This is a genomic window from Pseudomonas sp. SC3(2021), from assembly GCF_019856535.1.
GTDB classification, from domain to species: Bacteria; Pseudomonadota; Gammaproteobacteria; order Pseudomonadales; family Pseudomonadaceae; genus Aquipseudomonas; species Aquipseudomonas monsensis.
Map to the genome: position 1 here is coordinate 1,996,794 of NZ_CP082236.1, position 56,273 is coordinate 2,053,066.

The window sequence follows — 56,273 nt, forward strand, 5'->3', positions numbered from 1 at the left end:
CGCTGATGTTGCCCTTCGCCATCCCGGCTTATGTGCTGGCGTTCGTCTTCGTCGGTCTGCTGGACTTTGCCGGGCCCGTGCAAACGCTGTTGCGCGAGTGGTTCGGCAGCGGGTTACGCCTGCCGCGGGTGCGCTCCACCGGCGGGGTGATTGTGGTGTTGGTGCTGGTGTTTTATCCCTACGTTTACCTGCTGGCGCGCACCGCGTTTCTCGCGCAGGGCAAAGGCCTGATGGAAGCGGCGCGGGTGCTCGGGCAATCGCCCTGGCAGGCGTTCTGGCGGGTGGCATTGCCCATGGCGCGGCCGGCGATCGGTGCCGGGGTGGCGCTGGCACTGATGGAAACCCTGGCGGATTTCGGTGCGGTGTCGGTGTTCAACTTCGACACCTTCACCACCGCGATCTACAAGACCTGGTACGGCTTCTTCAGCCTGCCCAGCGCGGCGCAACTGGCGAGCCTCTTGTTGCTGGTGGTGATGCTGGTGCTCTACGGCGAACGGCGGGCACGCGGTGCCAACCGGGCAAGCAACGAGCGACCACGGGTCAAGGCGCTGTATCACCTGCGCGGGCTCAAGGCGTTCGCAGCGACAGGCTGGTGCACGTTGGTGTTCGCCTGTGCGTTCGTGATTCCGCTGCTGCAGTTGCTCGTCTGGTTCTGGCAGCGCGGGCGCTTCGATCTCGATGAGCGTTACGCCGGGTTGATCCTGCACACCCTCTACCTGGGCGGCATGGCGGCGTTGATCACCGTCAGCGTCGCGTTGCTGCTGGCCTTCGCCCGACGGCTGGCGCCAACCCGGGCGATTCGCTCCGGCGTCAGCCTGGCCAATCTCGGTTATGCGTTGCCGGGCTCGGTGCTGGCGGTGTCGATCATGCTCGCCTTCAGCTACCTCGACCGCGAACTGGTGATCCCGCTGTCGGGCTGGCTCGGCGGCGCCGGCAAGCCGCTGTTGCTCGGCAGTCTGGCGGCGTTGCTGATGGCTTATCTGGTGCGCTTCATTGCGGTGGCCTACGGGCCGCTGGAAAACAGTCTGGCGCGTATACGGCCTTCATTGCCCGAAGCGGCACGTAGTCTGGGTGTCAGTGGGCCGCGACTGTTTTTCAAAGTGTATCTGCCGCTGTTGCTGCCCGGCGCGTTGAGCGCGGCGTTGCTGGTGTTCGTCGATGTGCTCAAGGAAATGCCCGCCACCCTGCTGATGCGCCCGTTTGGCTGGGACACGCTGGCGGTGCGCATCTTTGAAATGACCAGCGAAGGCGAATGGGCGAGGGCGTCGCTGCCGGCGCTGACGCTGGTATTGGTCGGTTTATTGCCGGTCATCGGCCTGATCCGCCGCTCGGCGCACCGAAACACTTAGTCGTCAGTCCTGAATCATGCGGCTACAATGCGCGGCATTCGGTGCGGTTCGTCTGACAGATCGGTACGCTGAAATCGGCTGAGAGCCTTATATTTCAAGGCTTTCAACTGTGCAGCGGCTGTCCGCGCCTTCGCCACGCCCGGAAGGAGAAACCCATGGGACAGCGTACGCCTCTGTATGACCTGCATCTCGCCCTTGGCGCGAAAATGGTCGATTTTGGCGGTTGGGACATGCCACTGCATTACGGCTCGCAGGTCGAGGAGCACCACGAAGTGCGCCGCGATTGCGGGGTCTTCGATGTATCCCACATGACCGTTATCGACGTTACCGGCAACCAGGCCAAGGCCTGGCTCCAGCATTTGCTGGCCAATGATGTCGAACGCCTGCACCGCCCCGGTCGGGCGTTGTACAGCACCATGCTCAACGAGCGTGGCGGCATCGTCGACGACATGATCGTCTATCGCCTCGAAGACCGTTATCGGCTGGTGGTCAACGCCTCCACCCGTGATCAGGATCTGGCCTGGATGCACGCACAACTGGCCGGGTTCGACGTGCAACTGCACGAGCGCACCGAGCTGGCGATGCTCGCCATCCAGGGCCCGCAGGCCCGGCACAGGATCGCCGAACTGGTCACCCAGTCCCGCGCCACGCTGATCCAGCACCTCAAACCGTTCGAAGCCGAAGTCGATGGCGACTGGTTCATCGCGCGCACCGGTTATACCGGTGAGGACGGGCTGGAAATCGCCTTGCCGGCCGAACAGGCGCCGGGATTTTTCAACGATCTGGTCGGTGCTGGCATTTCGCCGATTGGCCTCGGCGCCCGCGACACGCTGCGGGTTGAGGCGGGGATGAACCTCTACGGCCAGGACATTCATCAAGATGTCTCGCCGCTGGCGTCCAATATGGCCTGGAGCATTGCCTGGGAACCGGCCTCGCGGCAGTTCATCGGGCGGGCGGCACTGGCGGCGGAAAAAACCGCCGGCGTTGCGCACAAACTGGTGGGCCTGGTGCTTGAGGAACGGGGTGTTTTACGCGCCCATCAGGTGGTTCGTATCGCCGATGTTGGCGAAGGAGAGATCACCAGTGGTAGTTTCTCTCCTACGCTGAGTAAATCGATTGCCCTGGCGCGTGTACCGATGGCCACAGCCGACCGCGCCGAAGTGGAAATCCGTGGCAAGTGGTATCCGGTACGGGTGGTCAAACCGACCTTCGTGCGCCATGGCAAAACCTTGATCTAACCTTTTCCGGCGGGCCTGACCGCTGACATTTTCTTGAGGACACCGAGCATGAGCAATATCCCCGCTGAACTGCGTTTTGCCGAAAGTCATGAGTGGGCACGTCTGGAAGCCGACGGCACCGTTACCGTGGGCATCAGCGATCACGCGCAGGAAGCGCTGGGCGATGTGGTGTTCGTCGAGTTGACCGAAGTGGGCAACAAATTTGCGGCTGAAGATCAGGCCGGTGTGGTCGAGTCGGTGAAAGCCGCTTCCGACATCTACTCGCCGATTGCCGGTGAAGTGATCGCCATCAACGAAGAGCTGGGCGCTTCGCCGGAACTGCTGAACTCCGACCCGTACGGTGCGTGGATCTTCAAGCTCAAGCCCGATAACGCGGCTGATCTGGACAAGCTGCTCGACGCTGCCGGCTACAAGGCGGCCATCGGCGAATAAGCAGACTGTAATACTTCAAAAGCCCCGATTTCTCGGGGCTTTTTTGTGGGCGTCAATCAGGCGTCGCGCAATACCGCTTTCACCGCCGCCACCGAACGCTCGACATCGTCCTTGGTCATGGTGGTGAACATCGGCAACGACACGATCAGCCGTCCGACCCGCTCCGCCACCGGCAACATGCCTTCCTTGAAGCCGCGCTCGCGGTACAGGCTCAGCAAGTGAATCGGCGGGTAGTGATAACCGATGCCGATGCCGCGTGCCTGCATCTGCTCCATGAATGTCGCTCGCGCCGGCAAGCCGTCCTTGCGTTCCGGCAGGACCAGTTGGAACAGGTGCCAGTTGCTGTGGGTGAAGTCCGCAGGCGGCAGTTGCGCGCCATAGGTCGCTTCAAAGTCATCGCCAAAACATTTGAAGTAGTGTCGGGCCAGTTCCTGACGATGGGCGGTCAGCGCCTCGATATGCGCGAACTGACCCAGGCCAATGGTGGCGGCGACATCGGTCATGTTGAACTTGCCACCGAGCACGTCGACGTCCAGACCATCGAAGCCGTTGCGCGTCACGCCCTGCAAACGGTACTTCTCCGCCAGCCGCGCTTCTTCCGGGGTGTTCAGCACCAGGCAGCCACCCTCGGAGCAGGTAACGTTCTTGTTGGCCTGGAAACTGAACGACACGAAATCGCCGGTGGCGCCGATGCGCTGGCCGTTCCAGCTCGAACCCAACGCTTGGGCGGCGTCTTCAACAATGCGCAGATTGTGTTTGCGGGCGATGGCGTACAAGCGCTGCATGTCCACCGGCAGGCCGGCGAGGTACACCGGAATCAGCGCTTTGGTGCGCGGGGTGATCGCCGCTTCCAGTTGGTCCAGATCAATGTTGCGGGTCACCGGGTCGATGTCGGCAAACACCGGGGTGGCGCCGACTTCGAGGATCACGTTGGCGGTGGCGACCCAGGAAATCGGGGTGGTGATCACTTCGTCACCCGGGCCGATGCCGGCGATGCGCAGGGCGATTTCCATGGTGCAGGTGCCGGAGTTGAACGTGCGCACCGGGCGCCCGCCGAAGTATTCCGACAGCTGTGCTTCGAAGGCCTGGACCTTCGGCCCGCTGGTGATCCAGCCGGAGCGCAGCACATCGCCGACGGCGGCAATCGTGGCTTCATCAATGACGGGTTTGGAAAACGGCAGGAACGGCAGTTGGCTCATGGGGACTGGATCATCCGAAAGTTGGACGCCTGATGCAGGCGCTACAGCATGCCCCGGAACCCCTCTGCCGCCAAGCCGTGCGCGGCGGTATCGGCTGCTATGCTGGTTTGACCGTGTTGCATTGACGCCGAGCGCCAGCCAAGAGAGAGCCCGTCATGTCCCAGTTGCCATCCTTGAGCCAGTTACGCGACCCCGAAGCCTTCCTGCGCCGCCATTTGGGGCCCGACGCCGCCGAACAGCAGGCGATGCTCGATAGCCTCGGCCTCGGCAGCCGGGCCGAACTGATCGAGCAGACGGTGCCGCCGGGCATTCGTCTGAATCGGGCGCTGGATTTGCCGCCAGCCCTCGACGAACAGGCGGCGCTCGCCAAGTTGCGCGGTTATGCCGAGCAGAACCAGGTGTGGACCAGCCTGATCGGCATGGGCTACCACGGCACGCTGACGCCGACCGTCATTCTGCGCAACGTGCTGGAAAATCCCGGCTGGTACACCGCGTACACCCCGTATCAACCGGAGATCGCCCAAGGCCGTCTCGAAGCGTTGCTGAATTTCCAGCAACTGACCATCGACCTCACCGGCCTTGAACTGGCCAACGCTTCGTTACTCGATGAAGCCACTGCCGCTGCGGAAGCCATGGCTTTGGCCAAACGCGTGGCGAAGTCGAAGAGCAATCTGTTTTTCGTCGACGAGAACTGTCATCCGCAGACCATTTCCGTGGTGCAGACCCGCGCCGAAGGTTTCGGCTTCGAGCTGATCATCGACGCTGTGGATAACTTGAAGCAGCACCAGGTGTTCGGTGCGTTGCTGCAGTATCCCGACACCCATGGCGAGATTCGCGATCTGCGCCCGGTCATTGATCAGTTGCACGCGCAGCAGGCGCTGGCCTGCGTTGCGACGGACCTGTTGAGCCTGTTGTTGCTGACGCCGCCGGGTGAGCTGGGCGCGGATGTGGTGTTCGGCTCGTCCCAGCGCTTTGGCGTGCCCATGGGATACGGCGGCCCGCACGCGGCGTTTTTCGCCAGCCGCGATGAATACAAACGGGCGATTCCGGGGCGGATCATCGGCGTGTCGAAAGACGCTCGAGGCAATGTGGCGTTGCGCATGGCCCTGCAAACCCGTGAGCAACACATTCGTCGCGAGAAGGCCAACTCGAACATCTGCACCGCGCAGGTACTGCTGGCCAACATCGCCGGTTGCTACGCGGTGTATCACGGGCCGCAAGGCTTGAAACGCATCGCCCAGCGCGTGCATCGGCTGACCTGCATTCTGGCGGTGGGCCTTGAGCGCCACGGGATGCAACGGGTCAACGGGCAGTTTTTCGACACCCTGACCCTCGACGTCGGCGGCGCGCAGAGCGCGATCATCGACAGCGCCAGGGCAGCGCAGATCAACCTGCGGATTCTCGGGCGCGGTCGAGTGGGGCTGAGCCTCGATGAAACCAGCGATGAAAGCACAGTGGCCAGGCTGTTCGACGTACTGCTGGGTGCTGATCATGGGCTGAACGTCGAGCAACTGGACGCAGAAACCCTGGTGTCTGGCATCCCCGACACCCTCCAGCGCAAGACGCCTTACCTGCGCCATCCGGTGTTCAATGCTCATCACAGCGAAACCGAGATGCTGCGCTACCTCAAACAACTGGAGAACAAGGATCTGGCGCTCAACCAGTCAATGATCCCGCTGGGCTCCTGCACCATGAAACTCAACGCCACCAGCGAGATGATCCCGATCACCTGGCCGCAATTTGCCAACCTGCACCCGTTCGCGCCGCGGGAGCAGGCGGTCGGTTACACCTTGATGATCGAAGAACTGGAGCGCTGGTTGTGCGCGATCACCGGGTTCGAGGCGATCTGCATGCAGCCCAACTCCGGGGCTCAGGGCGAGTACGCCGGGCTGCTGGCGATTCGCAAATATCACGAGAGCCGGCAGCAGGGCGCGCGGGATATCTGCCTGATTCCATCGTCGGCTCACGGCACCAATCCGGCTTCGGCGCAGATGGCCGGGATGCGCGTGGTGATCGTCGAGTGCGACGAGGCGGGCAACGTCGATCTTGAGGATTTGAAGGCGAAAGCGGCGGAGGCCGGGGACAAGTTGTCGTGCCTGATGGCGACCTATCCATCGACCCATGGAGTGTACGAAGAGGGCATCAGCGAGATCTGTGAAGTTATCCACAGGCACGGCGGTCAGGTGTACATGGACGGGGCCAACCTCAATGCACAGGTCGGGCTGACGCGACCGGCGGACATCGGCGCCGATGTGTCGCACATGAACCTGCACAAGACATTCTGCATTCCTCACGGTGGCGGTGGACCGGGCATGGGACCGATCGGCATCCGTGCGCATCTGGCACCGTTCGTCGCCAATCACCCGGTGGTGCCCATCGACGGGCCGCTGGCGCAGAACGGCGCGGTCAGTGCGGCACCGTGGGGCAGCGCGAGCATTCTGCCGATCAGCTGGATGTACATCGCGATGATGGGGCCGCAATTGGCGGATGCCAGCGAAGTGGCGATTCTGGCGGCGAACTACCTGGCGCAACATTTATCTGGCGCCTTCCCGGTGCTCTACACCGGGCGCAACGGCCGCGTGGCCCATGAATGCATTCTCGATTTGCGGCCGTTGAAGGCGCAGACCGGAATCAGCGAAGAAGACGTTGCCAAGCGCTTGATGGACTACGGCTTCCACGCGCCAACCATGTCGTTTCCGGTGCCGGGGACGTTGATGGTCGAGCCGACAGAGAGCGAATCGAAAGCGGAGCTGGACCGCTTTATCGGCGCGATGCTGAGTATTCGCGCGGAAATCACCGAAGTGCAGAACGGCAACTGGCCGGCGGAAGACAACCCGCTCAAGCGCGCGCCGCATACTCTGGCGGATGTCACCGGGGTGTGGGAGCGGCCTTACAGCCTCGAACAGGGCATCACCCCCGATGCGCACACCAAGGCGCATAAATACTGGCCAGCGGTGAACCGGGTGGACAACGTTTATGGCGATCGCAATCTGTTTTGCGCCTGTGTTCCGGTGGACGATTACCGCTGATCTCCCTGTGCCCCCCGCTTCATTGCAGGCTCACTCCTGCAGAGGTTGTGTGGTGAACAGGGAATTACAGGCAAAAAAATGCCGCTCAATCGAGCGGCATTTCTATCGGCGCCAGGCTTACTCGGACGCCACCGCATTCTTCGCCAGAATCGCGTTCGCCAGTTCCATGTCCGTGGCCTGCAGGCCCGGGTTGTCGGCGCGGACTTTCTGCATCGCGGCTTCCAGGTACGGCCCGCGGATACCGCCATCGCTGGCAACGAAACTGCCGGCATCGTCCTGCGCGGCGATGATCAGCTTGTGATCCTTGAAGGTCAGGTAGGTTGAGCCGGTGGTGGCACCGGACGAGATGACGTTACGCCAAAAGCTGTCCGCCATGGCCGAACCAACGGGAAGGGACAGCAAGGCCAGCGTGGCAACAGCAAGTTTGAGACGCATGATGAGGTGACTCCTGGGGGTTAACTACGGCGTTGGATCGTGGTTCCCCGATCCGGTTCCGTGGCGGGTTATTTCTGCTCGCTCTGGGGGGTCACTCGCAGCACTTCCTCGATGGTCGTCAGGCCGGCCGCGACTTTCTGCGCGCCGGACAACCGCAAGCTGCGCATGCCTTCCTTGAAGGCCTGGCGACGAATCGCGGTGAGGTCGGTGTCCGGGGTGATGAAGGCTTTGAGGCTGTCGCTCAATTGCATGATCTCGTAGACCCCGGCGCGGCCGTGATAACCGGTGTCGCGGCATTCCAGGCAACCGATGGCGCACTGCGCATTAGCCGGCAGCGGCGCTTGCCAGGGCCGGGTCAGGGTTTGCCAGTCTTCCTCGGCGAGTGTCAGTGGCGCCTTGCAGTGTGGGCACAAGGTGCGCACCAGACGCTGCGCCATGACCCCGAGCACCGTGGCTTTGATCAGGTAGTGCGGCACGCCGAGCTCAAGCAATCGACTGATGGCGCTGGGCGCGTCGTTGGTGTGCAGGGTCGACAGCACCAGATGCCCGGTCAGTGCGGCCTGAATCGCCATTTCGGCGGTTTCCAGATCGCGGATCTCGCCAATCATGATGATGTCCGGGTCCTGCCGCATCAGCGCACGCACCCCGGCGGCAAAGCTCAGGTCGATGTTGTGCTGCACCTGCATCTGGTTGAACGCCGGCTCGACCATCTCGATCGGGTCTTCGATGGTGCACAGGTTGACCTCCGGCGTCGCCAGTTTTTTCAGGGTGGTGTAGAGCGTGGTGGTCTTGCCCGAACCGGTCGGTCCGGTGACCAGAATGATGCCGTTGGGCTGGCGGGTCATGTCTTGCCAGCGGCGCAGGTCGTCGGCGGAAAAGCCAAGCTGATCAAAGTCCTTGAGCAGCACCTCCGGGTCAAAAATACGCATGACCATTTTTTCGCCGAACGCGGTGGGCAGGGTCGACAGGCGCAGCTCGACCTCGCCGCCGTCCGGGGTCTTGGTCTTGACCCGGCCGTCCTGGGGTTTACGCTTCTCGGCGACGTTCATCCGCCCGAGGCTTTTCAGGCGGCTGACGATGGCCATGGTCACATGCGGCGGGAATTGATAGACGTTGTGCAGTACACCGTCGATGCGAAAACGCACCGTGCCCTGTTCGCGGCGCGGTTCGATGTGGATATCGCTGGCGCGCTGCTGGAAGGCGTACTGGAACAGCCAGTCGACGATATTGACGATGTGCGCATCGTTGGCGTCCGGCTCCTGATCGCTGGCGCCGAGATTGAGCAACTGTTCGAAATTGCCGAGGTTGCCGCTCTGCGCGTCGGCATTACTGGCGCCGCTGACCGATTTGGCCAGGCGGAAGAATTCGACGCTGAAACGCTGGATGTCCACCGGGTTGGCGACGACCCGTTTGATCGGCAGCTTCAGCACATGGGTCAGGTCGGCCTCCCAGCCGTTTACATAGGGTTGTGCGCTGGCCACGGTCACCGAATCGCGATCGACCGCCACGGCGAGGATCCTGTGCCGCTGGGCGAACGCGTAGGACATCAGCGGGGTGATGGCGGCGACGTTGATTTTCAGCGGATCAATGCGCAAGTACGGCTGGCCGGCCTGTTGCGCCAGCCACAGGGTCAGGCTTTCCAGGTCCAGGTGTTTGCCCGGACGGCTGAGGTCGTCCAGTTGCTGGCTGGCAATGAACTCCAGTGGATGCATCTGACCCTGAGCGGCGTGGCGACGGCGCGCGTTCAGCGCCTGCTCCGCCGAGTCCTGGCTGATAAACCCTTGGGCGACCAGTTCACGCAAGACATCGTTGAGTTCCAGCCAGCGGTCCTGAGTGGCGAGTTGAACGGACATGCGGGCTCCTTTTGAACGTCAGTTCGCAAAGGATAGCCGTGGCCCCGCAGACCGTTGGGCCACTACCTGACCAAGCCGTTGCCGGATTTGTCAGCCAGCCGCCTGTGCGGGCGCATCCCACGCCCCGTCGGTGTTTTGCAGATTCACCGAGTACACGCTGATCAGGTTACGAAGTTTTTCCCCGATCACCTGGGCGCGATGCCAGCTCAGGCCACCCATGACGATGTCGATCGACAGCAGATCGTCGAGCCGCTGCACGTTGACCTGTTCGGGGGTGAGGAACTGCAGCGCGAACAGGTTCAGCACACGCACCAACAGATCCGGCTCGGCTTCGGCAAGCAGTTGGTAGTGCGCCAGGCAGTGGGCGTTGTTGACATGCCAGACGTCGGCACGGGTGGGGAGGCTGTTGACGGCTTCGAGGTGCGGCATGGCGGGGCTCCAGAATCAGTGGAGGAATTTTTACATTCGGCGCCGGGCATTTCTTGGCTAAGATCGGTGTTATTGACGATTGATCGACCTGATCAATTCGCAAATTCTTATATATGAGGTTTTTCTATGCACAGCGAGCTGGACGCCTACGACCGCAAGATACTCGCGTTGCTGCAAGAGGACGCTTCGCTGTCCAGCGCGCAGATCGCCGAGCAGGTGGGGCTGTCGCAGTCGCCATGCTGGCGAAGGATTCAACGGATGAAGGAGGAGGGGATCATTCGTGGCCAGGTGACCTTGCTCGACCGCAAGAAGATCGGGCTGAACACGCAGATTTTCGCCGAGATCAAACTCAACGCGCATGGGCGTTCCAACTTCACCGAGTTTACCGAGGCGATTCGCGGTTTTCCGGAAGTGCTGGAGTGTTATGTGCTGATGGGCGCGGTGGACTTTCTGTTGCGCATTGTTGCGGCGGATATCGAAGCGTATGAGCGATTCTTTTTCGAGAAGCTGTCGCTGGTGCCGGGGATTCAGGAAGTGAACTCGATTGTGGCGTTGTCGGAGATCAAGTCCACGACCAGCTTGCCGGTTTGAGATTGAGCGGTTGTTTGGCTGGCCTCATCGCTGGCAAGCCAGCTCCCACAAGGTTCAGTGTTGGAATGCAGATAGCGTTTCAACACAAGACTTGCGGGAGCTGGCTTGCCAGCGATGGCGGACTTACATGCGCAGCAGCATTTTCCAGGCACGATTCTGGTAAACCGCAATCGCCTGCTGCTTGCGCGCATCGAGCAGTTCGTCAGTGATCGTCGGCTCGTTGGCCAGTTGCGCCAGTTTGTTCAACTCGCCGTACAGGCGATCCATTTCCGGGATCTCCAGCACGTTACGCGCGTGGTGCAGCCAGACCTGGATGCGCTCGATGCGCGGCAGTTGCTCGGCCAGATCTTCCGGCTGTTGCTGATAGCGCTGCAGTTGCAGGGCCGTGGCTTCTTCGCCCAACAGGCGCGGTAGCCAGCTGTGCAACTGAGCGCCACCCTGACGGTTGCCACGAACGTTGCGCTCGGCGGTCCAGGTGCGGGCCAGCAGCCAGCGCGAGGTGGTCAGCGAGAACAGGCCCCAGCGTGGGTCTTCCAGCTCTTCGAGGAATTGTTCCGGCGCCGCTTTGCGCACGTCTTCGTCTTCGATACCGACCTGAACCAGCGGGCGCCAGTCTTCGAGCAACGCATCCAGCGCCACGCGCAGATCGTGCGTCGACGGTCGCGGCGCAGCCTGGCCGAGGCTGCTGAGCAGGGCACGCATTTCCGCGAGGTTTTCGACCCAGTCCTGCAGCAGGCGCCAGTGGCCGTTGAAGCGATACTGTTCAGCCAGACGCTGACTGCTGCCAAGCAGATGCCAGCAAAGTGCGGCGAAGGCATCGTCGAGTTGGGTTTCCGGGGTCAGTTGCGGCGCCGGCAGGCTCAGCGAGTAGCTGTTGGCGTCGTACAGGCGGTAGCCGCGTTCGGCCTTGCTGATGTCGCACGGCATCAGGGCCAGGGTTTCGGCCAGTTCGGCGGCCAGTTCCAGCAGCGCGGCAGGCTCGCCTTCGCGCAGTTCCAGTTCCAGCTCGCAGATTTCTTCTTTCTGTTTGCCGACCACCACATGACCGAGGTCCAGCGCGGCCTCGATGACCACTTTGGCCTTGCCGCGGCCCCAGGCGATTTCCGCGCGCTCGCGGACGAAATCGGTGGTGAAGATCGGTTTCAGGGTTTTCTTGTCCAGCTCGGCCAGCGACTCGGGCCAGCATTCGCCGTCGAGTTTTTTCACATCGAGCTTGGCTTTGGGCAACTTCCAGTCGTACTCGTTACGCTCGGACAGACCGGCGATGCTCTGGCCGCGCGTCTTGAGGGTCTGAATCACTTCGTCACCGTCCTTGCGCAGGCGCAGGGCGACTTTGGCCTGGGCCAGGTCGCGCTCGGGGGTGTCGAAGTACTGGTTCATCAACTCACGGCGTTCCCAGCCATTTTTGTTGCGTTTTTTCAGTAGCGGGTGCTCGCGCAGAGCGGCGAGGGTTTCGCGGCTGACGCGGAGTTTGATTTCGGTTTCTTTCTGCATGGCCGGAAAATCCAGGATCGGGAGCGCAGCCGGGGGAATGTGTGGCTGCCAAGGTCGTGCAGTGTACAGGACTCAAACTTCCTACGCCCTGCGGCGGTTTATTCCTGGCGCCGGATGGCTCTATGATGGACTTCAATTCGGGAGTTGGAGTCAGCGATGCCTTTGCCGTCCATGAAAGACCAGTTCGCCGCGCTGATTGCCGCGCCGTCGGTCAGCTGTACCCAACCGAACCTGGACCAGTCCAACCGGGCGGTGATCGATTTGCTCGCCGGATGGCTGGGCGAGCTGGGGTTCAGTTGCGATATCCAGCAGGTCAGCCCCGGAAAATTCAATCTGCTCGCCAGTTTCGGCAGCGGCCCGGGCGGACTGGTGCTGGCCGGGCACAGCGACACGGTGCCGTATGACGATGCGCTGTGGCAGACCGATCCGTTGAAACTCACCGAAGTCGATGGCCGCTGGGTCGGGCTGGGCAGCTGCGACATGAAGGGCTTCTTCGCCCTGATCATCGAAGCCGTGCAGCCGTTGCTCGACCAGCCGTTCCGGCAACCGCTGCTGATTCTCGCCACTTGCGATGAAGAAAGCTCGATGTCCGGCGCCCGTGCGCTGGCCGAGGCCGGGCATCCCATCGGGCGCGCGGCGGTGATCGGCGAGCCGACCGGGCTCAAGCCGATCCGCATGCACAAGGGCATCATGATGGAGCGCATCGACATCCTCGGGCAGAGCGGCCATTCGTCGGATCCGCGCCTGGGGCACAGCGCCCTCGAGGCGATGCACGATGCCATCGGCGAACTGCGTGGCCTGCGTCTGTTGTGGCAGCGTGAATTCAACAACCCGCAGTTCAGCGTGCCGCAACCGACGCTGAACTTCGGCTGTATTCATGGTGGCGACAACCCGAATCGCATCTGCGGCCAGTGTTCGCTGGAGTTCGACCTGCGCCCGCTGCCGGGCATGGACCCGAAAGTCCTGCGTGCGGAGATTCTGCGCAAGCTCAATCCGGTGGCCGAACGGCATCAGGTGAAGATCGACTACAAGCCGTTGTTCCCGGAAGTGCCGTCATTCGAGCAGGCTGCAGACGCCGAACTGGTGCGCATCGCGGAAAAGCTTACCGGTCACAGTGCCGAAGCAGTAGCGTTCGGCACCGAAGCGCCTTATCTTCAGCGCCTTGGTTGCGAAACCATCGTGCTCGGCCCCGGCGACATCGCCTGTGCGCACCAGCCCGGCGAATACCTTGAAATGTCACGTTTGCAGCCTACCGTGCATCTACTGCGGCAGTTGATTGAACATTACTGCCTGACAACGGGTACAGCTTCGCAGGAATGAAAGTGAACACTTGTAGGCGTGAGCCTGCTCGCGACAGCGGTGAGTCAGTCACCGAAGATATTGACTGAAACTCCGCTATCGCGAGCAGGCTCACTCCTACAAGGGATTGTGTTTTGCCAAACTAAACGCTGTAAATTGCCTGCACCCCAACCCGTATTCATGAGGAGAGCGCGCGTGTCGCCAAGCCTGTTCCGACGATAACCATCAGCCCGCTGTGCGTTTTCCGTTTCGCCCCTATTTCCGGCTGCTATTTATTACAGGCCCAGGTTCATGCCCGAATACGTCAATTGGCTTCGCCACGCGTCTCCTTATATCAATGCCCACCGCGATTGCACTTTCGTCGTCATGCTGCCCGGCGACGGCGTGGAGCATCCGAATTTCGGCAACATCGTCCACGACATTGTCCTGCTGCACAGCCTTGGTGTGCGTCTGGTGCTGGTGCACGGTTCGCGCCCGCAGATTGAAACCCGCCTCGCCGCCCGTGGCCTGACCCCGCATTACCATCACGGCATGCGCATCACCGATGCGGCGACCCTGGAGTGCGTGATCGACGCGGTCGGCCAGTTGCGCATCGCCATCGAAGCGCGCTTGTCGATGGACATGGCTTCTTCGCCAATGCAGGGCTCGCGCTTGCGCGTGGCCAGCGGCAACCTCGTGACCGCGCGGCCGATCGGCGTGCTCGAAGGTGTTGATTATCACCACACCGGTGAAGTGCGCCGGGTCGACCGCAAAGGCATCAACCGCCTGCTCGACGAGCGCTCGATCGTGCTGCTGTCGCCGCTGGGCTATTCACCGACCGGCGAGATCTTCAACCTGGCCTGCGAAGACGTCGCCACCCGCGCCGCGATCGACCTGGGCGCTGACAAACTGCTGCTGTTCGGCGCCGACCTCGGTCTGATCGACGAGAACGGCAAACTGGTGCGCGAACTGCGTCCGCAACAGGTGCCGGCGCATCTGGCGCGGCTGGGCAACAACTATCAGGCCGAACTGCTGGATGCCGCCGCCGAGGCTTGCCGTGGCGGGGTGGCGCGCAGCCATATCGTCAGCTACGCCGAAGACGGCGCGCTGCTGACCGAGCTGTTCACCCGTGACGGTGGCGGCACGCTGGTCGCGCAAGAGCAATTCGAACTGGTGCGCGAGGCGGCGATTGAAGACGTCGGCGGCCTGCTCGATCTGATCAGTCCGCTGGAAGAGCAGGGGATTCTGGTGCGCCGTTCCCGTGAAGTGCTGGAGCGTGAGATCGAGCAGTTCAGCGTGGTCGAGCGTGAAGGCATGATCATCGCTTGTGCGGCGCTGTATCAGATCGCCGATTCGGATGCCGGCGAGCTGGCGTGCCTGGCGGTGAACCCGGAGTACCGCCATGGCGGTCGCGGTGACGAGCTGCTGGAACGCATCGAAACCCGTGCCCGGGCGCAAGGCCTGAAAACCCTGTTCGTCCTCACCACCCGCACCGCGCACTGGTTCCGCGAGCGTGGTTTTGAGCCAAGCAGCGTTGAACGCCTGCCAGCGGCGCGGGCGTCGCTGTACAACTATCAGCGCAACTCGAAGATCTTCGAAAAGACCCTCTGATTCATCAGGAATGGCGAGTGGGGGAGCGCTACAGGCTCCCCACATCGCTGCACCTGTTGTGCGAATGGATGGGCTGTCGGCAATCGGCAGAATAACCCGCCAATCTGAAACGCTCCTTCTGATTCCCGTCACTGCAAACATTGTCTGAAAAGGCTGGGTTCATTCCGGCAATGACGGCGGCCTCGCTGTGCATGAAAAAAAATCCATCGACACACAAACTGTAACAATTGATCCGGATAGTGCGCTGGGTTGACTGCTGGGGTGATGGAATTGTTTCCGGATTGCTTCAGTGCAAATCACCATAAACAGAGCCGTTTAATACTCTTCAGGAATTGACCGGGGCGTTGGCGTGGGGAGCGCCAGAGCTTGTAAATACGGGGTTTAAATTCCTAAAGGGTATTAGAAAAGAAGGTATCCATTCTTTTCAGTGTCATGACGAATTCATGAACCTGCATGGACCAAAAAACCGGAGATTAGACTATGGTCGTAGACACATAAGGTTACGATTGACTTGTGGGTCACGCTCTGGCGCTAATCGCTTACCTTCGAGACCCGGGCATCGATTCGGGCCAGGTAACAATAATTAGAAACGAGAGGAGCTTAACAATGAATAAGTCCACCTTGGCCGTGGCTGTGGCCTTTGGGGTATTGGCGCAGCAGGCAGGTGCCGCGGGTTTCATCGAAGACAGCAAGGCTTCCCTTAGTTCCCGCACCATGTATTTCAACAACGACAACCGCGATGGCGGCGCAGATCAGCGAGAAGCCGCGCAGGGTTTCAAGTTTGATTACCTGTCCGGCTTCACTCAAGGTACGGTCGGTTTTGGCCTTGATGTGCAGGCGATCAGCGGTATTCACCTGGATGGTGGTCGTGGGCACCACCCAGACAATAACTCGTTCAATCCAAGTGACTCCGACGGTTCGGCCACGCAGTCCTGGAGCCGCATAGCGGGTAACGTCAAGGCACGTCTGTCCAAGACCGAAGCGCACCTGGGTGGCGCGCTGCAACCGAGCTTGCCGATTCTGGTCGCGAACGATAGCCGCCTGCTGCCTCAAACCTTCGAGGGCGGCACGATCACCTCCAAGGAAATCGACAACGTCACCTTCAACGCCGGTCAGCTTGAGCATGCCGTGGGCCGTGCCTCGTCAAACAGTACCGGCCTGGCAGTGGCCGGCGGTACCCAAGACAGCAATCAGTTCCGTTATGCCGGTGCTGACTGGAAGGTCACCAAAGACCTGACTCTGCAGTACTACCACTCGAACCTGCAGGACTATTACAAGCAGAACTTCTTCGGCCTGGTGCACGTCTTTCCGATCGACACCAATCAGTCGTTCAAGACCGATATCCGCTATTTTGACAGCAGCTCCGATGGCAAGAACGGGGACGCAGGCTACCGTTTCAATAACAACGGTGGTTATGCCAAGACCCCGGGCGAGGTCGACAACAAGACCTGGAGCGCCATGTTCACGTATACCTTGGGTGGCAACGCCTTCTTGCTCGGCCATCAACGCGTCAACGATGACGGTGGTTTCGTCTACCTGAACCAGGGCAACGTGGTCGATGGCAACGGTCGCCCTGAAGGTGCCGGCGGCGCCAGTTTCTACCTGTTCACCGACTCCATGATTAACGGTTTCGTCCGAGCGGGTGAAAACACCACTTTCGGTCAGTACTCCTATGACTTCGCAGGTCTGGGTGTACCGGGTCTCAAAGCGTCGATCGCTTACCTGCATGGTGACAACATCAAGGCAACGAATGGCACCGGTAGCGATATGTCCGAGTGGGAACGCGACATGCGGATTGATTACACCGTTCAACAGGGCACGCTCAAAGGTTTTGGTGTGACCCTGCGTAACGGTGTTTATCGCGGCAGCCAAATCAATATTGCCGATCAGGACCAGACCCGCCTGATCTTCAACTACACCTACAGCTTCCTGTAACACGTCATTAAAAAACCTTGCCGCTCGGCAAGGTTTTTTTTGCGCATTTTTTTATATTCCAAAATATAAGCTATAGCGCATTTTTTATTCTTTTTATGTTCTCCGACGAATGCTTAAAGTAGACCCGTTCAGCGTCCAAAAGACGCTGCGGTGTTTTGGCATTTTCGTCCCTCGACAATTTGACGGGTTCAGGAATCGGTGTTGAAGCCGATACCTCCAGTCTGAGGTGCCTTCTATATGTCTTCGGGTTCTGAAAAAGAATGAAACAATTCTTTTGGGGACTATGCCGGGGTATCCTTTCGCGGCTTTGACTGGGGGTAAAGGGTCCGCCGCGATCAAGCGTTCAGGATTTCGGGCAATCGATCCGAAACCGACAGTAAAAAAAGCAAAAGAATTAGAAACGAGAGGAGCGATACATGAACAAGTCCACCTTGGCCCTGGCTGTGGCCGTAGGGGTTATGGCGCAGCAGGCAGGCGCCGCCGGTTTCATCGAAGACAGCAAAGCTACTTTGGGGCTGCGTAACTTCTACATCAACACTGATAACCGTGATGGCGATACCAAAGCTGCCAAGGCTCAGAACAAGCAAGAAGAATGGGGCCAAGGCTTCGATCTGCGTTTCATCTCCGGTTACACCCAAGGCACCGTAGGCTTCGGTATCGACGCCATCGGCCTGGTGGGCGTGCGTCTGGACTCGGGTGGCGGCACCAACGGCGCCACTGCTACCTCTTACGGTGGCACTGTGTTCCCGAGCAAGTCCAACGGCGAAGCGGTTGATAACTTCTCCAGCCTGGGCCTGACTGCCAAAGCCAAGATCTCCCAGACCGAGCTGAAGCTGGGTACTCTGCAGCCGAAACTGCCGGTCATCGTGACCAACGACGGTCGTCTGTTGCCGCAAACTTTCCAGGGTGGCCAGATCACCTCGAACGAGATCAAGGACCTGACACTGGTTGCCGGTCAGATCGAACACGCCAAGGGCCGTAACTCGAGCAACAACGAAGAGTTGTCGATTGCTGGCTCCAACGCTCACACCGCTGCCGGTCGTGACAGCAACAAGTTCATTTACGGTGGTGGTGACTACAAAATCACCAAAGACCTGACTGCCCAGTACTACTACGGCAACCTGCAGGACTACTACAAGCAGCACTTCCTGGGTCTGGTGCACAACTGGGCTATCGGTCCGGGCGTCCTGAAGTCTGACTTCCGTTACTTCAACAGCCGTGACGATGGCGCCAACGGTAACGACCCTGCCTACTACACCACTGGTGACTACGGCACTGGCATCACCAAAGGCAAGGTAGACAACAACCTGTACAGCGGCTTGTTCCTGTACACCGTTGAAGGTCACACCTTCGGTGGCGGTTATCAGGTCAGCAACGGCAACAGCGATTTCCCTTGGCTGAACCAGGGTGACGGCTCGTCGGCATACATCACTACCGACATGCAGATCGCCAAGTTCGCTCGCGCAGGTGAGCGTACCTGGCAAGCTCGCTACTCGTACGACTTCGCCAAAGTTGGCGTACCAGGCCTGACCGCCGGCGTGGTTTACCTGCGTGGCGATAACATCGACACCACCGGTAAAGTTGGCGACCGTCAGGTCAGCACCAACGCGACTGGCCGTTCCGAGTGGGAACGTGACCTGACCATCGGTTACGTTGTGCCAGAAGGCCCGCTGAAAAACGTTGGCGTGATGTGGAAAAACGCTATGTGGCGCAACGACATCCCGGGTCAACGCGACCAGGATGAAAACCGCCTGATCGTCAGCTACTCGATCCCGCTGCTGTAATAGCGCGCTCCTGCACCTGATGTAAAAAAAGCCCCGTCCGGCATCGCGCCGGACGGGGCTTTTGCGTTTTCGAGTCAGGCCCACCCCCGTAGGCCTTTCCCGAAATTTCCCTCTTTACAGCAACTCAAGGCCTTCTCGAACCTTGCGACCGATGTTCGTCGGGTTGCCGTCGAGCGTCCAGTGAACAGAAGTTTAATATTCACTAATGATCTAGATATCTAGTTATTTATTCTTTTTCATGATGTCGAATCCCGAGCTACAGTTGAGTTCTCCAACAACTCATCAGGAGCAGCATCATGAGCCTCAGACTCGGCGACATCGCCCCCGACTTCGAACAGGATTCCAGCGCCGGCAAGATTCGTTTCCACGAGTGGCTGGGCGATAGCTGGGGTGTGCTGTTCTCCCACCCGGCCGACTTCACCCCGGTGTGCACCACCGAACTGGGCTTCACCGCCAAGCTCAAGGATGAGTTCGCCCAGCGTGGCGTCAAAGCCATCGCGCTGTCGGTCGACCCGGTGGACTCGCACCACAAGTGGATCGAAGACATCAACGAAACCCAGAACACCATCGTCAACTTCCCGATCCTGGCTGATGCCGATCGCAAGGTGTCTGACCTTTACGACCTGATCCACCCGAACGCCAACGACACGCTGACCGTGCGTTCGCTGTTCGTGATCGATCCGAACAAGAAGATTCGCCTGACCATCACCTACCCGGCGAGCACCGGCCGCAACTTCCACGAGATCCTGCGGGTGATCGACTCGCTGCAGCTCACCGACAACTACAAGGTGGCCACCCCGGCCAACTGGCAGGACGGTGAAGAGGTGGTGATCGTGCCGTCGCTCAAGGATGAAGATGAAATCAAACGACGCTTTCCAAAAGGCTATCGCGCGGTGAAGCCGTACCTGCGCCTGACGCCGCAGCCGAACAAGTGAGTCAGTGAGATTTGCGGTGTGGCCATAGTCCAGTCACCACGAAACCACGATGCAGGGGATTCAGGCCGTTTCGACGGCCTTTTTTTTGCCTGAAAGAAGGTTGAATACATATCTCCAAAACGCATAACCAAATGAATAAATATGATTTATGGATATATAAATCAGCTGGTAAGGTCACTCCCATCGAAGCGAGATCGCAACCCGCGAATCGCCTGTAACGTGCAAGGAATTCTCTGAATGCTGGTCGTCTCACTCGGTGGCAGTCCCAGCCTGCGCTCCCGTTCCGGAGTGTTGCTGGAACGCTCGCAACGCTGGTTGCAACAGCAAGGGGTGGAAGTGGTGAGTTATCAGGTGCGGGACTTCCCGGCCGAAGACTTGCTTCACGCCCGCTTCGACAGCCCGAAGGTGCTCGACCTGCTGCAACAGATCGAAAACGCCGACGGCCTGCTGATCGCCACACCGGTGTACAAGGCTTCGTTTTCCGGCGCGTTGAAGACGTTGCTGGATCTGCTCCCGGAGCGCGCCTTGAACCACAAGATTGTCTTGCCGATGGCCACTGGCGGCAGCATCGCTCACATGCTGGTGGTCGATTACGCGCTAAAACCGGTGCTGTCGGCGTTGAAAGCCCAGGAAATGCTCCAGGGCATTTTCGCCGAGGACAGCCAGATCGCCTACGGCGAAGGCAGTGCCGCCGCACAACTGGCACCAGCGCTGGAGCAGCGTCTGCACGAAGCGCTGGATCAGTTTGTCAGTGCCATGGCCCGCCGGCCGAAACCGCTGGAGCCGGGCTTGTTGAATGAACGTTTATTGAGTGCTCGCTGGAGCATTTAAGCCTCACCGGAACTTGATGTAACTCACCTTACTCAGCCGCTAACGGTTAAGCAGGTGCAGCCAAAACCCAACAGCAAAATAGGAGAGCGCTATGCGCACTGTATTTTTGCGTCGTGGTCTGGTCGCTCTGTTTGCTGCGGCTGTCACCTTCGGCGCCATCACTCAAGCTCAGGCCGAGACGCTTCGAATCGGCTATCAGAAGTACGGCACGCTGGTGCTGCTCAAAGCCAAAGGCACGCTGGAAAAACGTCTGGCCGCCCAAGGCGTCGACGTGCAATGGACTGAATTCCCTGGTGGCCCGCAACTGCTCGAAGGCCTGAACGTCGGTTCGATCGACTTCGGTGTCACTGGCGAAACCCCGCCGGTGTTTGCCCAGGCGGCGGGCGCCGATCTGCTCTACGTCGCCTACGAGCCACCAGCGCCGAACAGCGAAGCGATCCTCGTACCGAAGGACTCGCCGATCAAATCGGTGGCCGATCTCAAGGGCAAGAAAGTCGCCCTGAACAAAGGCTCCAACGTCCACTACCTGCTGGTGCGTGCGCTGGAAGACGCCGGCCTCAAATACTCCGATATTCAAACCGTATTCCTGCCGCCCGCCGATGCCCGCGCCGCGTTCGAGCGTGGCAGCGTCGATGCCTGGGTCATCTGGGATCCGTACCAGGCCGCTGCCGAGAAACAACTGCAAGCGCACACCCTGCGCGATGGCAAAGGCATCGTCGACAACCACCAGTTCTATCTCGCGACCAAGCCCTACGCACAGAAGAATCCTGAGGTGATCAAGACCCTCGTCGAAGAAGTGCGCGCCGTCGGCGAATGGTCGAAGGCCAACCCTGAAGACGTCACCCAACAAGTCGCGCCACTGCTTGGTCTGCCGGCGGACATCACCCTGACCTCGGTGAAACGCCAGGGTTACGGCGCACTGTTCCTGACCCCGGAAGTGGTCGCTGCGCAACAGAAAATCGCTGACACGTTCTTCCAGCTCAAGCTGATTCCCAAGCCGCTGAGCATCAAGGATGTGATCTGGACACCACCGGCCGCTGTGGCCAAGGCGCAGTAATTCGAATCCCCAAGGAGACCACTCCATGAGCCTCAATATCTTCTGGTTCCTGCCTACCCACGGCGACGGCCATTACCTTGGCACCGCCGAAGGCGCTCGCGCCGTCGACCACGGTTATCTGCAACAGGTCGCGCAGGCGGCGGATCGTCTGGGCTTCGGCGGCGTGCTGATTCCCACCGGCCGTTCCTGCGAAGACTCGTGGCTGGTGGCAGCATCGCTGATACCGGTGACACAGTGCCTGAAGTTCCTCGTTGCCCTGCGCCCCGGGATCATTTCCCCGACGGTGGCAGCGCGCCAGGCCGCCACGCTGGATCGTCTGTCCGGCGGTCGTGCGTTGTTCAACCTGGTGACCGGCGGTGACCCGGAGGAGTTGGCCGGCGACGGTCTGTTTCTCGATCACGAGGCGCGATATCAGGCCTCGGTGGAGTTCACCCGGATCTGGCGTCGGGTGCTGGAAGGCGAGACCGTCGATTACGACGGTGAACACATCAGCGTGAAGGGTGCCAAGCTGCTCTATCCGCCGATCCAGCAGCCGCGTCCGCCGCTGTACTTCGGTGGCTCGTCGGAAGCGGCGCAGGACCTGGCCGCTGAACAGGTCGAGATGGTCCTGACCTGGGGCGAGCCGCCAGCAGCCGTGGCCGAGAAGATTGCGCAGGTGCGCGCCAAAGCCGCCAGGCTCGGACGCACCGTGCGCTTCGGTATTCGTCTGCATGTGATCGTGCGGGAAACCAACGCTGAAGCGTGGCAAGCGGCGGATCGCCTGATCTCGCATCTGGACGATGACACCATCAAGCGTGCGCAGGCATCGCTGGCGCGCTTCGATTCGGTCGGTCAGCAACGCATGGCCGCGCTGCACGGCGGCAGCCGCGACAACCTCGAAGTCAGCCCGAACCTGTGGGCCGGCGTCGGTCTGGTGCGCGGCGGTGCCGGTACGGCGCTGGTCGGCGATGGCCCGACCGTGGCGGCGCGAGTGAAGGAATACGCGGATCTGGGCATCGACACCTTTATCTTCTCCGGTTATCCACACCTCGAAGAGTCGTACCGCGTCGCTGAACTGCTGTTCCCGCACCTCGACATCGAGCGTCCGGAACAGCCGAAAAGCGCCGGTTATGTCAGCCCGTTCGGCGAGATGGTCGCCAACGACATTCTTCCCAAAGCCGCGTCGCAGAGCTGAGGCGCGCCATGAAGAAAATTATCCACAGCCTCGCGCCCTGGGCGTTGCCGGTGTTGTTGCTGGCGGTGTGGCAGTTGTCGGTGTCGGCCGGTTGGTTGTCGACGCGGATCCTGCCGGCGCCGGTGGCGGTGATCGAAGCCGGCGTCAGTCTGGTGCGCAGCGGCGAGATCTGGACGCACCTGGCCATCAGCGGCTGGCGCGCGGCGCTGGGCTTCACCATCGGTGGCAGCATCGGCCTGGTGCTGGGCTTCATCACTGGCCTGTCGAAGTGGGGTGAGCGTTTGCTCGACAGCTCGGTGCAGATGATCCGCAACGTGCCGCACCTGGCGCTGATTCCGCTGGTGATTCTGTGGTTCGGGATTGACGAGTCGGCGAAGATTTTCCTGGTGGCGTTGGGCACGTTGTTCCCGATCTACCTCAACACTTATCACGGCATCCGCAACGTCGACCCGGCGCTGGTGGAGATGGCGCGCAGTTACGGCCTGTCCGGTTTCAGCCTGTTCTGGCAGGTGATTCTGCCGGGCGCGCTGCCTTCGATTCTGGTCGGCGTGCGCTTCGCGCTGGGCTTCATGTGGCTGACGCTGATCGTCGCGGAAACCATTTCCGCCAGCTCCGGCATCGGTTATCTGGCGATGAATGCCCGCGAGTTTTTGCAGACCGACGTGGTGGTGCTGGCGATCCTGCTTTACGCCGTGCTCGGCAAACTCGCCGACCTCGCCGCCCGTGGACTGGAACGTGTGTGGCTGCGCTGGCATCCGGCCTATCAGGTTGCCAAGGGAGGTGCGGCATGACGGCTCAACAACCTCCACGCCTGCTGCGCGGGATTCCGCTGGTGGTGCGCAACCTGCAGAAAACCTTCGGTGCGCGGCAGGTGCTGCGTGACATCGACCTGCACATTCCGGCGGGGCAATTCGTCGCTGTGGTCGGGCGCAGCGGTTGCGGCAAGAGCACCTTGCTGCGCTTGCTCGCCGGCCTCGACCAGCCGACTGGCGGCGACTTGCTGGCCGGCGCCGCACCGCTCAGCGATGCGCGGGATGACACGCGGTTGATGTTTCAGGAAGCGCGGCTGCTGCCGTGGAAAAAGATCATCGACAACGTCGGCCTCGGCCTCAAAGGCAACTGGCGCCCGCAGGCGCTGGCAGCGCTGGAGGCGGTCGGTCTGGCCGATCGCGCCAACGAGTGGCCGGCGGCCCTATCCGGCGGGCAGAAGCAGCGTGTTGCGCTGGCCCGGGCGTTGATCCACCAACCGCGCCTGCTGCTGCTCGACGAACCGCTCGGTGCGCTGGACGCCCTGACCCGGATCGAGATGCAGCAATTGATCGAGCGCTTGTGGCAGCAGCACGGCTTCACCGTGTTGCTGGTGACCCACGACGTCAGCGAGGCGGTAGCGATTGCCGACCGGGTGATTCTGATCGAGGACGGCGAAGTCGGCCTTGACCTGCAAGTTGAATTGCCGCGTCCGCGAGTGCGCGGATCGCACCGGCTGGCGGCGCTGGAAACCGAAGTGCTCAACCGAGTTTTGTCCCTGCCTGGCGAGCCGCCAGAGCCGGAACCCGTTTCACCCCTGCCTACGCAATTGCGTTGGGCGCAATGAAGCAGCTTCAAGCGGCAAGCTACAAGCTGCAAGTAAAAGCGCTGTGCTTTTGCTTGCCGCTTGAAACTCGCTACTTGCAGCTTATTTCGACCCCAGGAGAAATATCATGACTATCAAAGCCATCAACGTGCGCAACCAGTTCAAAGGCTCGATCAAGGAGATCGTTCTCGGCGACGTGCTGTCGGAAATCGACGTGCAGACCGCCTCCGGCATCGTCACTTCGGTGATCACCACCCGTTCGGTCAAAGAGCTCGAACTGGCGGTGGGCAGCGAAGTCATTGCCTTTGTGAAATCCACCGAGGTGTCGATCGCCAAGTTGTAAGCCGGTGAGTAAAAAACAACCCCGGAGGGCGTGAGCCCTTCGGGGTTTTTTGTGCCTGATCTGAAAACTGCGGCGCGGCCTTCGCGAGCAAGCTCGCTCCCACAGGTTCGGTGTCGTTCACAGATGTTGTGTTCACTACAAATCACTGTGGGAGCGAGCTTGCTCGCGAAGGGGGCGGTGAGGGCGCTAGAGATTTCTTTTGGGCAGATAAGGCGGCAGATACAACCCGATATAGGCATCAAACACCCGCATCCCTTCCTCGGCCATGCGCGGCGTGATCTGACCGTGCTGCTGCACCGAGCGCGCATACACGCGGTCGCCGAGCTCCATCGCCAGCGCAAACACATCGACATCCTCCGGCAGCCTTGGCAATTCGAAGTGATGATCGAACAGCTTGTGCATCAGGTCGCCCAGTTCGATGTCGTGCTGGCGGTCGGCCTGGGTCACTTCGGTCAGGCCATGTTGCGCCAGGATCAACTGGCGCGCGGCGGCGTCTTCGTCGTAGATCTCCAGCATCCGCTGTTCGATCAGCCGCGACAGGTCACGCCAGTCGCGCAGGGCCTGGTGATTGATCGGGGCTTGCAGGCAGGCGCGAAAGGCCGCGTGCACATCGGCGGTCAGCGCTTCCAGCAGCGCCGGGACGCTGGCGAAGAAGTGGTACACGGAGGAGGGCGGAATCTGTGCGCGCTCGGCGACGCTGTAGATCGACAGACTGGCCACGCCTTCGGCCGCCAGCAGTGTGCGCGCGGCGTCGAGAATCGAATCGATCCGCGCCTGGCTGCGGGCACGGGGTTTGCGGACGGGGGCGGGACGCGTCATGGAAGTCTCCTGCGGGGCAGGGGGCATTGTACGAGCCGGGTTCCGTGTTGTCTTGTCGACCGCCATCGCTGGCAAGCCAGCTCCCACAATGATCTGTGTAGAACACACATTTTGAGTACCCAGCAGAAACCTGTGGGAGCTGCGGTGCGACGATTCGACTTGCCAGCGATCCGCCGCAGGCGGCCATCCACCCCATCAACAGAGATGGCTGGTTGGTCATAAAAAAACGCCGTGGGCTGCAGGAGCCGACGGCGTTTTATCTGGTTCGCAATCCGTTTAAACGGTATGCAAGTACCAGTTGTACTCGAGGTCGGAAATGGAGTGTTCGAACTCCTCCAGCTCGCTCTCTTTACAGGCGACGAAGATATCGATGTATTTCGGATCGATGTATTTGGCCATCACCTCGCTGTCGTCCAGCTCACGCAATGCATCGCGCAAGTTGTTCGGCAGGCTTTGTTCGTTCTGCTCGTAACTGTTGCCTTCGACCGGAGCGCCCGGTTCGATCTTGTTCACCAGACCGTGATGCACACCCGCCAGGACCGAAGCCATCAGCAGGTACGGGTTGGCGTCGGCGCCGGCCACGCGGTGCTCGATACGCACGGCATCGGCAGAACCGGTCGGTACGCGGATCGCCACGGTGCGGTTGTCCAGGCCCCAGCACGGCGAGTTCGGTACATAGAACTGCGCGCCGAAGCGACGGTACGAGTTGACGTTCGGGCAGAGGAAAGCCATCTGCGCCGGCAGGGTCTCGAGCACACCGCCGATCGCGTGACGCAGCGCGGCGTTCTGCTCGGGATCCTCGCTGGCAAAAATGTTTTTGCCATCTTTGTCGAGTACCGAAATGTGCACATGCAGACCATTGCCTGCCTGGCCTGGGTACGGCTTGGCCATGAAGGTGGTGTCCATTTCATGGTCGTAGGCGATGTTCTTGATCAGACGCTTGAGCAGTACCGCGTAGTCGCACGCCTTGATCGGGTCGGCGACGTGGTGCAGGTTCACTTCGAACTGCGCCGGGGCACTTTCCTTGACGATGGCGTCGGCCGGAATACCTTGCTCTTTGGCGCCTTCCAGAATGTCCTGGAGGCAGTCGACGTATTCGTCGAGGTCGTCGATCAGGTAGACCTGAGTCGAGTGTGGGCGTTTGCCGGAGATCGGCGAGCGTGGCGGCTGTGGACGGCCGTTCACGTTTTCCTGGTCGATCAGGTAGAACTCGAGTTCGAACGCGGCGCAGATGGTCAAGCCCATCTCGTCAAATTTTGCAACAACTTGACGGAGCACTTCGCGCGGATCGGCGAAGAACGGATCGCCTTCGAGTTCGTGCATGGTCATCAACAGTTGCGCGGTCGGGCGCTTCTGCCATGGCTCGTTGCACAGGGTGTCGGGGATTGGATAGCAGATCCGGTCGGCGTCGCCGATGTCCAGGCCCAGGCCGGTGCTTTCCACCGTAGAGCCGTTGATATCCAGAGCAAATAGAGAGGCCGGCAGGTTGATGCCTTTCTCGTAAACCTTGTGGAGGCTGGTGCGTTCGATGCGCTTGCCGCGCACCACACCATTCATATCCGCAATCAGAAGGTCAACGTACAGAACCTCAGGATGTTCCTTAAGGAACGCGTTCGCTTCGTTAAGCTGAACGGCACGCGGGGGTACCGACATGATGCAACACCTTTGTTGTTAAAAATATCAATCATTGATCTTTTCTGGTTTCAGTCAACCCGAACGGCCTGCCGAAGTCAAGCGAGGCCTTTTTTGCCCTAAAAAAGCGCTGCGAGGGCATTTATGGGGCACTTTGGGGCGGTTTTTTATCCTTGGGACGCTTGGCACCCGCAGGCTTGAGCAGGCCGTGTTGTATTTTTTACGGGGGTGTTGTGTAAAAAAATGAACAAGGCTAAGCTCGGATCAAACCCATAACAGCAATAATACCGGGGTGCTTCATGTCTCGCCTGCCGTTAATCGGCATCACCGACTGCTCGCAACAGTCCGGTCTGCATGCTCATCACATCAGTGGCGATCAATCCGTCCGTAGCGCAGCCAGCAAGGCTCGCGGGCTGTCTACGCCGGTCTCGTCGGCAGCAGCCAGAACGGTCGCGTCCGTTATTCTGGACGTACGGCAAGGCATCCTGTTTATGGCGTCTCCTTTCACTATAGATCCCTTTGAGTCCCAAAGCCTGTGCCGCTCTTCGAGCCGTGCTCATGATTCTGCACGCCTTGAATGTGCACAGGAAATGCAACGCCAGCGTAAAGGGCAGGTAAGCTCCTCTTTCATTGTTGATGCGCGGTGCCAGGCGTAAGCCGGCACTGCGCGCAAGCAAGCTCCCTTTAACGCGACGTCACGGCGTCAAACTTTGCCTGACACCCCTGTCAGGAGACTCAGCCCAGAGGCATTTATGAGTAACAACCTCGACCAGCTCACCGATTGGTTGAAAGACCACAAGATCACAGAAGTCGAATGCATGATCGGCGACTTGACCGGTATCACCCGCGGCAAGATCTCGCCGACCAACAAGTTCATCGCCGAAAAAGGCATGCGCCTGCCAGAGAGTGTGTTGCTGCAGACCGTGACCGGCGACTACGTTGAAGACGACATCTATTACGAACTGCTCGATCCGGCCGACATCGACATGATCTGCCGCCCCGACCAGAACGCCGTGTACCTGGTGCCGTGGGCGATCGAGCCGACCGCCCAGGTGATCCACGACACCTACGACAAGCAAGGCAACCCGATCGAGCTGTCGCCGCGCAACGTGCTCAAGAAAGTCCTGAAACTCTACGCCGACAAGGGCTGGCAGCCGATCGTCGCGCCGGAAATGGAGTTTTACCTGACCAAGCGCAGCGACGACCCTGACTATCCGTTGCAGCCGCCGATTGGCCGTTCGGGCCGTCCGGAAATCGGTCGTCAGTCGTTCTCCATCGAAGCGGCGAACGAATTCGACCCGCTGTTCGAAGACGTCTACGACTGGTGCGAACTGCAGGAGCTGGACCTCGACACGCTGATCCACGAAGACGGCACGGCGCAGATGGAAATCAACTTCCGTCATGGCGACGCCCTGTCGCTGGCCGACCAGATCCTGGTGTTCAAACGCACCATGCGCGAAGCCGCGCTCAAGCACGACGTGGCCGCCACCTTCATGGCCAAGCCGATGACCGGTGAGCCGGGCAGTGCGATGCACTTGCACCAGAGCATCATCGACATCGAGACCGGCAAGAACGTGTTCTCCAATGAAGACGGGACCATGAGTCAGCTGTTCCTGCACCACATCGGTGGCCTGCAGAAACTGATCCCGGAATTGCTGCCGCTGTTCGCGCCGAACGTCAACTCGTTCCGCCGCTTCCTGCCGGACACCTCGGCGCCGGTGAACGTGGAGTGGGGTGAAGAGAATCGCACCGTGGGCCTGCGCGTCCCGGATGCCGGGCCGCAGAATCGCCGTGTGGAAAACCGCCTGCCGGGCGCCGACGCCAACCCGTACCTGGCGATTGCCGCAAGCCTGCTCTGCGGCTACATCGGCATGGTCGAGGGCCTCAACCCGAGCGCGCCAGTCGTTGGCCGTGGCTATGAACGCCGCAACCTGCGCCTGCCGCTGACCATCGAAGACGCCCTCGAGCGCATGGAAAACAGCGCGACCATCGAGAAATACCTGGGCAAAACCTTCATCACTGGCTACGTCGCGGTTAAACGGGCCGAGCATGAAAACTTCAAGCGCGTGATCAGTTCCTGGGAGCGTGAGTACCTGCTCTTCGCCGTCTGATACGCCGGGCACGGCTGGCAGCAGCCGTGCCTTCACCGATAACAAGGAGAATTGGCATGACCAGCAACAACCCGCAAACCCGTGAGTGGCAAGCCCTGAGCAGCGATCACCACCTGGCCCCGTTCAGCGACTTCAAGCAGCTGAAAGAGAAGGGCCCACGGATCATCACCAACGCCAAGGGCGTGTACCTGTGGGACAGCGAGGGCAACAAGATCCTCGATGGCATGGCGGGTCTGTGGTGCGTGGCGATCGGTTATGGCCGCGATGAGCTGGCTGACGCGGCTGCCAAGCAAATGCGCGAACTGCCTTACTACAACCTGTTCTTCCAGACCGCGCACCCGCCGGCACTGGAGCTGGCCAAGGCCATCGCCGACGTGGCACCTGAAGGCATGAACCACGTGTTCTTCACCGGCTCGGGCTCCGAAGGCAACGACACCATGCTGCGCATGGTTCGCCACTACTGGGCGATCAAGGGCCAGCCGAACAAGAAAGTCATCATCAGCCGCAAGAACGGCTATCACGGGTCCACCGTGGCCGGCGCGAGCCTGGGTGGCATGACCTATATGCACGAGCAGGGCGACTTGCCGATTCCGGGCATCGTCCACATCGCGCAGCCGTACTGGTTCGCCGAGGGCGGCGACATGTCGCCGGAAGAGTTCGGCCTCTGGGCGGCCAACCAGCTGGAAGAGAAAATTCTTGAAGTCGGCGTGGACAACGTCGGTGCCTTTATTGCCGAGCCGATTCAGGGCGCTGGTGGCGTGATTATTCCGCCCGACAGCTACTGGCCGCGCATCAAGGAAATCCTCGCCAAGTACGACATTCTGTTCGTGGCGGATGAAGTGATCTGCGGTTTCGGCCGTACCGGTCAGTGGTTCGGTTCGGATTTCTACGACCTGAAACCGGACATGATGACCATCGCCAAAGGCCTGACCTCCGGCTACATCCCGATGGGTGGCCTGATCGTTCGCGACGAAGTGGTGAAGGTGCTCAACGAAGGTGGTGATTTCAACCACGGCTTCACCTACTCCGGGCACCCGGTGGCAGCAGCGGTGGGTCTGGAAAATATCCGGATTTTGCGCGACGAGAAAATTATCGAGAACGTGCGTAACGAAACGGCACCGTATTTGCAGAAACGTCTGCGCGAACTCAACGATCACCCGTTGGTAGGTGAAGTGCGCGGGGTCGGTCTGCTCGGGGCGATCGAGCTGGTGCAGGACAAGGCCTCTCGCAAGCGTTACGAAGGTCGTGGCGTGGGCATGATCTGCCGGCAGTTCTGCTTCGATAACGGCCTGATCATGCGCGCCGTGGGCGACACCATGATCATTGCGCCGCCGCTGGTGATCAGCAAGGCGGAGATCGACGAGCTGGTTACAAAGGCACGCAAGTGTCTGGACCTGACCCTCAGTGCGTTGCAGGCCTAAGTGCTAGGCTTCGAGCGAGGGAGCTGCGGCGCTCTCGCTCGATGGTGTCAGAAAGGTCGGCCTTTTGTTGAAAGACCGCCTCCGATCTTGCCAGACTAGCCGCGGTTCCAGTTGTCGGGGTTCGGCCGCTGAACAGAGTGGTTCAAAAAAGAAAAATTTGGAGCATGACGCATGAAGGCATTAGGTAAAAAGCTTGCTGGCAAGACTCTTCTCGCTTTGTCCGTAGCGGGCATGATGGCGGGTGCGGTTCACGCGGACGACAAGGTGCTGCACGTCTACAACTGGTCCGACTACATCGCCCCGGACACCATCGCCAACTTCGAGAAGGAGTCGGGGATCAAGGTTGTCTACGACGTATTCGACAGCAACGAAACCCTGGAAGCCAAACTGCTGGCGGGCAAGTCCGGTTACGACGTCGTTGTGCCGTCGAACAACTTCCTGGCCAAGCAGATCAAGGCCGGCGTTTATCAGGAACTGGATCAGTCCAAGCTGCCTAACTGGAAGAACCTGAACCAGGACCTGCTCAAGGCCGTATCGGTCAGCGACCCGGGCAACAAGCACGCCTTCCCGTACATGTGGGGCTCGATCGGCATCGGCTACAACCCGGAGAAGGTCAAGGCTGCGCTGGGCGTCGACACCATCGACTCGTGGGACGTGCTGCTCAAGCCGGAAAACATCGCCAAGCTCAAGGGCTGTGGTGTGAGCTTCCTCGATTCGCCGACCGAAATGCTGCCGGTCGCGCTGCACTACCTGGGCCTGCCAACCGACAGCCAGAAGAAAGAAGACATCAAGAAGGCCGAGGAACTGTTCCTCAAGATTCGTCCTTCGATCACCTACTTCCACTCCTCCAAGTACATCTCGGACCTGGCCAACGGCAACATCTGCGTAGCGGTCGGCTACTCGGGTGACGTGCAGCAGGCCAAGTCCCGTGCTGCCGAGGCCGGTGACAAGGTCAAAGTCAGCTACGCCATTCCGAAGGAAGGCGCGGGCAGCTTCTTCGACATGGTCGCGATTCCGAAGGATGCCGAAAACGTTGAAGGCGCCTACAAGTTCATGACCTTCCTGCAGAAGCCTGAAGTCATGGCCAGCATCACCAACGCCGTACGCTTCCCGAACGGTAACGCCGCTGCAACACCTCTGGTAGAGAAAGACATCACCAGCGATCCAGGCATCTACCCGCCAGCCGATGTGCAGGCCAAGTTGTATGCCATCGCCGATCTGCCAGCGGCGACCCAGCGTGAATTGACCCGCAGCTGGACCAAGATCAAATCCGGTAAATAAGCCGGTTTGAAGCCGTAACCGCTGGCCGTCGTCGTTTGTGAGGGCGGTCAGCGGATCAATTAAATGACAGGAAGTTTTGCAGGAACGGTTTTTCGAGGGTAAGTTGCGCGCCGGTTTTGTTTCCGGGCAGCCATGGCTGTCATGTAACGCGGGGCAACTTGGGCCCAATTAAATTAGAGGACCTCCACTTGCCTATTTTTTCTTCTTTGCGCAAAGCCCTGCTGGCCACTGCCGGCCTGACCATTGCTGTCGGAGCCCAGGCCGCCGGTACGGTGCATATTTATAACTGGTCGGACTACATCGGCGAGACGACCCTGGCCGACTTCCAGAAAGCCACCGGGATCACACCGGTCTACGACGTGTTCGATTCCAACGAAACCCTGGAAGGCAAGCTGCTGGCCGGGCGTACCGGTTACGACGTGGTCGTGCCGTCGAACCACTTCCTCGGCAAGCAGATCAAGGCGGGCGCGTTTCAGAAGCTCGACAAGGCGCAATTGCCGAACTATTCCAACCTCGACCCGGTGCTGCTCAAGCGCCTGGAGCAGAACGATCCCGGCAACCAGTACGCCGTGCCGTACCTGTGGGGTACCAACGGCATCGGTTACAACGTCGACAAGGTCAAGGAAGTGCTCGGTGTCGACAAGATCGACTCCTGGAGCGTGCTGTTCGAGCCCGAGAACATCAAGAAACTGCACAGCTGCGGCGTCGCGTTCCTCGATTCGGCGGATGAAATGATGCCGACCGTGCTCAACTACATGGGCCTGAACGCCAACAGCACCAACCCCAAGGATTACGAAAAAGCCACCGACAAGTTGCTCGCGGTGCGTCCTTACGTGACCTACTTCCACTCGTCCAAATACATCGGCGACCTGGCCAACGGCGACATCTGCGTGGCCATCGGTTTCTCCGGTGACATGTTCCAGGCCAAGCATCGCGCCGAGGAAGCCAAGAAAGGCGTGAACATCGCGTACTCGATTCCAAAAGAAGGCGGCGCGCTGTGGTTCGACATGCTGGCGATTCCGAAGGACTCGTCCAACGTCAAGGAGGCGCACGCCTTCATCAACTATTTGCTGAAACCTGAGGTCATCGCCCAGGTCAGTGATTACGTCGGTTACGCCAACCCCAACCCGGGGGCGGACAAGCTGATGGAACAGTCCATCCGCACCGATGCAGCGGTTTATCCACCGCAGGCCGTTCTCGACAAGACTTACGTGTCGGTCGAGTTGCCACCCAATATTCAGCGTTTGATGACCCGTAGCTGGACCAAGGTCAAGTCGGGCAAGTAAGGCACAAACTATCCTGGGTTCGTCTGCATTGGGCGAACTGCACTGTTTTTTTCTGGGAGTTTCGTAAATGGCAGTTGCCTCCGGCGCCTATAAGAAAGCCCTCGAGGGCGACCAGACACCTAAACAGGTGTTGGTCAAAATCGACCGGGTCACGAAGAAGTTCGACGAGACGATTGCCGTGGACGATGTGTCCCTGGAAATCAAGAAGGGCGAGATCTTCGCCCTGCTCGGCGGTTCGGGATCGGGCAAATCCACCCTGCTGCGGATGCTGGCAGGGTTCGAACGGCCCACGGAGGGGCGCATTTTCCTCGACGGCGTCGACATCACCGACATGCCGCCGTACGAGCGACCGATCAACATGATGTTCCAGTCGTACGCCCTGTTCCCGCACATGACTGTGGCGCAGAACATCGCGTTCGGCCTGCAGCAGGACAAGATTCCCAAGGCCGAGATCGACGCCCGCGTAGCTGAAATGCTCAAGCTGGTGCAGATGAGCCAGTACGCCAAGCGCAAGCCGCATCAACTGTCCGGCGGTCAGCGGCAGCGCGTGGCGCTGGCGCGTTCCCTGGCCAAGCGGCCGAAGCTGCTGTTGCTCGATGAGCCGATGGGCGCACTGGACAAGAAACTGCGGTCGCAGATGCAACTGGAGCTGGTGGAGATCATCGAGCGCGTGGGCGTGACCTGCGTGATGGTGACCCACGACCAGGAAGAGGCCATGACCATGGCCGAGCGCATCGCGATCATGCACCTGGGCTGGATCGCCCAGATCGGCAGCCCGATCGACATCTACGAAACCCCGACCAGCCGTCTGGTCTGCGAATTCATCGGCAACGTGAACATCTTCGAAGGCGAAGTGATCGACGACGCCGAAGGCCACGCGACCATCACCTGCAAGGACCTCGACCGGCAGATCTACGTCGGCCACGGCATCAGCACGTCGGTGCAGGACAAGTCGGTCACCTACGCGATCCGTCCGGAGAAACTGCTGGTCACCGCCGATCAGCCGACCTGCGAATACAACTGGTCGAGCGGCAAGGTGCATGACATCGCCTACCTGGGCGGTCACTCGGTGTTCTACGTCGAGCTGCCGAGCGGCAAGCTGGTGCAATCGTTCGTCGCCAACGCCGAACGCCGCGGCGCCCGCCCGACTTGGGGTGACCAGGTTTACGTGTGGTGGGAAGACGACAGCGGCGTGGTACTTCGCTCATGAACATGCGCAAATTCAAACGCCGCCTCAATCGAATAATTCCCGGTGGCCGCCAACTGGTCATCGGGGTCCCGTTCATCTGGCTGTTTCTGTTCTTCATGCTGCCGTTCTTCATCGTGCTGAAGATCAGCTTCGCCGAAGCCGACGTGGCCATCCCGCCGTACACCCAGATCTACACCTTCGCCGAGCAGAAGCTGCAGTTGCTGCTGAACCTGGGCAACTACGCGATGCTCGGCGACGACGAGTTGTACATTGCCGCGTACCTCGGCTCGCTGAAGATGGCGTTTTTCAGCACCCTTCTCTGCCTGCTGATCGGCTACCCGATGGCCTACGCCATCGCCAGTGCCCGTAAAGAGCTGCAAACGGTGCTGGTGCTGCTGATCATGATGCCGACCTGGACCGCGATTCTGATCCGCGTTTACGCGTGGATGGGCATCCTCAGCAACAACGGCCTGCTCAACGGGTTCCTGATGAGCATGGGCCTGATCGACGAGCCGCTGCAGATCCTCAATACCAACCTCGCCGTGTACATCGGTGTGGTCTATTCGTATCTGCCGTTCATGATCCTGCCGCTGTACGCCAACCTCGTCAAACACGACACCAGTCTGCTGGAAGCGGCGTCGGATCTCGGTTCGAGCACCTTCAACAGCTTCTGGAAAATCACCGTGCCGCTGTCGAAAAACGGCATCATCGCCGGCTGCATGCTGGTGTTCATCCCGGTGGTGGGCGAGTTCGTGATCCCGGAACTGCTTGGCGGCCCGGAAACCCTGATGATCGGTAAAGTGCTCTGGCAAGAGTTCTTCAACAACCGTGACTGGCCGGTGGCGTCCGCCCTGGCGGTGGTGATGCTGGCGATCCTGATTGTGCCGATCATCCTGTTCAACCGCAGTCAGGCCAAGGAAATGGAGGGTAAAGAATGAAGCGCTTCCGTTTCTCCAGCCTGATGCTGGTTCTGGGTTTGTTGTTCATCTACCTGCCGATGCTGATCCTGGTGATCTACTCGTTCAACGCCTCGAAACTGGTGACAGTGTGGGGCGGCTGGTCGATCAAGTGGTACGTCGGCCTGCTCGACAACACGCAATTGATGGGCTCGGTGTTGCGCTCGCTGGAAATCGCCTGCTACACCGCGGTCGCCGCGGTGGCGCTGGGCACGCTGGCAGCGTTCGTGCTGACCCGCATCACCCGCTTCAAGGGCCGCACGCTGTTCGGTGGCCTGGTCACCGCGCCGTTGGTGATGCCGGAAGTGATCACCGGTCTGTCGCTGTTGCTGCTGTTCGTGGCGATGGCGCAGATGATCGGCTGGCCGCAGGAGCGAGGCATCGTCACCATCTGGATCGCCCACACGACGTTTTGTGCGGCTTATGTGGCGGTGGTGGTGTCGGCGCGTCTGCGTGAGCTGGACCTGTCGATCGAAGAAGCGGCCATGGACCTCGGTGCACGGCCGTGGAAGGTGTTCTTCCTGATCACCATCCCGATGATCGCGCCGTCGCTGGCAGCGGGCGGCATGATGTCGTTTGCTCTGTCGCTGGACGACCTGGTGCTGGCGAGCTTCGTCTCCGGGCCGGGCTCGACGACCCTGCCGATGGAAGTGTTCTCGGCGGTGCGTCTGGGCGTGAAGCCGGAGATCAATGCCGTGGCCAGCCTGATTCTGCTGGCGGTATCGCTGGTGACCTTCATGGTCTGGTTCTTCAGCCGCCGTGCCGAAGAGGCGCGCAAAAAAGCCATCCAGCAAGCCATCGAAGAAGGCGCCGCCGATTCGTGGAAACAACCGGACGTACGTCGCGCACCGGCTCCGGAAGCGGCGTAAGCCAATGGGGTTGATTACAGATCTGTGATCAACCCCAATCCCTGTGGGAGCGAGCTTGCTCGCGAAGAGGGCGTGTCAGTCGATGGAAATGTTGCCTGACCCACCGCATTCGCGAGCAAGCTCGCTCCCACAGTTTGTTTCTGGTGATCTTCAAATCCAGGGAGAGTTACGGATGACCTCGACAAAGTTCATCGGCTTGAACCCCGGCTCCTGATCTTTCAATACATCGGTCTTCACATTGCCGAACGTGGTCTGCGGACGATGGCGCAAGCCGTCGGCAAACGCGCAGATGATGCACTCCTTGAACCCTTCTCCGCGCGGATGCGCATGCACCACCGCCTCACGCTGCACGGTGCTGAACGCGGCGTAATCCATGCCCAGCACATCCATCTCGACGCCAGCGGTGACCAGCGCCACCGTCGGGCGCAGATACTTCGGCACGCCTGGCGTGGTGTGCAGGGCAATCGACAGCCAGACCTGCTCGATGTCGTCATCGCTGAGCCCGTACGGTTTGAGAAACGCCGCTGCCGCGTTGGCGCCGTCCACTTCGAAACGCTCGTCATCACTGCGGTGACCTTCGACCAGACCGAGGTCATGGAACATTGCGCCGACGTAAAGCAGCTCCGGGTTGTAAGCCAGTTGCTGGCGCTCGCCGCTCAATGCGCCGAATAGAAAGACCCGGCGCGAGTGGTGGTAGAGCAGGTCGGATTCGATGTCGCGGATGTATTCGGTGCTGGCCCGAGCGAGGGCGCTGTCGGGGATTTTGATGCCGGCGATGGTCGTGGTCATGGCAGGTTTCCTCACTGAAACGCCGTTGTGGCGCTGATGGGGAAAGTCTGTTCCCGGCGCTGGAAGCGAACAATCGACCCATGGCTGCGATCCTTGCCAATCCACCTGCAAATCGTGCCAACTCGGATCAGAGACCCAAAGGAGCTTTGCCGCCATGACCAAAACCGTCGCCATCGTCGTGTTCGCCGGCGTGCAGTCGCTGGACGTCAGCGGCCCGATGGATGTGTTCGCCGAGGCAAATCGCTTCCTGGCGCCCGAGGATCACTATCGGCTCGAAGTGATCGGCGTCGAACGCGGCCCGATGGCCTGCTCCAACGGTTTGACCCTGAATGCCCATCGGCATTTCAGCGAAGCACTCGACGCCTACGATCTGCTGCTGGTCGCTGGCGGCCCGCAACTGCCCTTCATGGATTTCGGCGCGACGTTCGACGAGTGGCTGTGCGAGGCGTGTGCACGGGCGCAGCGCTTCGGTTCGATCTGCAACGGCGCGTTCATGCTGGCGCGCGCCGGAATGCTGGAAGGGCGCACCGTCACCACGCACTGGAACGATGCCGAGGCGTTGGCCCGGCTGTGCCCGACCACACAGGTTGAGGCGGATCGTCTGTACGTCGAGGACGGCGCGCTCTACACCTCGGCCGGGGTGACGGCGGGGATCGATCTGTCGTTGTACCTGCTGGCGCGTGATCACGGTGCTGAAGTGGCGCTGAGCGTGGCCAAGCGCTTGGTGGTGTTCACTCAGCGCTCCGGTGGCCAGTCGCAGTTCAGTCCGTTCTTGACGCCGCACGCGGAGCCGACGTCGGCGGTGGCAATGGTGCAGCTTTATGTATTGGCCAATCTGACTGGTGATCTGACGATCGCTGATCTGGCCAATGCGGCGAACATGAGTGCGCGCAATTTCTCTCGGGTGTTTGCGCGCGAAGCCAAGGTCACGCCAGCGGAGTTCGTCGAGCGGGCGCGAGTGGATGCGGCGCGGGTGATGCTGGAAAGTACGGCGGCGCCGTTGAAGACTGTGGCGTATCAGTGTGGTTTTCGCGATGCGCAACACATGCGCAGTGTGTTCAAACGCCGGCTTGGCGTGACGCCGCAGCAGTTTCGGCTGAATTTTGCGGTGGCGCTTTAACCCTCACCCCAGCCCTCTCCCGGAGGGAGAGGGGGCCGACCGCGGTGTCTGGCGTTTTACATCGACCTGAAAGACCTTATCGATTATGGATTCGGCAAAGCAGGGTCAGGACGGTGTAAGCCATGAGCATCCCCCCGATCAGTCCCCTCTACCTCTGGGAGAGGGCCAGGGTGAGGGGCTTTTAAGGTGCTGCCCGCGCAGGCAACAGCTTCAACGTACTGCGCGTATTCGCCGTCACCTCTTCGGCATTGAAATGTGCCTGCACATACATCCCGTCGACATACGCTTCAGCCTGATCGTCGTAGTGACTGTCGAACGGCACGCCGCTTTGACCGACCGGGTTGATGGTCAGGCTGTGCGCCGGGTCGGCGAAGTCCACCAGACGTCGTGTCGAGGGCCCGTACGTGACCGGCCATGGCGCCGGGCCGATTCTCGCCGACAGGTTATTCGGCACTTCATGGCTACCTGGCGCGGCGAATGGCCCGACATTGAAAATCCGCTCGAGTGGCTTCTGCTGACCCAGCGGATGACCATGGGTCAGGGTGTGTGCCATGCCCCATTTCCAGCTCTTCGTGTCGTCACCGAGGGTCTGTTTCAGGTGCGCCATGCTCGCCTGCCACGCCGCTTTGACGATGTCGGCTCGAGTCTCCTTGTTCGGCGTGTTGCGGTTGTCCCACCACGGTGAGTCGGCGTTCGCCGCCAGGCGCGGCAGGGCGGCATCGATCACGCGGGTCGACAGCAGCGTGTCGAAGAAATCATTGCCTAGCTCATCACGCATTGCCGCATCGGCCAGGTCGTAGAGGAACTGGTTGAACACCGTGGCACTGACCGAATCCAGCGGATAGTCGCCTTGCCATTGCGCCAGTTGCTCGACCAGCTTCAGTTGTGCCGGATCACTCACCACTTCACGCAGTACCGGCAGCAACGGCGCCAGCGTGCGCGGGCCGTAGGCGGTGGTGGTGCCCAGTTGCAGTTTCTGGTTGGCCTCGTTGTTCCACTTCACGCTTTTGTCGCTGAGTTGGCGGTTGAGCTGTTGGCCCCTGTCAGCCAGGTTGTAGTAACCGGGAATCTCCATGCCGGTCGGCGACAGCGGCTGGAAGTTGGCCGAGACGATATAACCGCGCGCCGGGTTCTCCTCCTGCGGGTTGGCGCTGAACGGGTAGTAACCGTCCTTGTCCGCCTGACCGCTGCTGCCGTCGAGAATGAAGCCCGGTTTCACCCCGGCCGGCCGCTTGGGCAGCAACGCCGATGCCCACCAGGCGATATCGCCCTTGGCGTTGGCATACACCAGGTTCAGTCCGGGTGCCTGCACCTTGGCTGCGGCGGCGCGGGCCTTGGCCAGAGTGTCGGCGCGATTGAGCTGGTAGAAACCTTCGAGGATCGGGTTCGGCGTTTCGAGGAACGCCCACCACATGGCGATCGGCGTCTTGCCCGCCGCCGTGCCGAGGGCGTCGTTGACGATCGGGCCGTGGGGTGACTGACGCAGGGTCAGGGTCACCGCTGTCTGGCCCTTCACCTTGATCTGTTGCTCGCTGGTGACCATGTCGGTCCATTGGCCGTGGTACCAGACCTGATTCGGATTGTCCGGATTGACCTTCTCGGCGATCAGGTCCAGATCGTCGTTCTGAAACATGGTCAGGCTCCAGCCGAAATCCAGGTTGTGCCCCAGAAATGCAAACGGCACCAGCGCCTGATGATGGCCGTACAACTCGAAGCCCGGCGCCGACAACTGTGCCTCGTACCACACCGACGGCACCGAAAAGCGGATGTGCGGGTCGCCGGCCAGCAGCGGTTTGCCGCTCTGGCTGCGGCTGCCGGCGATCACCCAGGCGTTGCTGCCTTCGAACTGAGGCAGGCCGTTGTCGAGCAAGGCCTGCTCGCTGAGGCGGGCGAGGGCGTTGAGGTCTTTCCAGTCAGCTGCCGCAAGGCCTGGGGTGGCTTTCGCGTGCCCCTTGGCCAGCACGCCTTTGGGCTGCCAGTCGAGGTCGAAGACATTCAGGTAATCGGCGCCGAGCTGGTCGCGCACGTAGGTCAGCAGCGGTTCGGTGCGAAACGCGGCGGCAAAGCTGTAGGCCATGTAACCGGCGACGCTGATGCTGTCCTCAGCCGTGAACGGCCGCTTGGGGATGCCCAGCACGTCGAACTCCACCGGCGCGGCGTGGCTGTCCTGATATTGGTTGATGCCGTCCAGATAGGCTTGCAGGGCCTTCCACGCCGGTGACTGTTTATCGAGACTGGCGACATAACTGGCGGCGCGTTCGCGGATGCGCAGGCTGCGGAACAGTTTGTCGGTGTCGAGCAGCTTCGGCCCGAGCACTTCGGCCAGTTCGCCGCGGGCGAGGCGGCGCATGGCTTCCATCTGGAACAGGCGGTCCTGGGCATGTACGTAGCCGAGGGCGCGATAGAGGTCGGTTTCGTTCTCGGCACGAATGTGCGGCACGCCGCGCTCGTCGTAACGCACGGTCACCGAACCTTGCAGGTTGCGCAACTCCACCTGGCCCTGACGTGTGGGTAGTTTGCTGTAGACGTACCAGCCGGCGCCGGCGAGCAACACTAAGATGAGCAAGGCAAGAACGGTGAACACGCGTTTCATGGTGACTCCTTGTGCATGCGGGATTGCCGCCCGTCGGGCTGCAAACAATTAGCACAGACCTTCCGTGCCGTGCATCGCTGTCCTCGAAAAGTCCGGAATGCCTTACTGCGTCACCACCGGCCACGGGCAATAACAACCGACCGCCAGGGTGTGCGTGGCGTTGACCTGGCGATCTTCCGTCAGGGCATTGAGGATCGGTTCAATAAAACTGTTGCTGGAGTTGCAGGTCAGGCCTTCGCTGTAGGGGCCGAAGTACGCCAGTTTGCCGTTGCGGTCCCAGATCGCTACCGCCGGACTGGCGGGGATCTGCTCGGAGCCGGGTAAAACGGTGATGGTTTTCAGGCTGCCGAGGGTGGCGGGTAACTGGCCGTGGCTGCCGGCCTTCTGCACGGCAAAGAACTCGACGCCTTTGCTGCCGAAGTGCTCGACCATCTCGGTCAGGTGTTGCTGATTGCCGACGTTGCACGGGCAGGCCGGGTCCCAGAAGTGCACCAGGCGAATCGGCCCCGGGCCGGACAGTTCATCCGGCAGGCGCAACGGGTCGCCGGAAAACACCGCCGTGTGTTCGCTGAACGCGCGCAGATAACGCCCCTGAAACCAGTCGTACGCCGCCCACAGCACGCCGGCGCAGACCAAGGCGAGCAGGCTGGCAAACAGTGCGGTGCGGTAGGGCGGGCGCATGGTTTTCGATCCTCGAAAGGTCGGCTAGCTTGCCATGTCTGCCACTACAGATGAATATCGCAGGCCGATAAAGTCTGTTTACCGCTTTGGAATGACTGCATGCCTGACACTTTCGATCCCGATCATTTACGCGCGAGCCTCAAGCCCTTGGTCGAGTGGCAGCCGTTGTCGGACGAGGCCAAGGCCTATCAGCGCTTTTACAAAACCGACTTCCCCGAGCGTGATGTCTGGCGTGGCATGGGCCGTTTCGAGGTCGATGGCTATGAACTGGTCAGCCACTGCTGGTGGCCGGAGAAGGTCAAGGCGACGCTGTTTCTGTTGCACGGTTACTACGATCACACCGGTCTCTATCGGCATGTGATCGAGTGGGCGCTGGATCAGGATTTCGCGGTGATCGCCTGCGACTTGCCGGGGCACGGCCTGTCGAGCGGGCCACGGGCGAGCATTCGCGATTTCGCTGAGTACCAGGATATGTTGCAGGCGTTGTTCGCCGAGGCGCGTTCGATTGCGTTGCCGCAGCCGTGGCATCTGTGCGGGCAAAGCACCGGCGGGGCGATTGTGGTCGATCATGTGCTCAACCATGGCGAGGGCAGCCCGGCGCAAGGTCAGTTGATTCTGTTGGCGCCGCTGGTGCGCCCGCGCGCGTGGGGCTGGTCGCAGCTCAGTTATTACCTGCTGAGGCCTTTCGTGCGGGGCGTCACCCGGCGCTTCAGCGAAAATTCCAACGACCCGGCCTTCCTGCCGTTCCTCCAGGCCGATCCGTTACAGCCCAAACGCTTGCCGACGGCGTGGGTCGGCGCACTGTCGCGCTGGATCATCCGTGTAGAACACGCGAAAAAAAGCCCGCGACGGCCACTGATCATTCAGGGGCAGGCGGACATGACCGTGGACTGGCAGCACAATTTGCAGGTGTTGAAGTGGAAGTTTGATCGACCGCAGATCCTGCTGCTGCCGGAGGCGCGGCATCACCTGGCCAATGAAACGGCGGAGATGCGCGAGGAGTATTTCGAGTTTCTGAGCAAGCGGATCAGAGGGCGCAATCTTCAGTAACCTTACTGACCTCATCGCTGGCAAGCCAGCTCCCACGGATTCTCAAGTGTCCACAAATCCTGCGTTCACTAAAGATCCCTGTGGGAGCTGGCTTGCCAGCGATGGCGGTCTGACAGGCTTTAACGATTACTGGCTGAGACTCGAAGCGCTTTGCCCCACCGCCAGCCCCGCCCGAATCGCTGCCAGCGCCGCCTGATAATAAGCCTTGCCCTCGGCGGACTCGGCAAAGGTCGCGAACTGCTCCAGTTCGTCATCCGACAGATCACGATAAACGTAGAGCAGGGTGTTGTTCATGTCGGCGCCAATCTGCTCCATCAAGCGCTGGCGCTGCCCATTCAACATACCTTGCGCCTGGCCGCCACCGAGCAGGCCGGGGATCATCGAACTCAAGCTGTCGGCCGCCACACCGGCAATCGCCAGGCTCACTTCAGCGCCGGCTTCACGGGCCGGCAATGCCTGGGCGAGGTGGCCAATGATCAGCAGGCGATTGTCACTGGCCGGCATCTTCGGCAGGCCTTTGGCATTCTTCGCCAGTTGATCGCGGCGGGTCGCGAGCAATTCGGCGGCGACGATTTTCCTGCCCAGCGGCGATTGGAAGAAGGCCAGGGCCGGTTTCGGGTCGGCGAGGTGCTGCCGCAGCTGGGCTTCGGCGCGTTGATCCATGGCCTGGGGAGCGAAGCGCTGGTTGCTGTTGTTGACCAACGCCTGAAACACGGCGGGTGGCAGGCTGTTCTGATAGCGCTGCTGTGCGGCACTGAGGGCGTCATTGAAGTGCGCACGTTGATCTGGCCAGCCGGCGATCTTGTACAACTGATCGTGGCCGTCCGCCCAGGCGGGCAAAACGCAGAACATCAACAGTGAAAAAAGCAAACGGCGCATAGGGACTCCTGTCAGCAGCGGACTATTCTCCGTGCGGTGCCGGTACTTGTCGAGAATTCGTAGCAAGCCGCTGCGTGGCTCTGTCGGATTTCCTGCCGCCGACATACTATGCGCGCCATGCAAATATCCTCTGAACACCCACTGCTGTTACGCATCGTCGATGACCTGGCCGAACATGGCTGGTCGCAGCAGAACATTTTCCTGCCCGCGGGTTTGACCCGCGAGCTGGCGGCCGAGTGCCGTAAACGTGAAGCCGAGGGTGAACTGGCGCCGGCGGCGGTCGGGCGTGGGCCGTTTTCAGAGATTCGCGAGGGGATTCGCGGCGACCACATTCAGTGGATCGATCCGGGCCAGGCCGATTCTAGCGACCGCTATCTGAATCTGATGGAGAGCCTGCGCGAGGCGCTTAACCGAGGCTTGTTTCTTGGTCTTGAGGACTTTGAATGCCATTTCGCGCTGTATCCGCCGGGTGCTTTTTATCGCAAGCACGTCGACCGTTTTCGCGACGACGACAAGCGCATGGTCTCGGTGGTGGTCTACCTCAATGACGCGTGGCTGCCGGAGGATGGCGGGCAACTGCGCATGTACCTGAACGACGATCGCGTGCACGACGTGCAGCCAACTGGCGGTTGTCTGGTGGTGTTCCTCTCCGGTGAAGTGCCGCATGAAGTGCTGCCGGCGAACCGCGAGCGCCTGTCGCTGACCGGCTGGTTCCGCCGCCGTGGCAACGAGCCGTTCTGACATGGACAAGATTCTGGTCAGTCGCTGCCTGTTGGGCCACCGCGTGCGTTACGACGGCGGGGCCAGCGGGCCGTTTGATTTGCTCGAACAGTGGATCGCCGAAGGGCGCGTAGTGCCGCTGTGTCCGGAAGTCGCCGGTGGTTTGCCGACGCCTCGCGCTGCGGCGGAGATTCCCGGAGGGCAGGGCAGTGAAGTGCTCGATGGCGTCGCGGCGGTAATCACTACCGAGGGCGAGGATGTCAGTGCGCAGTTTCTCGACGGAGCACGCCAGGCGCTGGCGTTGGTGCAGAAACACGGCATTCGGGTGGCGGTGCTCAAGGCCAACAGTCCTTCTTGCGGCAATCTGCTGACTTACGACGGGACGTTCAGCGGAGTGAAAGTCTCAGGCGAAGGCGTAACGGCCGCGCTGCTCAAGCGCCATGGCGTGCAGGTTTTCAGTGAACTCGAACTGCCCCTGGCGGCGGTGGCTCTGGCGGCTTTGGACTGATCCGGAATCGTTGCCCTCACCCCAGCCCTCTCCCCGAGGGAGAGGGGGCCGACCGCGGGGTCTGGCGTCTTGCATCGAGCTGAAAGACCTTACCGATTATGGATTCGACAAAGCCATGATCAGTCGATTTCGGATTCGGTATTGCAATCCCAAGTCGGCGTATCTCTGAAGCATCCCCCAATCAGTCCCCTCTCCCTCTGGGAGAGGGTTAGGGTGAGGGGCTTTTAAGGCTTGAACCACTTCTCGGTCAGCGCCGCCAGGCGCCCGTCCGCCTTGATCCGCTGCAGCGCACCCGCAAGGCTGGCCTGAAACGCCGGATTGCCCTTCTGAAACGGAATCGCCAACTCGACCGGTGCCGCCGCTTTTGGCTTCTCTTCCGTCAATGCCTGCACCAGCACCATCGGCCGTGGCTGCTCATCCTTCTTCGCCAGCAACTGCGCATCGGCCTTGCCGTAAGACTCACTGAAATCGAAACGATCCTTGAGTTCCGGTGTCAGTGCCATGTGGTTGAGCGCAACATCGTACTTGCCGCTTTCAACGCCCTGGAGCAGGTCGGCTTCGTCAGTGACGATGAATTCGGCGCGCACGTCCAGCTCGTTGGCCAGCAGTTGTCCCAGCTCGACCTCGAACCCTGTGAGTTTGTCGCCATCGTCCTTGTAATTGAAGGGCGGTGTATTAGCCTCAAGGGCTATGCGCAGCTCGCCACGGTCGTTGACGTCATCAATCAGTTCGGCGTGAGCCAGAGGGCTCAAAAGGGGTAGCAGGCAGATCAGGCCAGGCAGAAAACGCATGGTCACTCCTTTGAAATCATTATCGCGACGCTCTGATTCAGGCTCGCTTTGCTATGGTTGTCGAGTGCCTTCGACAACGAATGGTCATGAAGTTGTCATGACCACGCGGATTTTACGGAAAAACTGGAGAATAGAATGAAAACGTTTATGTCACGAGCAGCCTTGGCTGGCCTGTTGATGGGTGTTTCAGTGCTGGCCAGTGCAGCGACTCCGGCCCCCAAGGGCGCTGAAGTGTTCATCGTTTCTCCCGAGGACGGGGCCACGGTTTCCCAGGAATTCAAAGTCAAGTTCGGTACCAAGGATGTCGCGTTGGCGCCGGCCGGTGATGTCACCAAAAACACCGGGCACCACCACCTGCTGATCGACGTCGACAAGCTGCCGGCGGCAGGCGCGCCGATTCCGAATGATGCGAACCACATGCACTTCGGCAAGGCGCAGACCGAGGCTACGATCAAACTGGCACCGGGCAAGCACACCCTGCAACTGGAGCTGGGCGACAGCGGCCACATGCCGTTCGATCCGCCAATCGTCTCGAAGAAAATCACCGTTAACGTCGAATAAAAAAAAGGGAGCCCTTCGGGGCTCCCTTTTTTTACAGCTGCAAGCTTCAAGCTGAAAGCCTCAAGTCAAAGCAAAAGCGAACATCACTTGCCGCTTGTAACTTGAGGCTTGTAGCTGCTCTTAGAAGAGCACACGGCTACGGATGGTGCCGTTGACGTGTTGCAGCTTCTCTTGCGCCAGCTCCGAGTACTCGGCGTCGACGTCGATTACCACGTAACCGACTTTCTCGTTGGTCTGCAGGAACTGACCGGAGATGTTGATGCCGTTTTCGGCGAAGACCTTGTTGATCTCGCTCATCACACCCGGGATGTTCTCGTGGATGTGCAGCAGGCGGTGCTTGCCAGGGTGAGCCGGCAGGGCCACTTCCGGGAAGTTCACCGACGAAACGGACGTACCGTTGTCGCTGTACTTGACCAGCTTTTCTGCCACTTCCAGACCGATGTTGGCTTGCGCTTCGGCGGTCGAACCACCGATGTGCGGGGTCAGGATCACGTTGTCCAGGCCACGCAGCGGGCTTTCGAACTCTTCGTCGTTGGAGCGTGGCTCCACCGGGAATACGTCGATGGCTGCGCCGATCAGGTGCTTGTCCTTGATCGCGTCCGCCAGGGCGTCCAGCTCGACCACGGTACCGCGCGCGGCGTTGATCAGGATGCCGCCCTTCTTGATGGCGCGGATTTCCTTCTCGCCGATCATCCACTGGGTCGCAGCGGTTTCCGGTACGTGCAGGGTGACGATATCGGACATGCCCAGCAGCTCGTGCAGGTTGCCGACCTGAGTGGCGTTGCCCAGCGGCAGCTTGGTCACGGTGTCATAGAAGAACACCTGCATGCCCAAGCCTTCCGCCAGAACCGACAGCTGCGTACCGATCGAGCCGTAGCCGACGATGCCCAGTTTCTTGCCACGGATCTCGAAGGAGTTGGCTGCGGACTTGATCCAGCCGCCACGGTGGCAGGAAGCGTTCTTCTCCGGGATGCCGCGCAGCAGCAGGATGGCTTCGGCCAGTACCAGCTCGGCAACGGAGCGGGTGTTGGAGTACGGCGCGTTGAACACGGCGATACCGCGCTCGCGGGCAGCACTCAGGTCAACCTGGTTGGTGCCGATGCAGAAACAGCCGACTGCCACCAGCTTCTTCGCGTGATCGAAGATCTCTTCGGTCAGTTGGGTGCGCGAACGAATGCCGATGAAGTGAGCGTCAGCGATCTTTTCCTTGAGCTGGGCTTCCGGCAAGGAGCCTGTCAGGTATTCGATGCTGGTGTAGCCCGCCGCCTTGAGGACGTCGACAGCCGATTGGTGGACGCCTTCGAGAAGAAGGAACTTGATCTTGCTCTTATCGAGAGAAGTCTTGCTCATCTGCGTAAACCTGTATCCCGGAGAAAAATGGCAGGAAATGGTCAACAGACATTGACCTGGACGACAAGAAAGCCGTCACCGCAGAACTGGCCTTGGGCACTGGCCTGCGGGGTCGGTATGCTAGCATAGCCACCCCGCGAAACACTCATTCCTGCGACGTGAAGCGTCTTCAGGATGACCATGAATTGTTCGAGAGTTCTGTCGATGACCAATCCTGCCCTGATTGATGAACTGAAGACCCTGGTCGAGCCTGGCAAGGTCCTGACCGATGCCGACTCCCTGAACACGTACGGCAAGGATTGGACCAAGCACTTCGCCCCGGCGCCAAGTGCCATCGTGTTTCCCAAGACTATCGAGCAGGTGCAGGCCATCGTCCGTTGGGCCAACACCCACAAGGTGGCGCTGGTGCCATCCGGCGGGCGCACCGGGCTTTCTGCCGCCGCCGTGGCCGCCAATGGCGAAGTGGTGGTGTCGTTCGACTACATGAACCAGATTCTCGACGTGAACCTCACCGACCGCACCGCCGTGTGTCAGCCGGGCGTGGTCACCGAGCACTTGCAGAACGTCGCCGAAGAAAACGGCCTGTACTACCCGGTGGACTTCGCTTCGGCCGGTTCCAGCCAGATTGGCGGCAATATCGGCACCAATGCCGGCGGGATCAAGGTGATTCGCTACGGCATGACCCGCAACTGGGTCGCCGGCATGAAGGTGGTGACCGGCAAGGGCGATGTGCTGGAGCTGAACAAAGACCTGATCAAGAACGCCACCGGTTATGACCTGCGCCAATTGTTCATCGGCGCTGAAGGCACCCTTGGATTTGTCGTCGAAGCGACCATGCGTCTGGATCGCGCGCCGAAAAACCTCACCGCGATGGTCCTTGGCACTGCCGATTTCGATTCGATCATGCCGGTACTGCACGCTTTCCAGGGCAAGCTCGACCTGACCGCGTTCGAATTCTTCTCCGACAAGGCTCTGGCCAAAGTGCTGGGCCGTGGCGACGTACCGGCCCCCTTCGAAACCGATTGCCCGTTCTACGCGCTGCTGGAATTTGAAGCGACTACTGAAGAAGTGGCCAACAGCGCGCTGGAAACCTTCGAGCACTGTGTCGAGCAGGGCTGGGTGCTGGATGGCGTGATGAGCCAGAGCGAAACCCAGCTGCAGAACCTGTGGAAGCTGCGCGAATACATCTCCGAAACCATCTCGCACTGGACGCCGTACAAGAACGACATCTCGGTCACCGTGTCGAAAGTGCCGGCATTTCTGCAGGAAATCGACGCGATCGTCGGCGAACACTATCCAGACTTCGAAATCGTCTGGTTCGGCCACATCGGCGACGGCAACTTGCACCTGAACATCCTCAAGCCGGATAACCTGAGCAAGGACGAGTTTTTCGCCAAGTGCGCAACCGTCAACAAGTGGGTGTTCGAAACCGTCGAGAAGTACAACGGTTCGATTTCCGCCGAGCACGGCGTGGGCATGACCAAGCGCGACTACTTGACGTACAGCCGTTCGCCGGTCGAAATCGAGTACATGAAAGCGGTCAAGGCGGTGTTCGACCCGAACGGCATCATGAACCCGGGCAAGATCTTCGCGGTTTGATGGGCAATCTTTGATGAATCAATGAAGGCAGGAGTCGGTAAATGAGCTATCAGCACCAGTATGTCGACGGCACGCGCATTCACTTCCCGATCGGGAAAGTCGTGTGCATTGGCCGTAATTACGCCGAACACGCCAAGGAACTGGACAACCCGGTCCCGACCGAACCGTTGCTGTTCATCAAGCCGGGCAGTTGTGTGGTGCCGCTGGAAGGCGGGTTCAGCATTCCGACCGAGCGCGGTTCGGTGCACTACGAAGCGGAAATCGCTGTGCTGATCGGCAAGCCGCTGTCGACCAAGCCGAGCCGCGAAGAGGTGCTCGACGCGATCTCCGGTTTCGCCCCGGCGCTGGACCTGACCCTGCGCGACAAGCAGGCCGAGCTCAAGTCCAAGGGCCTGCCGTGGGAAATCGCCAAGTCGTTCGACGGCGCAGCGGTGATCGCCCCGTTCGTGGTCGGCAGCACCTTCGCTGACCTGACCGACATCGGCATACGCCTGACCATCAACGGTGAAGTGCGCCAGGACGGCAACAGCAGCGCGATGCTCAACCCGATCGTGCCGATGATTCAGCACATGGCCGGCTGCTTCTCGCTACAGGCCGGCGACGTGATTCTCACCGGCACCCCGGTGGGCGTCGGTCCGCTGAATGTCGGCGACGACATCGTGCTCGAACTGGTCGGCGCGAGCCGCTTCACCAGCAGCGTACGCTAACCGCAACACTGCAAATCCCCTGTGGGAGCGAGCTTGCTCGCGAAGGCGCCAGGTCAGTCGACATCATCGTTGCCTGACACTCCTTCTTCGCGAGCAAGCTCGCTCCCACATTGTTTTGTGGGGCCCTGAAGATGGTTGGCAACACACGACAATCCCGCCATTTGCCGTTTTTTTCACATCCTGTCCGGATAATTCCTCTCATTCTGGCGTCTGAGCCGGCCTCTTTGTGCTATTACCCATAGCCTGAATATTCGGAATGCGTCCCTGATGTCTGCTCAAACTCAGCTCGATTCTCCTCGTCGTTCACGTTTTGCCCTGCGTTGGTATGTCTGGCTGTTGCTGGTGCTTGCCGCCGCTTATGGTCTGGCGTTTGCCATGCATTGGGATGACCGTGGCCTGCTCTGGGTGCGCGAGCGTTTCGAGAGCCAGGTCGAGCAGAAAGCCAGCGTCTGGTTGCCGGACTATCGGGTGGTCATCGACGGCAAACTGCTGCCGGGCATGGAAAAGGACGAGGCCTCGGACCTCGCCTACAATCCACAGACCAAGACCCTGTTTTCGGTGATGGGCAAAAATCCGTTCCTGGTCGAGCTCACCCTGCACGGCGATGTGCTGCGCAAAATGCCGCTGGTGGGCTGGAGCAATCCGGAAGGCCTGACGGTCATGGAGAACGGCCTGATGGCCATTGTCGATGAGCGTCAGCACATGCTCTCGATCGTCGAGGTCGATGCCGACACTCGCGAATTGAACATCGCCGACTTCCCCAAGTACGATCTCGGCCCGTCGAAAGATCAGAACAAAGCCTTCGAAGCGATTACCTGGGACCCGCACAACCAGCAACTGCTGTTGGGCGAAGAGCGTCCGCCGGCGCTGTTCACCTGGAAAGGCGACGGCAGCCAGATCCTCAAGGGTGACAAGCAGAAGCTTGCCAATGATGAGCTGGATATCCGCAACCTCTCGGCCCTGGCGATTGACCCGCGTACTCAGCACACCTTGGTGCTGTCTGCCGATTCGCACCTGTTGCTGGAGCTGGACGAGAAAGGCGAACAGGTCAGCTTCATGACCCTACTGGGCGGCTTCAACGGTCTGAAAAACACCATTCCCCGTGCCGAAGGCGTGACCATGGACGAGGCCGGTACGCTGTACATGGTCAGTGAGCCCAACCTGTTTTACCGCTTCGAAAAACACAAATAGCCTCTGCTGCCGGGGTTGTCTTGTGGTTTAAGGCAAGTGGCCATTAAGCTTCAATTCAGACGGGCGTGATATTTCATCCGCCTGTTTTGAATCCGAGCCCACCCGAATGCGTCGACTTGCCCGCCCCAAGCCCCTGTTCGTCACCCTGTCGGTGATTGCCCTGATCGCGTTGATTGCGATCGGCCAATACCTGCGCCTGTTCGAGCGCGCCTGGTTCAATCTGCACACGCTGTGGCAACCGCAGAGTAGCGAGTCGATTGGGCTGGATCAGTATCGCGTCGAGATTGAAGCGCGGGTGATTGACGGGCTGGACGACGATGTTTCGGCGCTCACCTTCGATCCGGTGCGCAAAAGCCTGTTCACCGTAACCAACAAGAATTCCGAACTGGTCGAACTGTCGCTCGAAGGCAAGATCCTGCGGCGCATTGCCCTGATTGGTTTTGGCGATCCCGAAGCCGTCGAGTACATCAGCGCCGACACCTACGTGATCACGGATGAGCGTCAGCAGCGGCTGATCAAGATTCACTTGGAGGCAGACACCACATTCCTCGACGCGGCGGACGCCGAGCAGATGACCCTCGGCGTGCATATGGCCAGCAACAAAGGTTTTGAAGGCCTGGCGTATGACTCGGTAGGCAAGCGCTTGTTTGTTGCGAAGGAACGCAACCCGATGCTGATCTACGAAGTGCACGGTTTTCCGCACTTCAATCCGGAGAAGTCCTACGCGGTGCACGTGATCAACGATCCCAAGCGCGATGCCGGGATGTTTGTGCGCGATCTGTCGAGCCTGCAATACGACGAGCGCAGCGGGCATTTGCTGGCGCTGTCGGATGAGTCAAGGTTGATTCTGGAGCTGGATGTCGGCGGGCGGCCGTTGAGCACGATGTCGATCAGTGGCGGGCGCCAGGGTTTGAAGAAAACCGTGCCGCAGGCTGAGGGGATTGCGATGGATGATGACGGCACGTTGTATCTGGTGAGTGAGCCGAACCTGTTTTACGTCTTCAAAAAACCTGCGCAGCCTTAACCAACACCGTAAACACTGTGGGAGCTGGCTTGCCAGCGATGGCGGTCTGTCAGTCAACATTGTTGTTGAGTCTCACGGCCTCATCGCTGGCAAGCCAGCTCCCACAGTTTATTCATCTGCCCATAAATTTCGGGCAGTCTGGGCTTACTCAGCCTTGAGGGTTTTCACGCCTTCGCTGGTACCCAGCAGCAACAGGTCCGCCGGACGCGCCGCGAACAGGCCGTTGGTGACCACGCCGACGATCGCATTGATCTGCGCTTCCAGCTCCACCGGGTTGGTGATCTGCAGGTTGAACACGTCGAGAATGATGTTGCCGTTGTCGGTCAGCACGCCTTCGCGGTACACCGGGTCGCCGCCCAGTTTCACCAGTTGGCGGGCAACGTGGCTGCGGGCCATCGGGATCACTTCGACCGGCAGCGGGAACTCGCCCAGCACCGGCACCAGTTTGCTGGCGTCGGCGATGCAGATGAAGGTCTTGGCCACGGCGGCGACGATCTTCTCGCGGGTCAGGGCTGCGCCGCCGCCCTTGATCAGGTTCAGGTGCGCGTCGCTTTCATCGGCGCCGTCGACGTAGAACTCCAGGTCGCTGACGGTGTTCAGCTCATACACTGGAATACCGTGGCCCTTGAGGCGCGCAGCGGTGGCTTCGGAGCTGGCGACCGCGCCATCGAACGCGCCCTTGTGCTGGGCCAGGGCGTCGATGAAGCAGTTGGCGGTGGAGCCGGTGCCGACCCCGACGATGCTCTTGTCGTCGAGTTTCGGAAGGATGAAGTCGACGGCGGCCTGCGCCACTGCCTGTTTGAGTTGATCCTGGGTCATGCGGGCTCCGGAAGCGGGCAAGGTGAGAACGGAAAGGCCGGCATTATAGCCGCAAGCGCGGCTAAAACCTCTGGATTCGTGTGGTCGTCCGGGCAAAAGCCGGGTTAGACTCCTTGGCCCTGCCCAACCCGCTCAGTGATGCTTTCCGATGCTCGAACAGTACGTCAAAAAGATCCTCACCTCGCGCGTTTATGACGTTGCCGTAGAAACCCCGCTGCAGAACGCTCGCCAGCTCTCCGAGCGGCTGGGCAATGACATCTGGCTCAAGCGTGAAGACTTGCAGCCGGTGTTCTCGTTCAAGATTCGCGGCGCCTACAACAAGTTGACCCAACTGACCGACGAAGAGCGCGCCCGTGGCGTGGTCACTGCGTCGGCGGGTAACCATGCGCAGGGTCTGGCCCTGGCGGCGAAAGTGCTGGGCGTCAAAGCCACTATCGTCATGCCCAAGACCACCCCGGAGATCAAGGTCGAGGGCGTGCGCTCGCGTGGCGGTAAAGTGGTGTTGCACGGCGATTCGTTCCCGGAGGCACTGGCCTATTCGCTGAAACTGGTCGACGAAAAGGGCTACGTCTACATCCACCCGTACGACGATCCGCACACCATTGCCGGGCAGGGCACCGTGGCGATGGAAATTCTGCGTCAGCACCCGCAACCGCTGGACGCGATCTTCGTGCCGGTCGGCGGCGGCGGTCTGATCGCCGGCATCGCAGCGTATGTGAAATACCTGCGTCCGGACATCAAGGTCATCGGTGTCGAGCCGGACGACTCCAATTGCCTGCAAGCGGCCATGGCCGCGGGTGAGCGCGTGGTATTGCCGACCGTGGGCATCTTCGCCGACGGCGTGGCGGTGGCGCAGATCGGCCAGCACACCTTCGACATCTGCAAGGATTACGTCGACGAAGTGATCACCGTCAGCACGGACGAAATCTGCGCCGCCATCAAGGATATCTACGACGATACCCGCTCGATCACCGAACCTGCCGGCGCTTTGGGCGTGGCCGGGATCAAGAAGTATGTCGAGTTGCGCGGCGTCAGCGGCCAGACCTTCGTCGCCATCGACTCCGGCGCCAACGTCAACTTCGACCGCCTGCGCCACGTCGCCGAACGCGCCGAGCTGGGTGAAGGCCGCGAAGCGATCATCGCGGTGACCATTCCCGAGAAGGCCGGCAGCTTCAAGGCGTTCTGCGAGGCCGTTGGCAAACGCCAGATCACCGAATTCAACTACCGCTACAACACCGGCAGCGAAGCGCACATTTTCGTCGGCGTGCAGACCCATCCGGAAAACGACCCGCGCAGCGCCCTGCTGGCGAGCCTGACCGAACAGGGTTTCCCGGTCATCGACCTGACCGATAACGAGCTGGCCAAGTTGCACATTCGCCACATGGTCGGCGGGCACGCGGCGCACGTCATTGATGAAGTGGTGTTTCGCTTCGAGTTCCCGGAACGTCCGGGGGCGCTGTTCAACTTCCTCAACAAGCTGGGTGGGCGCTGGAACATCTCGATGTTCCACTACCGCAACCACGGGGCTGCCGATGGCCGCGTGGTCGCCGGTCTGCAAGTCCCGCACGACGAGCGCCATCTGGTGCCGGCGGCCCTTGAGGAAATCGGTTACCCGTATTGGGATGAAAGCGAGAACCCGGCCTATCAGCTGTTTCTTGGCTGAGCGGCTACGCTGATGGGCATGGCCCAAGGAAGACGAACACATGGAAACCCTGACCACCCTGAAAGTCCTTCACGTTGCGGCGACCGTGGTGATCCTTGCGAGCGGGCTGGGGCTCGCCGCGCTTTCCTGGCGTAATCGCAGCGAAGGACCGGCCAGCACGATGCAGCGGCCTTGGCTGTTCATCTGGTGTCTGATGCTGCTCGGAATGTTCAGCATGCCGTTCACCGGCTGGTGGCTGGTGCACCTGGTGGGCTGGTCGTTGGGGCAGTTCTGGATTCTGGGTTCCAGTGTGATCTATGCCGTGGCCACGTTCAGTGCCGTCTGGCTGCTGGTTCGGCTGAATCGGCTGTGGACGAGCGGGGTCGGCAATCGGAAATTCAATCTGGCACTGGCGATTGTCAGCGGCGTCGGATTTCTCGCCATCGCGGCGTTGATGGGGGCCAAGCCCGTTTAAGGCTTGAGACCGAGTCGACGCCATTCGCGAGCAAGCTCGCTCCCACATTGGATCTGTGTGGTTCACAAATACCTTGTGGGAGCGAGCTTGCTCGCGAAGGCGTAATCAGCTGCGCAGCGAGATAACCGGCCAGCCGCGCTTCTCGGCCTCGGCCCGCAGATTCGGATCCGGATCGACAGCGACAGGGTTCGCCACCTGCTCCAGCAGCGGCAGGTCATTCATCGAATCGCTGTAGAAATAGCTGTGATCCAGCGAATGCCCGGTCTCCTCCAGCCAGCGATTGAGGCGTGTCACCTTGCCTTCGCGAAAGCATGGAATGTCGGTGCTGCGCCCGCTGTAGCGGCCATCGATCATTTCGCACTCGGTGGCGATCAGGGTTTCCACGCCCAGGCGCACGGCAATCGGCGCCGTCACGAAGCGGTTGGTCGCGGTGATGATCACCAGTTTGTCGCCGGCGTCACGGTGTTGTTTGAGCAGCTCCAGCGCCTTGGGCAGCACGATCGGCTCGATGCAGTCGCGCATGTAGTCGTTGTGCCATTGCTCAAGCACGGCCATTTCGGTGCGGCCGAGGATTTCCAGGCAAAAGTTCAGGTACGCGGCGTTATCCAGTTGGCCGGCCAGGTAATCCTGATAGAACTCGTCGTTGCGAGCCTTGTACGCCACCGGATCGAGGAAGCCGCGTTCACACAGATAATCGCCCCAGGCGTGATCGCTGTCGCCGCCCAGAAGGGTATTGTCCAAATCGAATAGAGCCAGGCGCATTGCAGTTACCCGCTGAAAAGTCAGTAAAAAGGCGACAAGAATACGGTCTTTTCACAAGAGTGCACATAAGGTAGGAACCTTCGTTGCCGCCTTATCAAGCTTTGTGGAACAATGCGGCGACATGCGTTTGCGAGGTTGTTGCCGTGATCGACCCCGATGGTTTCCGCCCCAATGTCGGGATCATTCTGACGAATGACGCCGGCCAGGTGCTATGGGCTCGCCGTATCAATCAAGATGCCTGGCAGTTTCCGCAGGGGGGAATCAACCCCGAGGAGACGCCGGAGGACGCCTTGTACCGCGAGTTGAACGAAGAAGTGGGCCTGGAGCGTGAAGATGTTGAAATTCTCGCCTGTACCCGGGGCTGGTTGCGCTATCGTTTGCCGCAACGTCTGGTGCGTACCCACAGCCAACCGCTGTGCATCGGCCAGAAACAGAAATGGTTTCTCCTGCGCCTGATCTCCAACGAGCAGCGGGTGCGGATGGATTTGACCGGTAAACCGGAGTTCGATGGCTGGCGCTGGGTCAGCTATTGGTATCCGTTGGGCCAGGTGGTGACATTCAAGCGCGAGGTGTATCGCCGCGCCCTCAAAGAGCTTGCCCCGCGCCTTTTAGCGCGCGACTGACGACGGAGTTCGACCCCGAGCCATGCTCAATACGCTGCGCAAGATCGTCCAGGAAGTTAACTCCGCCAAGGATCTCAAGGCGGCGTTGGGGATTATTGTGTTGCGCGTCAAAGAGGCCATGGGCAGCCAGGTCTGCTCGGTCTACCTGCTTGACCCCGAGACCAACCGCTTCGTCCTGATGGCCACCGAGGGCTTGAACAAGCGCTCGATCGGCAAGGTCAGCATGGCACCCAACGAAGGTCTGGTGGGTCTGGT

52 protein-coding genes (2 of these 52 cut by a window edge) are annotated in these 56,273 nt (G+C 60.5%); 37 read left to right on the plus strand and 15 right to left on the minus strand.

Annotation, left to right across the window (positions count from 1 at the left end; genetic code table 11):
• The 3 genes from K5Y35_RS08820 to gcvH form a co-directional block, all read left to right on the plus strand.
• Positions 1–1,349 carry the 3' portion of an ABC transporter permease gene (locus K5Y35_RS08820; protein WP_222834083.1) on the plus strand. It extends 268 nt beyond the left edge of the window, so 1,349 of the gene's 1,617 nt are visible here — the last part of the coding sequence; its start codon lies beyond the left edge, outside the window; the stop codon is at positions 1,347–1,349.
• Positions 1,350–1,504: 155 nt separating this feature from the next.
• On the plus strand, positions 1,505–2,587 hold the full coding sequence (gene gcvT, locus K5Y35_RS08825) for a glycine cleavage system aminomethyltransferase GcvT (RefSeq protein WP_186744089.1): 1,083 nt from the start codon (positions 1,505–1,507) through the stop codon (positions 2,585–2,587).
• A 48-nt stretch (positions 2,588–2,635) separates the two neighbouring features.
• Positions 2,636–3,019, plus strand: coding sequence for a glycine cleavage system protein GcvH (gene gcvH, locus K5Y35_RS08830; RefSeq protein WP_222834084.1), 384 nt, complete (start codon positions 2,636–2,638; stop codon positions 3,017–3,019).
• A gap of 56 nt (positions 3,020–3,075) precedes the next feature.
• Here gcvH and K5Y35_RS08835 read toward each other — a convergent pair whose 3' ends face one another.
• Positions 3,076–4,218 carry a DegT/DnrJ/EryC1/StrS family aminotransferase gene (locus K5Y35_RS08835; RefSeq protein ID WP_186744093.1) on the minus strand — a complete coding sequence of 381 codons (1,143 nt, stop codon included), beginning with the start codon at positions 4,216–4,218 and terminating at the stop codon, positions 3,076–3,078.
• A 155-nt stretch (positions 4,219–4,373) separates the two neighbouring features.
• Here K5Y35_RS08835 and gcvP point away from each other — a divergent pair, with 155 nt between their 5' ends.
• The gene (gene gcvP, locus K5Y35_RS08840) at positions 4,374–7,247 is read left to right on the plus strand and encodes an aminomethyl-transferring glycine dehydrogenase (RefSeq protein WP_222834085.1); all 2,874 of its coding nucleotides are present in this window, start codon (positions 4,374–4,376) and stop codon (positions 7,245–7,247) included.
• Between the two features lie 117 nt (positions 7,248–7,364).
• Here the strand turns inward: gcvP and K5Y35_RS08845 are convergent, their stop codons facing one another.
• From K5Y35_RS08845 to K5Y35_RS08855, 3 genes are all read right to left on the minus strand, one after another.
• Positions 7,365–7,685, minus strand: a complete 321-nt coding sequence (locus tag K5Y35_RS08845; protein ID WP_171057234.1) for a DUF2388 domain-containing protein — start codon at positions 7,683–7,685, stop codon at positions 7,365–7,367.
• A 65-nt stretch (positions 7,686–7,750) separates the two neighbouring features.
• The gene (locus K5Y35_RS08850) at positions 7,751–9,535 is read right to left on the minus strand and encodes a GspE/PulE family protein (RefSeq protein ID WP_222834086.1); all 1,785 of its coding nucleotides are present in this window, start codon (positions 9,533–9,535) and stop codon (positions 7,751–7,753) included.
• A gap of 90 nt (positions 9,536–9,625) precedes the next feature.
• On the minus strand, positions 9,626–9,964 hold the full coding sequence (locus K5Y35_RS08855; protein ID WP_123469689.1) for a hypothetical protein: 339 nt from the start codon (positions 9,962–9,964) through the stop codon (positions 9,626–9,628).
• 126 nt (positions 9,965–10,090) lie between these two features.
• On the opposite strand from K5Y35_RS08855, the gene K5Y35_RS08860 reads away from it, so the two are divergent.
• The gene (locus K5Y35_RS08860) at positions 10,091–10,555 is read left to right on the plus strand and encodes an Lrp/AsnC family transcriptional regulator (RefSeq protein WP_064589724.1); all 465 of its coding nucleotides are present in this window, start codon (positions 10,091–10,093) and stop codon (positions 10,553–10,555) included.
• A 123-nt stretch (positions 10,556–10,678) separates the two neighbouring features.
• Here the strand turns inward: K5Y35_RS08860 and K5Y35_RS08865 are convergent, their stop codons facing one another.
• On the minus strand, positions 10,679–12,049 hold the full coding sequence (locus tag K5Y35_RS08865; protein ID WP_128615869.1) for an inorganic triphosphatase: 1,371 nt from the start codon (positions 12,047–12,049) through the stop codon (positions 10,679–10,681).
• Positions 12,050–12,205: 156 nt separating this feature from the next.
• Here K5Y35_RS08865 and argE point away from each other — a divergent pair, with 156 nt between their 5' ends.
• The 11 genes from argE to K5Y35_RS08920 all read left to right on the plus strand — a co-directional run bounded on the left by argE (position 12,206) and on the right by K5Y35_RS08920 (position 24,570).
• Positions 12,206–13,369: an acetylornithine deacetylase gene (gene argE, locus K5Y35_RS08870; protein ID WP_123469686.1), complete on the plus strand. Its 1,164-nt coding sequence runs from the start codon at positions 12,206–12,208 to the stop codon at positions 13,367–13,369.
• A 270-nt stretch (positions 13,370–13,639) separates the two neighbouring features.
• Positions 13,640–14,938, plus strand: a complete 1,299-nt coding sequence (gene argA / locus K5Y35_RS08875) for an amino-acid N-acetyltransferase (RefSeq protein ID WP_123469685.1) — start codon at positions 13,640–13,642, stop codon at positions 14,936–14,938.
• A 606-nt stretch (positions 14,939–15,544) separates the two neighbouring features.
• A complete protein-coding gene (locus tag K5Y35_RS08880) occupies positions 15,545–16,873 on the plus strand; it encodes an OprD family porin (RefSeq protein ID WP_222834087.1) in 1,329 nt (442 codons plus the stop codon).
• A gap of 416 nt (positions 16,874–17,289) precedes the next feature.
• The gene (locus tag K5Y35_RS08885; protein ID WP_128615873.1) at positions 17,290–18,657 is read left to right on the plus strand and encodes an OprD family porin; all 1,368 of its coding nucleotides are present in this window, start codon (positions 17,290–17,292) and stop codon (positions 18,655–18,657) included.
• A gap of 296 nt (positions 18,658–18,953) precedes the next feature.
• A complete protein-coding gene (locus tag K5Y35_RS08890) occupies positions 18,954–19,592 on the plus strand; it encodes a peroxiredoxin (protein WP_123469679.1) in 639 nt (212 codons plus the stop codon).
• A gap of 237 nt (positions 19,593–19,829) precedes the next feature.
• Complete coding sequence (ssuE, locus tag K5Y35_RS08895; RefSeq protein WP_123469677.1) at positions 19,830–20,423, plus strand: NADPH-dependent FMN reductase; 594 nt, start codon at positions 19,830–19,832, stop codon at positions 20,421–20,423.
• A gap of 91 nt (positions 20,424–20,514) precedes the next feature.
• Complete coding sequence (locus tag K5Y35_RS08900) at positions 20,515–21,480, plus strand: sulfonate ABC transporter substrate-binding protein (protein ID WP_007913834.1); 966 nt, start codon at positions 20,515–20,517, stop codon at positions 21,478–21,480.
• Between the two features lie 25 nt (positions 21,481–21,505).
• Entirely contained in the window at positions 21,506–22,654 is a 1,149-nt protein-coding gene (ssuD, locus tag K5Y35_RS08905; RefSeq protein WP_222834088.1) for an FMNH2-dependent alkanesulfonate monooxygenase, read from the plus strand.
• 8 nt (positions 22,655–22,662) lie between these two features.
• Positions 22,663–23,445 carry an aliphatic sulfonate ABC transporter permease SsuC gene (gene ssuC, locus K5Y35_RS08910; RefSeq protein WP_003229260.1) on the plus strand — a complete coding sequence of 261 codons (783 nt, stop codon included), beginning with the start codon at positions 22,663–22,665 and terminating at the stop codon, positions 23,443–23,445.
• Positions 23,442–24,248, plus strand: a complete 807-nt coding sequence (ssuB, locus tag K5Y35_RS08915) for an aliphatic sulfonates ABC transporter ATP-binding protein (protein ID WP_128615875.1) — start codon at positions 23,442–23,444, stop codon at positions 24,246–24,248. Before ssuC ends, ssuB begins: the two co-directional genes overlap by 4 nt.
• A gap of 106 nt (positions 24,249–24,354) precedes the next feature.
• A complete protein-coding gene (locus tag K5Y35_RS08920) occupies positions 24,355–24,570 on the plus strand; it encodes a molybdopterin-binding protein (RefSeq protein WP_007967989.1) in 216 nt (71 codons plus the stop codon).
• A 186-nt stretch (positions 24,571–24,756) separates the two neighbouring features.
• Here K5Y35_RS08920 and K5Y35_RS08925 read toward each other — a convergent pair whose 3' ends face one another.
• Positions 24,757–25,389 carry a TetR/AcrR family transcriptional regulator gene (locus K5Y35_RS08925; protein ID WP_222834089.1) on the minus strand — a complete coding sequence of 211 codons (633 nt, stop codon included), beginning with the start codon at positions 25,387–25,389 and terminating at the stop codon, positions 24,757–24,759.
• Between the two features lie 276 nt (positions 25,390–25,665).
• A complete protein-coding gene (locus K5Y35_RS08930) occupies positions 25,666–27,042 on the minus strand; it encodes a glutamine synthetase family protein (RefSeq protein WP_128615876.1) in 1,377 nt (458 codons plus the stop codon).
• 278 nt (positions 27,043–27,320) lie between these two features.
• Between K5Y35_RS08930 and K5Y35_RS28135 the strand changes: the two genes are divergently transcribed.
• From K5Y35_RS28135 to K5Y35_RS08970, 8 genes are all read left to right on the plus strand, one after another.
• Complete coding sequence (locus tag K5Y35_RS28135) at positions 27,321–27,677, plus strand: gamma-glutamyl-gamma-aminobutyrate hydrolase family protein (RefSeq protein WP_222834090.1); 357 nt, start codon at positions 27,321–27,323, stop codon at positions 27,675–27,677.
• Between the two features lie 96 nt (positions 27,678–27,773).
• Positions 27,774–29,132, plus strand: a complete 1,359-nt coding sequence (locus tag K5Y35_RS08940) for a glutamine synthetase family protein (RefSeq protein WP_007967993.1) — start codon at positions 27,774–27,776, stop codon at positions 29,130–29,132.
• Between the two features lie 56 nt (positions 29,133–29,188).
• Positions 29,189–30,553 (plus strand): aspartate aminotransferase family protein, encoded by a 1,365-nt coding sequence (locus K5Y35_RS08945; RefSeq protein ID WP_123469668.1) that lies wholly within the window; start codon positions 29,189–29,191, stop codon positions 30,551–30,553.
• 171 nt (positions 30,554–30,724) lie between these two features.
• Positions 30,725–31,834, plus strand: a complete 1,110-nt coding sequence (locus K5Y35_RS08950; RefSeq protein ID WP_123469666.1) for a polyamine ABC transporter substrate-binding protein — start codon at positions 30,725–30,727, stop codon at positions 31,832–31,834.
• 188 nt (positions 31,835–32,022) lie between these two features.
• Positions 32,023–33,120: a polyamine ABC transporter substrate-binding protein gene (locus tag K5Y35_RS08955; protein ID WP_128615879.1), complete on the plus strand. Its 1,098-nt coding sequence runs from the start codon at positions 32,023–32,025 to the stop codon at positions 33,118–33,120.
• Between the two features lie 67 nt (positions 33,121–33,187).
• Positions 33,188–34,330 (plus strand): ABC transporter ATP-binding protein, encoded by a 1,143-nt coding sequence (locus K5Y35_RS08960; RefSeq protein WP_103302476.1) that lies wholly within the window; start codon positions 33,188–33,190, stop codon positions 34,328–34,330.
• Between the two features lie 35 nt (positions 34,331–34,365).
• On the plus strand, positions 34,366–35,247 hold the full coding sequence (locus K5Y35_RS08965; protein WP_185015842.1) for an ABC transporter permease subunit: 882 nt from the start codon (positions 34,366–34,368) through the stop codon (positions 35,245–35,247).
• Complete coding sequence (locus tag K5Y35_RS08970; protein ID WP_123469660.1) at positions 35,244–36,134, plus strand: ABC transporter permease subunit; 891 nt, start codon at positions 35,244–35,246, stop codon at positions 36,132–36,134. The genes K5Y35_RS08965 and K5Y35_RS08970 overlap by 4 nt, the downstream gene beginning before the upstream one ends.
• 150 nt (positions 36,135–36,284) lie before the next feature.
• Here the strand turns inward: K5Y35_RS08970 and K5Y35_RS08975 are convergent, their stop codons facing one another.
• Positions 36,285–36,923, minus strand: a complete 639-nt coding sequence (locus tag K5Y35_RS08975; protein WP_128615552.1) for an HD domain-containing protein — start codon at positions 36,921–36,923, stop codon at positions 36,285–36,287.
• A 154-nt stretch (positions 36,924–37,077) separates the two neighbouring features.
• Between K5Y35_RS08975 and K5Y35_RS08980 the strand changes: the two genes are divergently transcribed.
• Positions 37,078–38,043, plus strand: coding sequence for a GlxA family transcriptional regulator (locus K5Y35_RS08980; protein WP_222834091.1), 966 nt, complete (start codon positions 37,078–37,080; stop codon positions 38,041–38,043).
• Between the two features lie 181 nt (positions 38,044–38,224).
• Here K5Y35_RS08980 and K5Y35_RS08985 read toward each other — a convergent pair whose 3' ends face one another.
• Together K5Y35_RS08985 and K5Y35_RS08990 are read right to left on the minus strand one after the other, a co-directional pair.
• Positions 38,225–40,636 (minus strand): penicillin acylase family protein, encoded by a 2,412-nt coding sequence (locus K5Y35_RS08985; RefSeq protein ID WP_222834092.1) that lies wholly within the window; start codon positions 40,634–40,636, stop codon positions 38,225–38,227.
• A gap of 102 nt (positions 40,637–40,738) precedes the next feature.
• Positions 40,739–41,317, minus strand: a complete 579-nt coding sequence (locus K5Y35_RS08990) for a DUF6436 domain-containing protein (RefSeq protein ID WP_222834093.1) — start codon at positions 41,315–41,317, stop codon at positions 40,739–40,741.
• Between the two features lie 99 nt (positions 41,318–41,416).
• On the opposite strand from K5Y35_RS08990, the gene K5Y35_RS08995 reads away from it, so the two are divergent.
• On the plus strand, positions 41,417–42,367 hold the full coding sequence (locus K5Y35_RS08995; protein WP_222834094.1) for an alpha/beta hydrolase: 951 nt from the start codon (positions 41,417–41,419) through the stop codon (positions 42,365–42,367).
• A gap of 126 nt (positions 42,368–42,493) precedes the next feature.
• Here K5Y35_RS08995 and K5Y35_RS09000 read toward each other — a convergent pair whose 3' ends face one another.
• The gene (locus K5Y35_RS09000) at positions 42,494–43,246 is read right to left on the minus strand and encodes a DUF2059 domain-containing protein (RefSeq protein ID WP_128615555.1); all 753 of its coding nucleotides are present in this window, start codon (positions 43,244–43,246) and stop codon (positions 42,494–42,496) included.
• Between the two features lie 108 nt (positions 43,247–43,354).
• Here K5Y35_RS09000 and K5Y35_RS09005 point away from each other — a divergent pair, with 108 nt between their 5' ends.
• Positions 43,355–43,987 carry a 2OG-Fe(II) oxygenase gene (locus K5Y35_RS09005; protein ID WP_123469650.1) on the plus strand — a complete coding sequence of 211 codons (633 nt, stop codon included), beginning with the start codon at positions 43,355–43,357 and terminating at the stop codon, positions 43,985–43,987.
• 1 nt (position 43,988) lies between these two features.
• Positions 43,989–44,474: a DUF523 domain-containing protein gene (locus tag K5Y35_RS09010; RefSeq protein ID WP_222834095.1), complete on the plus strand. Its 486-nt coding sequence runs from the start codon at positions 43,989–43,991 to the stop codon at positions 44,472–44,474.
• Positions 44,475–44,698: 224 nt separating this feature from the next.
• Here K5Y35_RS09010 and K5Y35_RS09015 read toward each other — a convergent pair whose 3' ends face one another.
• The gene (locus K5Y35_RS09015; RefSeq protein WP_123469646.1) at positions 44,699–45,265 is read right to left on the minus strand and encodes a transporter substrate-binding domain-containing protein; all 567 of its coding nucleotides are present in this window, start codon (positions 45,263–45,265) and stop codon (positions 44,699–44,701) included.
• A 135-nt stretch (positions 45,266–45,400) separates the two neighbouring features.
• On the opposite strand from K5Y35_RS09015, the gene K5Y35_RS09020 reads away from it, so the two are divergent.
• Positions 45,401–45,826 carry a DUF4399 domain-containing protein gene (locus tag K5Y35_RS09020; protein ID WP_123469644.1) on the plus strand — a complete coding sequence of 142 codons (426 nt, stop codon included), beginning with the start codon at positions 45,401–45,403 and terminating at the stop codon, positions 45,824–45,826.
• Positions 45,827–45,946: 120 nt separating this feature from the next.
• Here K5Y35_RS09020 and serA read toward each other — a convergent pair whose 3' ends face one another.
• The gene (gene serA / locus K5Y35_RS09025; protein WP_025112046.1) at positions 45,947–47,176 is read right to left on the minus strand and encodes a phosphoglycerate dehydrogenase; all 1,230 of its coding nucleotides are present in this window, start codon (positions 47,174–47,176) and stop codon (positions 45,947–45,949) included.
• Between the two features lie 204 nt (positions 47,177–47,380).
• On the opposite strand from serA, the gene K5Y35_RS09030 reads away from it, so the two are divergent.
• The 4 genes from K5Y35_RS09030 (at position 47,381) to K5Y35_RS09045 (ending at position 51,697) form a co-directional block, all read left to right on the plus strand.
• Complete coding sequence (locus K5Y35_RS09030) at positions 47,381–48,775, plus strand: FAD-binding oxidoreductase (protein WP_123469642.1); 1,395 nt, start codon at positions 47,381–47,383, stop codon at positions 48,773–48,775.
• Positions 48,776–48,816: 41 nt separating this feature from the next.
• Positions 48,817–49,482: a fumarylacetoacetate hydrolase family protein gene (locus K5Y35_RS09035; protein ID WP_064589697.1), complete on the plus strand. Its 666-nt coding sequence runs from the start codon at positions 48,817–48,819 to the stop codon at positions 49,480–49,482.
• A 267-nt stretch (positions 49,483–49,749) separates the two neighbouring features.
• Positions 49,750–50,673 carry an SdiA-regulated domain-containing protein gene (locus K5Y35_RS09040; protein WP_222834096.1) on the plus strand — a complete coding sequence of 308 codons (924 nt, stop codon included), beginning with the start codon at positions 49,750–49,752 and terminating at the stop codon, positions 50,671–50,673.
• A gap of 106 nt (positions 50,674–50,779) precedes the next feature.
• Positions 50,780–51,697 carry an SdiA-regulated domain-containing protein gene (locus K5Y35_RS09045; protein WP_222834097.1) on the plus strand — a complete coding sequence of 306 codons (918 nt, stop codon included), beginning with the start codon at positions 50,780–50,782 and terminating at the stop codon, positions 51,695–51,697.
• A 144-nt stretch (positions 51,698–51,841) separates the two neighbouring features.
• Here K5Y35_RS09045 and rpiA read toward each other — a convergent pair whose 3' ends face one another.
• Entirely contained in the window at positions 51,842–52,516 is a 675-nt protein-coding gene (gene rpiA / locus K5Y35_RS09050) for a ribose-5-phosphate isomerase RpiA (protein WP_007913886.1), read from the minus strand.
• A gap of 148 nt (positions 52,517–52,664) precedes the next feature.
• Between rpiA and ilvA the strand changes: the two genes are divergently transcribed.
• Complete coding sequence (gene ilvA / locus K5Y35_RS09055) at positions 52,665–54,179, plus strand: threonine ammonia-lyase, biosynthetic (RefSeq protein ID WP_186747059.1); 1,515 nt, start codon at positions 52,665–52,667, stop codon at positions 54,177–54,179.
• A gap of 40 nt (positions 54,180–54,219) precedes the next feature.
• Positions 54,220–54,633 carry a DUF2269 family protein gene (locus K5Y35_RS09060; RefSeq protein ID WP_222834098.1) on the plus strand — a complete coding sequence of 138 codons (414 nt, stop codon included), beginning with the start codon at positions 54,220–54,222 and terminating at the stop codon, positions 54,631–54,633.
• Between the two features lie 105 nt (positions 54,634–54,738).
• Here the strand turns inward: K5Y35_RS09060 and K5Y35_RS09065 are convergent, their stop codons facing one another.
• Positions 54,739–55,395, minus strand: coding sequence for an HAD family hydrolase (locus tag K5Y35_RS09065; protein ID WP_123469632.1), 657 nt, complete (start codon positions 55,393–55,395; stop codon positions 54,739–54,741).
• Between the two features lie 143 nt (positions 55,396–55,538).
• Here K5Y35_RS09065 and K5Y35_RS09070 point away from each other — a divergent pair, with 143 nt between their 5' ends.
• Together K5Y35_RS09070 and ptsP are read left to right on the plus strand one after the other, a co-directional pair.
• The gene (locus K5Y35_RS09070; protein WP_003229203.1) at positions 55,539–56,018 is read left to right on the plus strand and encodes an RNA pyrophosphohydrolase; all 480 of its coding nucleotides are present in this window, start codon (positions 55,539–55,541) and stop codon (positions 56,016–56,018) included.
• A 22-nt stretch (positions 56,019–56,040) separates the two neighbouring features.
• Positions 56,041–56,273 carry the 5' portion of a phosphoenolpyruvate--protein phosphotransferase gene (gene ptsP, locus K5Y35_RS09075; RefSeq protein ID WP_123454403.1) on the plus strand. It continues 2,047 nt past the right edge of the window, so 233 of the gene's 2,280 nt are visible here — the first part of the coding sequence; the start codon lies at positions 56,041–56,043; its stop codon lies off the right edge, out of view.

What these genes read in the sequence shown, in the direction of transcription:
- gcvT (WP_186744089.1), top strand. Translation starts at nt 1,505, where the DNA reads ATGGGACAGCGTACGCCTCTGTATGACCTGCATCTCGCCCTTGGCGCG.
- gcvH (WP_222834084.1), top strand. Translation starts at nt 2,636, where the DNA reads ATGAGCAATATCCCCGCTGAACTGCGTTTTGCCGAAAGTCATGAGTGG.
- K5Y35_RS08835 (WP_186744093.1), bottom strand. Translation starts at nt 4,218, where the DNA reads ATGAGCCAACTGCCGTTCCTGCCGTTTTCCAAACCCGTCATTGATGAA.
- gcvP (WP_222834085.1), top strand. Translation starts at nt 4,374, where the DNA reads ATGTCCCAGTTGCCATCCTTGAGCCAGTTACGCGACCCCGAAGCCTTC.
- K5Y35_RS08850 (WP_222834086.1), bottom strand. Translation starts at nt 9,535, where the DNA reads ATGTCCGTTCAACTCGCCACTCAGGACCGCTGGCTGGAACTCAACGAT.
- K5Y35_RS08855 (WP_123469689.1), bottom strand. Translation starts at nt 9,964, where the DNA reads ATGCCGCACCTCGAAGCCGTCAACAGCCTCCCCACCCGTGCCGACGTC.
- K5Y35_RS08860 (WP_064589724.1), top strand. Translation starts at nt 10,091, where the DNA reads ATGCACAGCGAGCTGGACGCCTACGACCGCAAGATACTCGCGTTGCTG.
- K5Y35_RS08865 (WP_128615869.1), bottom strand. Translation starts at nt 12,049, where the DNA reads ATGCAGAAAGAAACCGAAATCAAACTCCGCGTCAGCCGCGAAACCCTC.
- argE (WP_123469686.1), top strand. Translation starts at nt 12,206, where the DNA reads ATGCCTTTGCCGTCCATGAAAGACCAGTTCGCCGCGCTGATTGCCGCG.
- argA (WP_123469685.1), top strand. Translation starts at nt 13,640, where the DNA reads ATGCCCGAATACGTCAATTGGCTTCGCCACGCGTCTCCTTATATCAAT.
- K5Y35_RS08880 (WP_222834087.1), top strand. Translation starts at nt 15,545, where the DNA reads ATGAATAAGTCCACCTTGGCCGTGGCTGTGGCCTTTGGGGTATTGGCG.
- K5Y35_RS08885 (WP_128615873.1), top strand. Translation starts at nt 17,290, where the DNA reads ATGAACAAGTCCACCTTGGCCCTGGCTGTGGCCGTAGGGGTTATGGCG.
- K5Y35_RS08890 (WP_123469679.1), top strand. Translation starts at nt 18,954, where the DNA reads ATGAGCCTCAGACTCGGCGACATCGCCCCCGACTTCGAACAGGATTCC.
- ssuE (WP_123469677.1), top strand. Translation starts at nt 19,830, where the DNA reads ATGCTGGTCGTCTCACTCGGTGGCAGTCCCAGCCTGCGCTCCCGTTCC.
- K5Y35_RS08900 (WP_007913834.1), top strand. Translation starts at nt 20,515, where the DNA reads ATGCGCACTGTATTTTTGCGTCGTGGTCTGGTCGCTCTGTTTGCTGCG.
- ssuD (WP_222834088.1), top strand. Translation starts at nt 21,506, where the DNA reads ATGAGCCTCAATATCTTCTGGTTCCTGCCTACCCACGGCGACGGCCAT.
- ssuC (WP_003229260.1), top strand. Translation starts at nt 22,663, where the DNA reads ATGAAGAAAATTATCCACAGCCTCGCGCCCTGGGCGTTGCCGGTGTTG.
- ssuB (WP_128615875.1), top strand. Translation starts at nt 23,442, where the DNA reads ATGACGGCTCAACAACCTCCACGCCTGCTGCGCGGGATTCCGCTGGTG.
- K5Y35_RS08920 (WP_007967989.1), top strand. Translation starts at nt 24,355, where the DNA reads ATGACTATCAAAGCCATCAACGTGCGCAACCAGTTCAAAGGCTCGATC.
- K5Y35_RS08925 (WP_222834089.1), bottom strand. Translation starts at nt 25,389, where the DNA reads ATGACGCGTCCCGCCCCCGTCCGCAAACCCCGTGCCCGCAGCCAGGCG.
- K5Y35_RS08930 (WP_128615876.1), bottom strand. Translation starts at nt 27,042, where the DNA reads ATGTCGGTACCCCCGCGTGCCGTTCAGCTTAACGAAGCGAACGCGTTC.
- K5Y35_RS28135 (WP_222834090.1), top strand. Translation starts at nt 27,321, where the DNA reads ATGTCTCGCCTGCCGTTAATCGGCATCACCGACTGCTCGCAACAGTCC.
- K5Y35_RS08940 (WP_007967993.1), top strand. Translation starts at nt 27,774, where the DNA reads ATGAGTAACAACCTCGACCAGCTCACCGATTGGTTGAAAGACCACAAG.
- K5Y35_RS08945 (WP_123469668.1), top strand. Translation starts at nt 29,189, where the DNA reads ATGACCAGCAACAACCCGCAAACCCGTGAGTGGCAAGCCCTGAGCAGC.
- K5Y35_RS08950 (WP_123469666.1), top strand. Translation starts at nt 30,725, where the DNA reads ATGAAGGCATTAGGTAAAAAGCTTGCTGGCAAGACTCTTCTCGCTTTG.
- K5Y35_RS08960 (WP_103302476.1), top strand. Translation starts at nt 33,188, where the DNA reads ATGGCAGTTGCCTCCGGCGCCTATAAGAAAGCCCTCGAGGGCGACCAG.
- K5Y35_RS08970 (WP_123469660.1), top strand. Translation starts at nt 35,244, where the DNA reads ATGAAGCGCTTCCGTTTCTCCAGCCTGATGCTGGTTCTGGGTTTGTTG.
- K5Y35_RS08975 (WP_128615552.1), bottom strand. Translation starts at nt 36,923, where the DNA reads ATGACCACGACCATCGCCGGCATCAAAATCCCCGACAGCGCCCTCGCT.
- K5Y35_RS08980 (WP_222834091.1), top strand. Translation starts at nt 37,078, where the DNA reads ATGACCAAAACCGTCGCCATCGTCGTGTTCGCCGGCGTGCAGTCGCTG.
- K5Y35_RS08985 (WP_222834092.1), bottom strand. Translation starts at nt 40,636, where the DNA reads ATGAAACGCGTGTTCACCGTTCTTGCCTTGCTCATCTTAGTGTTGCTC.
- K5Y35_RS08990 (WP_222834093.1), bottom strand. Translation starts at nt 41,317, where the DNA reads ATGCGCCCGCCCTACCGCACCGCACTGTTTGCCAGCCTGCTCGCCTTG.
- K5Y35_RS08995 (WP_222834094.1), top strand. Translation starts at nt 41,417, where the DNA reads ATGCCTGACACTTTCGATCCCGATCATTTACGCGCGAGCCTCAAGCCC.
- K5Y35_RS09000 (WP_128615555.1), bottom strand. Translation starts at nt 43,246, where the DNA reads ATGCGCCGTTTGCTTTTTTCACTGTTGATGTTCTGCGTTTTGCCCGCC.
- K5Y35_RS09005 (WP_123469650.1), top strand. Translation starts at nt 43,355, where the DNA reads ATGCGCGCCATGCAAATATCCTCTGAACACCCACTGCTGTTACGCATC.
- K5Y35_RS09010 (WP_222834095.1), top strand. Translation starts at nt 43,989, where the DNA reads ATGGACAAGATTCTGGTCAGTCGCTGCCTGTTGGGCCACCGCGTGCGT.
- K5Y35_RS09015 (WP_123469646.1), bottom strand. Translation starts at nt 45,265, where the DNA reads ATGCGTTTTCTGCCTGGCCTGATCTGCCTGCTACCCCTTTTGAGCCCT.
- K5Y35_RS09020 (WP_123469644.1), top strand. Translation starts at nt 45,401, where the DNA reads ATGAAAACGTTTATGTCACGAGCAGCCTTGGCTGGCCTGTTGATGGGT.
- serA (WP_025112046.1), bottom strand. Translation starts at nt 47,176, where the DNA reads ATGAGCAAGACTTCTCTCGATAAGAGCAAGATCAAGTTCCTTCTTCTC.
- K5Y35_RS09030 (WP_123469642.1), top strand. Translation starts at nt 47,381, where the DNA reads ATGACCAATCCTGCCCTGATTGATGAACTGAAGACCCTGGTCGAGCCT.
- K5Y35_RS09035 (WP_064589697.1), top strand. Translation starts at nt 48,817, where the DNA reads ATGAGCTATCAGCACCAGTATGTCGACGGCACGCGCATTCACTTCCCG.
- K5Y35_RS09040 (WP_222834096.1), top strand. Translation starts at nt 49,750, where the DNA reads ATGTCTGCTCAAACTCAGCTCGATTCTCCTCGTCGTTCACGTTTTGCC.
- K5Y35_RS09045 (WP_222834097.1), top strand. Translation starts at nt 50,780, where the DNA reads ATGCGTCGACTTGCCCGCCCCAAGCCCCTGTTCGTCACCCTGTCGGTG.
- rpiA (WP_007913886.1), bottom strand. Translation starts at nt 52,516, where the DNA reads ATGACCCAGGATCAACTCAAACAGGCAGTGGCGCAGGCCGCCGTCGAC.
- ilvA (WP_186747059.1), top strand. Translation starts at nt 52,665, where the DNA reads ATGCTCGAACAGTACGTCAAAAAGATCCTCACCTCGCGCGTTTATGAC.
- K5Y35_RS09060 (WP_222834098.1), top strand. Translation starts at nt 54,220, where the DNA reads ATGGAAACCCTGACCACCCTGAAAGTCCTTCACGTTGCGGCGACCGTG.
- K5Y35_RS09065 (WP_123469632.1), bottom strand. Translation starts at nt 55,395, where the DNA reads ATGCGCCTGGCTCTATTCGATTTGGACAATACCCTTCTGGGCGGCGAC.